51 protein-coding genes (2 of these 51 running past the window's edge) are annotated in these 56,523 nt (G+C 74.3%); 34 read left to right on the top strand and 17 right to left on the bottom strand.

Going from position 1 to position 56,523, the window contains the following annotated elements:
* Positions 1-291, top strand: partial view of a tetratricopeptide repeat protein gene (locus tag EDD39_RS03970; protein ID WP_148089379.1) — the 3' end only. The gene continues 903 nt to the left of window position 1, outside the view; the window shows 291 of its 1,194 coding nt (coding positions 904-1,194); its start codon lies off the left edge, out of view; its stop codon occupies positions 289-291.
* Between the two features lie 465 nt (positions 292-756).
* Positions 757-957 carry a type II toxin-antitoxin system VapB family antitoxin gene (locus EDD39_RS03965; RefSeq protein ID WP_123553397.1) on the top strand — a complete coding sequence of 67 codons (201 nt, stop codon included), beginning with the start codon at positions 757-759 and terminating at the stop codon, positions 955-957.
* A gap of 194 nt (positions 958-1,151) precedes the next feature.
* Here the strand turns inward: EDD39_RS03965 and EDD39_RS03960 are convergent, their stop codons facing one another.
* Positions 1,152-2,486: a type III PLP-dependent enzyme domain-containing protein gene (locus tag EDD39_RS03960; protein ID WP_123553396.1), complete on the bottom strand. Its 1,335-nt coding sequence runs from the start codon at positions 2,484-2,486 to the stop codon at positions 1,152-1,154.
* A 310-nt stretch (positions 2,487-2,796) separates the two neighbouring features.
* Positions 2,797-4,455: a hypothetical protein gene (locus tag EDD39_RS03955; protein WP_123553395.1), complete on the bottom strand. Its 1,659-nt coding sequence runs from the start codon at positions 4,453-4,455 to the stop codon at positions 2,797-2,799.
* Positions 4,456-4,783: 328 nt separating this feature from the next.
* Here EDD39_RS03955 and aspS point away from each other — a divergent pair, with 328 nt between their 5' ends.
* The gene (gene aspS, locus EDD39_RS03950) at positions 4,784-6,100 is read left to right on the top strand and encodes an aspartate--tRNA(Asn) ligase (RefSeq protein WP_123553394.1); all 1,317 of its coding nucleotides are present in this window, start codon (positions 4,784-4,786) and stop codon (positions 6,098-6,100) included.
* Positions 6,101-6,106: 6 nt separating this feature from the next.
* On the opposite strand, the gene EDD39_RS03945 is transcribed toward aspS, so the two are convergent.
* A complete protein-coding gene (locus tag EDD39_RS03945; RefSeq protein WP_123553393.1) occupies positions 6,107-6,598 on the bottom strand; it encodes a hypothetical protein in 492 nt (163 codons plus the stop codon).
* 267 nt (positions 6,599-6,865) lie between these two features.
* Here EDD39_RS03945 and EDD39_RS03940 point away from each other — a divergent pair, with 267 nt between their 5' ends.
* The 3 genes from EDD39_RS03940 (at position 6,866) to EDD39_RS03930 (ending at position 9,652) form a co-directional block, all read left to right on the top strand.
* Positions 6,866-7,411 (top strand): DUF1707 and FHA domain-containing protein, encoded by a 546-nt coding sequence (locus tag EDD39_RS03940; RefSeq protein ID WP_030458089.1) that lies wholly within the window; start codon positions 6,866-6,868, stop codon positions 7,409-7,411.
* A gap of 124 nt (positions 7,412-7,535) precedes the next feature.
* Positions 7,536-7,970 (top strand): MarR family winged helix-turn-helix transcriptional regulator, encoded by a 435-nt coding sequence (locus EDD39_RS03935; protein ID WP_030458088.1) that lies wholly within the window; start codon positions 7,536-7,538, stop codon positions 7,968-7,970.
* A 116-nt stretch (positions 7,971-8,086) separates the two neighbouring features.
* Positions 8,087-9,652: an MFS transporter gene (locus EDD39_RS03930; RefSeq protein WP_123553392.1), complete on the top strand. Its 1,566-nt coding sequence runs from the start codon at positions 8,087-8,089 to the stop codon at positions 9,650-9,652.
* On the opposite strand, the gene EDD39_RS03925 is transcribed toward EDD39_RS03930, so the two are convergent.
* Positions 9,649-10,179, bottom strand: a complete 531-nt coding sequence (locus EDD39_RS03925; RefSeq protein WP_123553391.1) for a GNAT family N-acetyltransferase — start codon at positions 10,177-10,179, stop codon at positions 9,649-9,651. The two genes, EDD39_RS03930 and EDD39_RS03925, sit on opposite strands and share 4 nt — an antisense overlap.
* A gap of 52 nt (positions 10,180-10,231) precedes the next feature.
* Between EDD39_RS03925 and thpR the strand changes: the two genes are divergently transcribed.
* On the top strand, positions 10,232-10,792 hold the full coding sequence (gene thpR, locus EDD39_RS03920) for an RNA 2',3'-cyclic phosphodiesterase (RefSeq protein ID WP_123553390.1): 561 nt from the start codon (positions 10,232-10,234) through the stop codon (positions 10,790-10,792).
* Between the two features lie 320 nt (positions 10,793-11,112).
* Here thpR and EDD39_RS03915 read toward each other — a convergent pair whose 3' ends face one another.
* The 3 genes from EDD39_RS03915 to EDD39_RS03905 form a co-directional block, all read right to left on the bottom strand.
* Positions 11,113-12,879 (bottom strand): glycoside hydrolase family 35 protein, encoded by a 1,767-nt coding sequence (locus EDD39_RS03915; RefSeq protein WP_123553389.1) that lies wholly within the window; start codon positions 12,877-12,879, stop codon positions 11,113-11,115.
* A 467-nt stretch (positions 12,880-13,346) separates the two neighbouring features.
* The gene (gene serC / locus EDD39_RS03910; protein WP_123553388.1) at positions 13,347-14,471 is read right to left on the bottom strand and encodes a phosphoserine transaminase; all 1,125 of its coding nucleotides are present in this window, start codon (positions 14,469-14,471) and stop codon (positions 13,347-13,349) included.
* A 180-nt stretch (positions 14,472-14,651) separates the two neighbouring features.
* Positions 14,652-15,752, bottom strand: coding sequence for a citrate synthase 2 (locus EDD39_RS03905; RefSeq protein WP_030458082.1), 1,101 nt, complete (start codon positions 15,750-15,752; stop codon positions 14,652-14,654).
* A 418-nt stretch (positions 15,753-16,170) separates the two neighbouring features.
* On the opposite strand from EDD39_RS03905, the gene pdxH reads away from it, so the two are divergent.
* The 6 genes from pdxH (at position 16,171) to fxsT (ending at position 25,954) form a co-directional block, all read left to right on the top strand.
* Positions 16,171-16,794 carry a pyridoxamine 5'-phosphate oxidase gene (gene pdxH / locus EDD39_RS03900; RefSeq protein WP_030458081.1) on the top strand — a complete coding sequence of 208 codons (624 nt, stop codon included), beginning with the start codon at positions 16,171-16,173 and terminating at the stop codon, positions 16,792-16,794.
* A 267-nt stretch (positions 16,795-17,061) separates the two neighbouring features.
* Positions 17,062-17,235: an FxSxx-COOH cyclophane-containing RiPP peptide gene (fxsA, locus tag EDD39_RS03895; protein WP_123553387.1), complete on the top strand. Its 174-nt coding sequence runs from the start codon at positions 17,062-17,064 to the stop codon at positions 17,233-17,235.
* A gap of 33 nt (positions 17,236-17,268) precedes the next feature.
* Entirely contained in the window at positions 17,269-19,653 is a 2,385-nt protein-coding gene (locus EDD39_RS03890) for an FxsB family cyclophane-forming radical SAM/SPASM peptide maturase (RefSeq protein WP_123553386.1), read from the top strand.
* The gene (locus tag EDD39_RS03885; protein ID WP_244256593.1) at positions 19,650-20,480 is read left to right on the top strand and encodes an AAC(3) family N-acetyltransferase; all 831 of its coding nucleotides are present in this window, start codon (positions 19,650-19,652) and stop codon (positions 20,478-20,480) included. The genes EDD39_RS03890 and EDD39_RS03885 overlap by 4 nt, the downstream gene beginning before the upstream one ends.
* Positions 20,481-20,588: 108 nt before the next feature.
* On the top strand, positions 20,589-21,839 hold the full coding sequence (locus EDD39_RS03880; protein ID WP_123553385.1) for a TIR-like protein FxsC: 1,251 nt from the start codon (positions 20,589-20,591) through the stop codon (positions 21,837-21,839).
* 113 nt (positions 21,840-21,952) lie between these two features.
* Entirely contained in the window at positions 21,953-25,954 is a 4,002-nt protein-coding gene (gene fxsT / locus EDD39_RS03875) for an FxSxx-COOH system tetratricopeptide repeat protein (protein ID WP_123553384.1), read from the top strand.
* Between the two features lie 75 nt (positions 25,955-26,029).
* Here fxsT and EDD39_RS03870 read toward each other — a convergent pair whose 3' ends face one another.
* From EDD39_RS03870 to EDD39_RS03860, 3 genes are all read right to left on the bottom strand, one after another.
* Positions 26,030-26,899 carry an alpha/beta fold hydrolase gene (locus EDD39_RS03870; protein ID WP_244256592.1) on the bottom strand — a complete coding sequence of 290 codons (870 nt, stop codon included), beginning with the start codon at positions 26,897-26,899 and terminating at the stop codon, positions 26,030-26,032.
* 16 nt (positions 26,900-26,915) lie between these two features.
* Entirely contained in the window at positions 26,916-27,845 is a 930-nt protein-coding gene (locus EDD39_RS03865; protein ID WP_162869936.1) for a DUF4231 domain-containing protein, read from the bottom strand.
* A 143-nt stretch (positions 27,846-27,988) separates the two neighbouring features.
* Positions 27,989-28,738 (bottom strand): sugar isomerase domain-containing protein, encoded by a 750-nt coding sequence (locus tag EDD39_RS03860; protein WP_123553382.1) that lies wholly within the window; start codon positions 28,736-28,738, stop codon positions 27,989-27,991.
* Between the two features lie 198 nt (positions 28,739-28,936).
* Between EDD39_RS03860 and EDD39_RS03855 the strand changes: the two genes are divergently transcribed.
* On the top strand, positions 28,937-29,626 hold the full coding sequence (locus EDD39_RS03855; protein WP_123553381.1) for an iron-dependent transcriptional repressor DtxR: 690 nt from the start codon (positions 28,937-28,939) through the stop codon (positions 29,624-29,626).
* Positions 29,627-30,164: 538 nt separating this feature from the next.
* Here the strand turns inward: EDD39_RS03855 and EDD39_RS03850 are convergent.
* Positions 30,165-30,869, bottom strand: coding sequence for a bifunctional DNA primase/polymerase (locus tag EDD39_RS03850; protein ID WP_123553380.1), 705 nt, complete (start codon positions 30,867-30,869; stop codon positions 30,165-30,167).
* 255 nt (positions 30,870-31,124) lie between these two features.
* Between EDD39_RS03850 and EDD39_RS03845 the strand changes: the two genes are divergently transcribed.
* A complete protein-coding gene (locus EDD39_RS03845; RefSeq protein ID WP_123553379.1) occupies positions 31,125-32,501 on the top strand; it encodes an NsdA family TPR-like regulatory protein in 1,377 nt (458 codons plus the stop codon).
* A gap of 190 nt (positions 32,502-32,691) precedes the next feature.
* On the top strand, positions 32,692-33,831 hold the full coding sequence (locus EDD39_RS03840) for a hypothetical protein (RefSeq protein WP_123553378.1): 1,140 nt from the start codon (positions 32,692-32,694) through the stop codon (positions 33,829-33,831).
* Positions 33,832-34,100: 269 nt separating this feature from the next.
* Here EDD39_RS03840 and EDD39_RS03835 read toward each other — a convergent pair whose 3' ends face one another.
* A complete protein-coding gene (locus EDD39_RS03835; protein ID WP_123553377.1) occupies positions 34,101-35,390 on the bottom strand; it encodes an ABC transporter substrate-binding protein in 1,290 nt (429 codons plus the stop codon).
* A gap of 296 nt (positions 35,391-35,686) precedes the next feature.
* Here EDD39_RS03835 and EDD39_RS03830 point away from each other — a divergent pair, with 296 nt between their 5' ends.
* The 8 genes from EDD39_RS03830 (at position 35,687) to EDD39_RS38885 (ending at position 42,986) form a co-directional block, all read left to right on the top strand.
* Positions 35,687-36,124, top strand: a complete 438-nt coding sequence (locus tag EDD39_RS03830; RefSeq protein WP_227480391.1) for an SCO4402 family protein — start codon at positions 35,687-35,689, stop codon at positions 36,122-36,124.
* 115 nt (positions 36,125-36,239) lie between these two features.
* Complete coding sequence (gene purU / locus EDD39_RS03825) at positions 36,240-37,103, top strand: formyltetrahydrofolate deformylase (RefSeq protein WP_123553376.1); 864 nt, start codon at positions 36,240-36,242, stop codon at positions 37,101-37,103.
* A 389-nt stretch (positions 37,104-37,492) separates the two neighbouring features.
* Positions 37,493-37,960: an ATP-binding protein gene (locus EDD39_RS03820; RefSeq protein WP_123553375.1), complete on the top strand. Its 468-nt coding sequence runs from the start codon at positions 37,493-37,495 to the stop codon at positions 37,958-37,960.
* A gap of 393 nt (positions 37,961-38,353) precedes the next feature.
* Entirely contained in the window at positions 38,354-39,622 is a 1,269-nt protein-coding gene (locus tag EDD39_RS03815) for an MFS transporter (RefSeq protein WP_244256591.1), read from the top strand.
* An 84-nt stretch (positions 39,623-39,706) separates the two neighbouring features.
* Positions 39,707-41,029 (top strand): MFS transporter, encoded by a 1,323-nt coding sequence (locus EDD39_RS03810; protein WP_123553373.1) that lies wholly within the window; start codon positions 39,707-39,709, stop codon positions 41,027-41,029.
* A 9-nt stretch (positions 41,030-41,038) separates the two neighbouring features.
* Positions 41,039-41,557 (top strand): GNAT family N-acetyltransferase, encoded by a 519-nt coding sequence (locus EDD39_RS03805; RefSeq protein WP_123553372.1) that lies wholly within the window; start codon positions 41,039-41,041, stop codon positions 41,555-41,557.
* Positions 41,558-41,640: 83 nt separating this feature from the next.
* Positions 41,641-41,970 (top strand): DUF4229 domain-containing protein, encoded by a 330-nt coding sequence (locus tag EDD39_RS39255; protein WP_035953918.1) that lies wholly within the window; start codon positions 41,641-41,643, stop codon positions 41,968-41,970.
* Positions 41,971-41,975: 5 nt separating this feature from the next.
* Positions 41,976-42,986 (top strand): LacI family DNA-binding transcriptional regulator, encoded by a 1,011-nt coding sequence (locus EDD39_RS38885; protein ID WP_162869935.1) that lies wholly within the window; start codon positions 41,976-41,978, stop codon positions 42,984-42,986.
* Positions 42,987-43,018: 32 nt separating this feature from the next.
* Here EDD39_RS38885 and EDD39_RS03785 read toward each other — a convergent pair whose 3' ends face one another.
* Positions 43,019-43,453, bottom strand: a complete 435-nt coding sequence (locus EDD39_RS03785) for a GNAT family N-acetyltransferase (protein ID WP_123553371.1) — start codon at positions 43,451-43,453, stop codon at positions 43,019-43,021.
* 67 nt (positions 43,454-43,520) lie between these two features.
* Positions 43,521-44,723 (bottom strand): MFS transporter, encoded by a 1,203-nt coding sequence (locus tag EDD39_RS03780; protein ID WP_123553370.1) that lies wholly within the window; start codon positions 44,721-44,723, stop codon positions 43,521-43,523.
* A 417-nt stretch (positions 44,724-45,140) separates the two neighbouring features.
* Between EDD39_RS03780 and EDD39_RS03775 the strand changes: the two genes are divergently transcribed.
* Positions 45,141-46,472 (top strand): dicarboxylate/amino acid:cation symporter, encoded by a 1,332-nt coding sequence (locus EDD39_RS03775; RefSeq protein WP_123553369.1) that lies wholly within the window; start codon positions 45,141-45,143, stop codon positions 46,470-46,472.
* A 125-nt stretch (positions 46,473-46,597) separates the two neighbouring features.
* On the top strand, positions 46,598-47,158 hold the full coding sequence (locus tag EDD39_RS03770; protein ID WP_123553368.1) for a Uma2 family endonuclease: 561 nt from the start codon (positions 46,598-46,600) through the stop codon (positions 47,156-47,158).
* A gap of 10 nt (positions 47,159-47,168) precedes the next feature.
* Here EDD39_RS03770 and EDD39_RS03765 read toward each other — a convergent pair whose 3' ends face one another.
* A complete protein-coding gene (locus tag EDD39_RS03765; protein WP_244256590.1) occupies positions 47,169-47,717 on the bottom strand; it encodes a DUF1707 SHOCT-like domain-containing protein in 549 nt (182 codons plus the stop codon).
* 100 nt (positions 47,718-47,817) lie between these two features.
* On the opposite strand from EDD39_RS03765, the gene EDD39_RS03760 reads away from it, so the two are divergent.
* Both EDD39_RS03760 and EDD39_RS03755 read left to right on the top strand, forming a co-directional pair.
* Complete coding sequence (locus tag EDD39_RS03760; RefSeq protein ID WP_123553367.1) at positions 47,818-48,180, top strand: DUF1304 domain-containing protein; 363 nt, start codon at positions 47,818-47,820, stop codon at positions 48,178-48,180.
* Complete coding sequence (locus EDD39_RS03755; protein WP_123553366.1) at positions 48,177-48,740, top strand: TetR/AcrR family transcriptional regulator; 564 nt, start codon at positions 48,177-48,179, stop codon at positions 48,738-48,740. Before EDD39_RS03760 ends, EDD39_RS03755 begins: the two co-directional genes overlap by 4 nt.
* Before the next feature lie 84 nt (positions 48,741-48,824).
* Here EDD39_RS03755 and EDD39_RS03750 read toward each other — a convergent pair whose 3' ends face one another.
* Both EDD39_RS03750 and EDD39_RS03745 read right to left on the bottom strand, forming a co-directional pair.
* Positions 48,825-49,823, bottom strand: a complete 999-nt coding sequence (locus EDD39_RS03750) for a bile acid:sodium symporter family protein (protein WP_123553365.1) — start codon at positions 49,821-49,823, stop codon at positions 48,825-48,827.
* Positions 49,824-50,045: 222 nt separating this feature from the next.
* Positions 50,046-50,249 (bottom strand): cold-shock protein, encoded by a 204-nt coding sequence (locus EDD39_RS03745; protein ID WP_003998944.1) that lies wholly within the window; start codon positions 50,247-50,249, stop codon positions 50,046-50,048.
* 354 nt (positions 50,250-50,603) lie between these two features.
* Between EDD39_RS03745 and EDD39_RS03740 the strand changes: the two genes are divergently transcribed.
* The 6 genes from EDD39_RS03740 to EDD39_RS03715 all read left to right on the top strand — a co-directional run.
* On the top strand, positions 50,604-51,491 hold the full coding sequence (locus EDD39_RS03740; protein ID WP_123553364.1) for a menaquinone biosynthetic enzyme MqnA/MqnD family protein: 888 nt from the start codon (positions 50,604-50,606) through the stop codon (positions 51,489-51,491).
* A 100-nt stretch (positions 51,492-51,591) separates the two neighbouring features.
* On the top strand, positions 51,592-53,217 hold the full coding sequence (locus EDD39_RS03735) for a serine/threonine-protein kinase (protein ID WP_123553363.1): 1,626 nt from the start codon (positions 51,592-51,594) through the stop codon (positions 53,215-53,217).
* Positions 53,218-53,328: 111 nt separating this feature from the next.
* Positions 53,329-54,537: a cyclic dehypoxanthinyl futalosine synthase gene (gene mqnC / locus EDD39_RS03730; RefSeq protein WP_162869934.1), complete on the top strand. Its 1,209-nt coding sequence runs from the start codon at positions 53,329-53,331 to the stop codon at positions 54,535-54,537.
* Positions 54,538-54,556: 19 nt separating this feature from the next.
* On the top strand, positions 54,557-55,156 hold the full coding sequence (locus EDD39_RS03725; protein ID WP_123553362.1) for a hypothetical protein: 600 nt from the start codon (positions 54,557-54,559) through the stop codon (positions 55,154-55,156).
* 289 nt (positions 55,157-55,445) lie between these two features.
* Positions 55,446-55,949, top strand: a complete 504-nt coding sequence (locus EDD39_RS03720; RefSeq protein ID WP_123817623.1) for a hypothetical protein — start codon at positions 55,446-55,448, stop codon at positions 55,947-55,949.
* A 44-nt stretch (positions 55,950-55,993) separates the two neighbouring features.
* On the top strand, positions 55,994-56,523 hold the 5' portion of the coding sequence (locus EDD39_RS03715; protein ID WP_123553360.1) for a demethylmenaquinone methyltransferase. It continues 166 nt past the right edge of the window; 530 of the gene's 696 nt are visible here — the first part of the coding sequence; its start codon is at positions 55,994-55,996; its stop codon lies beyond the right edge, outside the window.

Raw genomic sequence — 56,523 nt, 5'->3', positions numbered from 1 at the left:
GACTTCCACGTGGACGAGGCCGGATTCGGTGAAGCCAACCTGATCATCTGCCTCGCGCGTACCCGTCGCCCCGGGACGGCCAAGGCGAGCACCACCGTCTTCATCAGCGCCGCCGGCTACCTCGAATGTGACCTCGCAGCGGGCAGCGGTGTCGTCTTCGACGGGGCGCTCACACCGCACGGCCGGACGCCCCTGGGCGCCGGGGAGAGCGTCACCCTCATCAGCCTCGGATTCCGCACGCGGGACCAAGCCGGACGTGTCCTCTCGGACCTTCCCCCGGTTCCGGCGTAATCACGTCCGGACAGCCGTTCCTCATCAGGTGTGGGTACGAGCCCTTAAGCGCCCTCGTACCCCCGTCGGCTTCCCCCGCCGGCGGGCTCGACCCCCGCACCGCAGCCTCCCCAGACACTTGCGGGTGCGGGGGCTTTCGACTTCTGGCTCTCGACCCGCCCACCCGTACCCCCGGACTCTCGGGCATAGAGGACCCGAACGAGCTGGTCAGGGTCTACGTCCAGCTCGGTGCGGCCTGCGAAGCGGCGGGGCGAGTAGGTAGCCGGGCCGACATCGCACCCAAGACGTTGACCACTTTCATCACCAACGGCATCGGCTTCATCACCTTCTGCCTCCTGCGCATCGTCGCCGGCCGCCGCACGGCCCTTCCCCGCACCGCGCGGGGGAGGGCCGTGCGCGTTGTTCGATATCGGATGGCGGGTCGGCTCGACATCATGGAGGCGGCTGACGGAAGGAAGGACGACCATGACGCGCACGGTCATCGACCTCGACGACGACCTCCTCGCCGAGGCACAGCAGTTCTTCGGCACCTCCACCAAGGTGGCCACGGTGAACGCCGCTCTGCTCGAAGCCGTCAGACTCGCCCGCCGGACAGCGCTCGCGGACGCCGTGGCCGGCGGGGAGTTCGACCTCCTCGGCGGGACCGACGGCCAGACGGTGGCGTGAGCCGCGAGCGGTACCTGGTCGACGGGTCCGGCCCCCGGAGCGGTGGGGGCCGACCGTTCGGCCGGTCCTGGACGACCTCTCCCGGGTGCGCTGCTGACGGTGAGCGCGGTGGTCGGGATGGCCAACCCTGCACAGCGCCCGGGTCCGTCGACGGCCGACTGAGCACCTTCGCAGGGTGGTCGGCCCCCGGACGGTCAGGCGGGGGTGGGGGTGAGGAGGGCTTCGAGGGGTTGGGCGGGGCGGAGGGGGGTGAAGTGGACGGTGCCGGTGGGGGTGGTGGTGGCGCCGTGGACGGGGGGTTCGGGGAGGGAGTTGTAGGAGAAGTGGTTGGAGGGGTAGTAGGCGCCGCAGTCGAGGAGGCAGATCAGGTCGCCGGGGTCGAGGCGGGGGAGGGGGCGGGCGCGGGCGATCAGGTCGCCGGCGAAGCAGCAGGGGCCGGCCACGTCCTGGGGGACGGGGGTGCCGTGCTTGGTGCGGCCGGAGGGGTGGTGGGCGCTGATCCGCAGGGGCCAGCTGTCGGGCATGAAGACGGTGCGGGTGGCGACCTGGGCGCCGGCGTGGCCGATGGCGATGGGGCGGCCGCCGGCCTCCTTGGTGTACTCGATGTAGGAGGCGATGAAGCCGGACTTGGCGAGCACCGAGCGGCCGAACTCGGTGGTCAGCCGGTAGCGGCCGTCGAACAGGACGGGGGCGTGGGTGCGCAGCCGGTCCACGTAGGCGTCCCAGCCGGGGGCGATCCGGTCGTCGGCGAAGTTGACGGGCAGGCCGCCGCCGATGTCGAGGCCGGTGACCTGGCGGCGGCCCAGTTCCCGGTTGATCCGTTCGGCGAAGGCGGCGGTGGCGGCGACGCCGGTGGCCATCAGGTCGAGGTCGACGCCCTGGGAGCCGACGTGGCAGTGCAGTTCGGTGAGCCAGGGGCGGGCCCGGAACGCCTCGATCAGGCGGGTGGCGTTGCCCGCGTCGGCGAGCGGGATGCCGAACTTGGAGGTGGCGGTGGCGGTGCTCATCGCGGCGATGCTGCCGCCGCCGACCTGCGGGTTGATCCGGACGCCGATCCGGGCGGCGGAGCGGCGGCCGGCCAGCAGGGCGTCGATCCGGGCCAGTTCCTGCCAGTTGTCGATGTTGACCGTGACGCCGAGGTCCAGGGCGAGGGCCAGTTCGCGGCGGGTCTTGGCGGGGGAGTCCAGCACGATCAGCTCCGGCGGGAAGCCCGCGGCCAGGGCCTGCGCGAACTCGCCCGGGCTGGCCACCTCGCAGCCCATGCCCAGGGCGCGCAGCCGGCGCAGCACCGGTCCGAGCGGGTTGGCCTTGGCGGCGAAGGCGTGTCGGACGTCCAGCGCGGCGGGGAACGCGGCGTGCAGGGCGGCGACCGTCCCGGTGACGGCGTCCAGGTCGAGGAAGGCGGCGAGCGGGGTCTCCTCCGGGTCGAGCAGGCCCTGGCGGACCGCCTCGCGCAGCAGGAGTTCGCGCCGCTCGGCGCCGATCAGTGGGGAGGGGAGGTGCTCGGACGGGGGGCGGTTCTCGGGCATGGGGCACGCTCCGCACGGGTCGGTCGGGCAGGAACCGGAAGGGGCCGGGCCCGGACGCGGGCCGGGGCCGTGCTTCCCAGGATGGCGGCCGGGGCGGGTCGCGGGCAGCAGCGGCCGGGCCGGGTTCCGGGCGCCGGGCCGGGCGCTGTGCGCGGCGTCGGCCCCGGTGCGCGGCGGTCCGGTGCGGAGGCGCCGGGGAGGAGCGGGTCGGACGGTGCGGGCGGCTCGGGCGGGGCGTTCGGCGGACGGGGGCGGTGCACGGGCACCGGGCCGGCGGGCGGAACCGGTGTCCGGACGCGGGTCCGGGTGGTCAGTGTTCCTCGGCGCGGTGGCGCAGGGCGCGGAGTTGGAGGTGGGCGAGCAGGCGGGCGTCGGGGTCGTTCACGTCCAGGCCGGAGGGTTTGAGGACCCGGGCCTGGAAGCGGGCCGCGAAGGTGGTGCGGGCGAGGCCGAGGTCGTCGGCGGCCGGGCCCAGGGCGCCGGAGCGGCGGAGGTAGGCGTACAGCATGGCCGGCGGGTCGGGTTCGCCCTTGCGCGGTTCGTCCGGCGGTCCGGTCTGCTCGATCAGGCGGGAGACCGAGGTCCGTACCGGCAGGGGCAGGTCGTGCAGGGCTTCGAGCAGGTGGCGCAGGGCCACCGCGTCGGCGACCTGTTCGACGGTGGCGCACCGGCCTTCGGGCCCTGGGCGGCCGAACAGCAGGCCGCCCAGGGCGAGTTCGGCGTGGTGGCGGGAGCGGGCGGCGTCGTCCAGCCGGGCCCGGACCGGGCCGAGGCCGACCAGGACCGGGGCGTCGGAGCGGTGCGAGAGCTCGGTGGCCAGCCGGTGGCCGAAGTCGGCGGCCTGGGCGGCGGCGGTGGCGGGCCGGTCGGCGAGGCCGCCGAGCAGGACCAGGACGCCGCGGTCGGCGGGCAGCACCAGGGAGCCCCGGCCGGGGCGGGGCTGGTGCAGGCGCACCTGCCGCTCCAGCCGGACGCGCCGGCCGTCGTCGACCGGGCCGGGCGTGCCGACGGCCAGCACGGCGCAGGGCGCGTCGGCCGGGATGCCGCTGTACCCGGCGAGCAGGGTGCCCGCGCCCGGGCCGTCGAGCACCGCGCGGGCGGCGTCGAGCAGCAGGGCCTGCCGGGCGTCGCGGCGGGAGTGGTGGTGCAGCAGGTGGACGGCGGCGGCCCGGGCGGCGTCCCGGAGCACCTCGATGGCGCTCTCCTGGAGCGGCCGGCCGGTGATCGCGGCCACCCAGATCGAGCCGAGGCGCTCGCCGCCCGCCTGCACCGCCACCGCCATCCGCTCCGGGGCGTCCGGGCCGGCCCGGCGGTGGAGGACCCGGTGGGAGGACCACAGCTCCCGGAGGAAGCCGTCCCGGTCCATCGCCCGGCGCCGCTCCTCGGGGACGGTGCCGGTCAGGACCGTCCGGAGCCGGATGCCGTCCAGGTCGGCGCTCTCCGCGTGGTGCGCGAGGACCCGGGAGTCCGGGTCCTCGATGGTCACCGCACCGCCGACCTGCAGGGCGATCCGGCGGGCCAGGCCGCCGAGGTCGCCGAGCGGCACGTCGGTGCCGCCGGGCGCGGGGCTCTCGACGGCGGCCCGCAGCGCGGTGATCAGCTCCGGCCAGCCCGCCCAGGCGGCCCGCAGCAGCAGCGCCGTGCCGGCCCGCCGGGCGGCCTCCCGCAGGGCGTCCTTGCGCGCGCCGTCCCCGACCTCCCGCAGCACCACCGCCGCCGCCCGGCCGTCCCCCGCCGCACGCAGCAGGTCCTCGGCGGCCGCCGCGTGCGGGTCGACGCCGACGGCCACCAGCACCGTCCCGTCCCGGGCCCCGGCGAGCCGGTCGAGCGGGTCGAACACCTCCAGGCGCCGGACGGGGGCCTGCGGCTGCGGCAGGGCCGCGGTCTCGACCAGCGGGCCGACCAGGGCCAGCAGCCCCGCCAGGGTCTTCGCCCGCAGGGCGGAACTGTCCCACGCATCCTCGTCCACCGGACGTCCTCCCCAGGGAACGCGCACATGACTGACGGGCAGTCACTTCTACTCGGACGCTGCCGAGTCGGGTCATCGTAGTGGCGGTGGAGGGGTGGGGAGGAGAGGAGAGGAGAGGGGAGGTGGGAAGGGCGCGGAGGAGAGAGGGAGGGGCGCTGCCGAGTCGGGCCGTCGGCGTGGCGGGGGTCGGGTGGCGGGCCGGGTGCGGGGAAAAACCGGAGGTGGCGGTGGGGGTGGGCGGGTTAGCGTGGGCGTGTCCTCGGGCGGCTGTCTACCGCTCTTCTCGTGGCGCGAACAACGCGCCCGCAACCCAGGGAGTTGCTTCGGCATGGTGCGTGTCCTCGTCGGTGAGCTGCCGGCCGCGGTCGGTCGGACGGTGACGGTCAAGGGGTGGGTCAACACGCTGCGGCTGCAGAGCAAGGTGCAGTTCGTGGTGGTGCGCGACCACACTGGGATGGTGCAGGTCACGCACCGGCGCGGGGGTGAGGGGGACGCGCTCGGGGAGCTGCTGCAGGGGCTGACGGTGGAGTCGGCGGTGGTGGTGACCGGCCGGGTGGTGGCGAACCCGGTGGTGAAGCTCGGCGGGCTGGAGATCGTCCCGGAGCGGGTCGAGGTGGTGTCGGCCGCCGAGCCGGGGCTGCCGATCGGCCCGGAGACCGGCCCCGAACAGCGGCTGAACTGGCGGTTCCTGGACCTCCGGCGTCCGGAGCGGCGGCTGGTGTTCGAGGTGCAGACCACCGTCGAGCAGGCGATGCGGGAGGTCGCCGCCGAGCAGGGGTGCACCGAACTGCACACGCCGAAGCTGATGGGCACCGCCTCGGAGTCCGGCGCGGAGGTGTTCGAGGTCGGGTACTTCGAGCGGAAGGCGTACCTGGCGCAGTCCCCGCAGTTCTACAAGCAGATGGCGATCGCGGGCGGCATCGACCGGGTCTTCGAGATCGGTCCGGTGTTCCGCGCGGAGCCTTCCTTCACGTCCCGTCACGCGACCGAGTTCACCGGCGTGGACGTCGAGTTGGCGTGGATCGACGGGGTGGAGGACGTGATGTCCTTCGAGGAGCGGATGCTGCGCCGGGCGCTGGAGCTGGTCGCCGAGCGGCACGGCGAGCAGATCGAGCGGCACTGGGGCGTACGGGTCGTGGTGCCCGAACTGCCCTTCCCCCGGCTGACGATGGCCGAGGCGGTGAAGAGGCTGCGGGACACCGGATGGGACCCGGAGGGCGTCCGGGAGGACCTCGACCCGGAGGGCGAGCGGCTGCTCAGCGCGCTGGTGGAGCGGGAGACCGGGCACGAGTTCGTGTTCGTCACCGGGTTCCCGGCCTCGGTGCGGCCGTTCTACCACCTGCGGTCGGCCGGCGACCCGGCCGTCACCGAGTCCTTCGACCTGCTCTGGAAGGGCGTGGAGATCACCACCGGTGCGCAACGCGAGCACCGCTACGGCCGGCTGGTCGCGCAGGCCCGGGAGAAGGGCATGGACGCGAGCCCCGAGGGCCCGCTCGGCCGGTACCTGGACTGCTTCCGGTACGGCATGCCGCCGCACGGCGGGTTCGGCCTGGGCCTGGGCCGGGTGCTGATGCTGGCCCTCGGGCTGCCCTCGATCCGGGACGCGGTGTTCCTGTTCCGCGGCCCGAACCGGCTGGAGCCGTAAGGCCGTTCAGGGCCTTCCGGTGCGGGCCGAGCCGGGCGGCCACAGGACGTCCACCGGCAGCCCGGCGGCCCGGGCGGCGGCGACCATGTCGGCCGTCCCGCCCCGGCCGTTGCCCGGCCCGCCGTCCCAGACCGCGACCACGCGGTCGGCGAGCAGCAGCAGCCGGTCGTTGGCGGCGGCGTACGCGGCCGGGTCGAGCCGGGCGGCGGGCAGCACCAGCACCCGGTGCGCGGCGGCCCGCAGGCGGTCGAAGTCGGCGCGCTCGGCGGCGTCGGCGTGCGGGCCCGGCGCGGACGGGCCGGGCAGCACGGCGACCAGGCGGCCGCCGCGGGCCAGCACGGCGTCCGCGAACAGCGTGTCGGCGCCCGGCGCGAGACAGGACACCCCCGTCAACTCGCCCGCCGGGTACGGCGCGAGGAACGCGTCCAGGGCGGCGCGGACGGCGCGGGCGGTGTCCGGGGCGAGGTCGAGGTGCCCGGTCACGGCGATCACGGGCATGGCGGGCGCTCCCCGGGCTGGTCGTCGGACGGGTGGATCGTCAGGTCGGTCGACAGGTCGACAGGTCGGCAGGTCGACCGTCGGATGGGACGGCAGGGCGGTCGTCGGTGCCGGGCGGGATGGATCCTGCCAGGACGGCGGCCCGGCGCGGGGGAGTTGTCCGGGACCGGACCGAAAAGCCGTGCCCCGGGCCGGAGTCGGACGGGTCGGTGGACCGGTCCCGGTAGTGTGCTGGACAGTGCGGGCCGGTCACCCGACAATCACGCTATGGCCGCTCAGGAGTTCAGCACCCAGCTCGCCCGCCCCTCGCAGGCCGAGCGGGACGACGCCCTGGCGGTGCTGCGGGACGGGGTCGGCAGCGGCCGGCTCTCGCACGACACCTTCATCCGCCGGATGGAACTGGTGCTGACCGCCCGCAGCCGCGCCGAGCTCGCCGAGGTGGTCGGCGACCTGCGCACCTACGGCCCGGTCTCCCGGGTGCTGCTGCGCACCGTCGCCAAGGTCTCCGCGCTCCAGGTCCGGCTCCGGCAGACCTGGCACGCCGAGCAGCTGACCAGGCTGCAACTGCCCGACCCGGCCGTCCGGCTGCTGCGGATCGGCCGGATGACCGGCTGCGACCTCCGGCTGGGCGACTCGACCGTCTCCCGGCGCCACGCCGAACTGCGCTTCGAGGCCGGCGACTGGGTGCTGTACGACCTGGGCTCCAGCAACGGGACCTTCGTCAACGACCGCCGGGTGGCCGGCGGCACCGTGGTCCGGGCCGGCGACCGGCTGCGCTTCGGGCGGCTGGGCTTCCACCTCACCGCGGACTGAGCCCGTACCGGGGTGGCGTCCGGGCGGCGTCGGACGGTCCGGGTCGGTCGAACGGGTGGACCCGCGTCGCAGGGCCGGGCGAAATCAATTTTCCTTAGACTCGGTAATGACGTAAGCTAATGACATGCCCGAGATGTCCGAGGACGACCTGCTGGCGGTCAGCCAGCTGCGGTCGTCCGCGATGCGCCTGGCCCGACGGTTGCGACACCAGCGGGTCGAAGAGTCGCTGAGCCCCACCGAGATGGGGGTGCTCGGCACCCTCGCCCGCTGCGGCAGGGCGACACCGGGCGAGCTGGCCCGCAAGGAGCACGTCCAGCCGCCGTCGATGACCAGGATCATCGCCATGTTGGAGGAGAAGGGCCTGGTGCGGCGCGAACCGCACCCGGAGGACCGCCGACAGGTGGTTGTCAGCAGTACGGAGCAGGCCGAGGAGATCCTCAACGAGTCCCGCCGCCGGCGCAACGCCTGGCTGGCGGCCCTCGCCGAGAACCTCGACGCGGAGGAGTGGGAGCGGCTGAAGGCCGCCGCACCCGTGCTCTACAAGCTGGCCAACCTGTAGCCGGACCGTCCCGTCCCGGGCGTACGAAGGAGAACCGCATCACCGCAGCACCCACCAGCACCGCACACCGCGCCGCGACCGTCGAACCGGTCGCGGCGCGCCGAGGGGAGACCACCTTGACACCGCCGGCCGCCCGCGCCGCCGCGATCCGCACCGCGACCATCCGCACCGACCTCCGCACCGACACCCGGCGCCCGATCACCCGCCCCGCGGGCCCGCGCCACGAAGAACCGCTCACCGACGAAGCGGCCACCACCACCGGGACCGCGCCCACCGGCGCCCCCGCCGCGCAGAGCCAGGCACCCGCCCCCACGGGCCTGCCGGGCAGCGGCGACGACGACCCCGAGCATCCCACCGCGGCGGAGACCCCCGCCGCTTCGCCGGGCCGGTTCACCCGCCCGGGAGGGATGTTCTCGTCCCTGCGCATCCGCAACTACCGGTACTACTTCGCCGGCCAGGTCGTCTCCAACACCGGCACCTGGATGCAGCGCATCGCCCAGGACTGGCTGGTGCTCAGCCTCACCGGCAGCCCGTTCGCGGTCGGCATCACCACCGCCATGCAGTTCCTGCCGATGCTGCTGCTCGGCCTGTGGGGCGGCGTCCTCGCCGACCGGCTGCCCAAGCGCCGCCTGCTGGTCGCCACCCAGGGCGCGATGGGCCTGCTCGCCGCGGGCCTCGCCCTGCTCACCATCACCGGCGCCGTCACACCCGTCGTGGTCTACCTGTTCGCGCTGCTGCTCGGCCTGGTCACGGTGGTCGACAACCCGACCCGGCAGGCCTTCGTCAGCGAGATGGTGCCCGCCAAGGACCTGGCCAACGCGGTCAGCCTGAACGCCGCCAACTTCCAGACCGCCCGCCTGGTCGGCCCCGCCGTCGCCGGCGCGCTGATCGCCGCGGTCGGCAGCGGCTGGGCGTTCGCCGTCAACGCGCTCTCCTTCGTCGCGGTCATCGGCGGCCTGCTCGCCATGCGCAGCAGCGAACTGCGCCCCGTCGAGCGGATCGCCCGCGAGCGCGGCCAGCTCCGCGAGGGCCTGCGGTACGTCCGGGAACGCCCCGAACTGCTGTGGCCGATGGTGCTCGCCGGGTTCATCGGCACCTTCGGGTTCAACTTCCCGACCCTGCTCGCCGGCTTCGCGCACGACACCTTCCACGTCGGCGCGGGCGCGTACGGCCTGCTCAACACCGCGATGGCGGTCGGTTCGCTGACCGGCGCCCTGCTCGCCGCCCGCCGCGGCGCGCCCCGGCTGCGCCGGCTGGTGTTCGCGGCGCTCGCCTTCGGCGCGCTGGAGGTGCTGGCCGCGCTCGCGCCCGGCTACTGGACCTTCGCGCTGCTGCTCACCCTGATCGGCGTGTTCGGCCTGACCTTCAACACCTCGGTCAACTCGGCGCTGCAGCTCGGCACCGACCCCGAGATGCGCGGCCGGGTGATGGGCCTGCTGGTCCTGGTCTTCACCGGCGGCACCCCGATCGGCGCCCCGCTGGTCGGCTGGATCACCGCCCAGTACGGCCCGCGCTTCGGCCTGCTCGCCTGCGGCCTGGTCTCCGCGGCGGCGGCCGGCGTGGTCGCGCTGGTCCTCGGCCGGATCAGCGGCCTGCGCCTGCGCCTGGACCTGCACCCGGTGCGGACCAGGGGCCGGGTGTTCTCGGTGGTGCAGAAGGGCGACCTGGCGCCCGCCTGCTAACCCCGGGCGGGGACGCGCTGCTCCAGGACCTGCCCGGGCCAGGGGCCGTCCGGCCGGTCGACGGTGAACGCGGTGGTGCGGGTGAACCCGAGCCGCTCGTACTGCTCGACCAGCCGGCCGTCCCCGCCCGCGTAGCAGTCCACCCGCAGCAGGCCGAGGCCGCGCTCGCGGGCCTCGCGGCGGGCGTCCGCGACCAGGGCCGCACCGACGCCGGAACCGCGGTGCGCGCGGTCGGTCACCAGCCAGTGGACGTACAGCTCGGGCCGGTCGGCCGTCCCCGCGTACGCGGGGGCCTGTCGGGACATGACGCAGATGCCGAGCGGGGCGCCGCCGCCGTCGGGCTCGGCGATCCGGACGAACTGCTCGCGGCAGGAACGCTCGGCCCGGGCCACCGACTCCGGCCGCTGCGACCACGGGACGGTGCCCCACTGGCCGGTGCGGCCGCGCGCGGCCAGCCAGGCGACGGCGCCGTCGAGCAGGGCGAGCAGGTCCTGGGCGGAACCGGGGCCTCCGGTGCGGATGTGCATGACTGCCTTTTTATCCGATGGCAGGACCGGAGCGGTGCGGCAGGATGACGGGATGAGGCTCTTCGTCGCGGTGAACCCTCCGCCCCTCGCCAAGATCGAACTCACCGACGCCGCCGCGCCGCTGCGCCGACTCCCCGGGGCGGGCGGGCTGCGCTGGACCGAACCCGCCGGATGGCACCTCACCCTGGCGTTCCTCGGCGAGGTACCGGCCGACGAGGTGCCCGCGCTCGAACACGCGCTGGCCCGGGTCGCGGGCGAGCACCCGGCCCACCGGCTGCGACTGGCCGGCGGCGGCACCTTCGGCCAACGGGCCCTGTGGGCAGGCGTCGAGGGGGACGTCCGGGACCTGCGCGAGCTGGCCGCCGCCGTGCAGCACGCGCTCGGCGCCACCGACGAGGAACGCGGCTTCCACCCGCACCTGACCCTCGCCCGGGCCGGCACCACCCGCCGCCGCGGCCCGGGCGGCCCGGCCGACCTGCGGGCGATGGCCGGCGCACTGCGGGAGTTCCGGGGCAGCGAATGGCCGGCCGGGCGGATCCAACTGATGCGCAGCGAGACGGGCTACGGGCCGGCCCGCTACACGGCGGTGGAGGGCTGGCCGCTCGGCACGTGAGCCGCTGCGCGGGCGGGAACGGTGCGAAGCCGGATGCGCGGGCGGGATGGTGCGAGACCGGGGGCGCGGGCGGGATGGTGCGAAACCGGGGGCGCGGGGAACTGCGCGCAGCGGGAGTCGCACGTCAGCGAGTTCGCGGGATAGTGCAACACACTGTCCCACGAGGCGATCTGGCTGTGCGTGCTCGGTTGGCCGCGCAGTTCCCCGCGCCCCTGGCTTTCGCAGGGTCTGGCGCGCAGCAGTTCCTCGCGCCCCTGGCTCTCGCAGGGTCTGGCGCGCAGCAGTTTGTCCCAGGGCCCCTGGCTTTCGTCCTGGCGCGGTCAGCCGAGGTCGGGGGACGGGTGGAGGTGGATGCGGGACGGGGTGGTGGGGCCGAGTTCCAGGAGGGTGAGGGTGTTGGGGCCGGGGCGGAGGAGGGGCCAGGGGCAGTAGAGGGTGTGCTGGGGGCCGCGGGTGTCGTAGCGGCCGAGGAGGAAGTCGTTGACCCAGAGGTAGCCGTGTTCGCCCTCGGGGACGGTGAGGAAGGTGTCGCCGGGGGCGTCGAGGTGGAGGGTGCCGCGGGCGAGGAGTTCCGGGGCGGGGGTGCCGGGGGTCCAGGCGGGGGTGGGGAGCGGGTCGAGGGGGAGGGGTTCGGCCTGCCAGCCGTGCAGGTACTGGCGTTCGTGGCGGACGCCGGTGAGGCCCTTGGTCTCGCCGACCTGCGGGCCGTAGTTGACCCGGCCGAGCGATTCGACCAGGAGCCGGATCCGGGTGCCGCCGCCGGCGGTGACGGGTTCGGGGGCGACGCCGCGTTCGAGGGTGGCGGCGGGTTTGCCGTCGAGGTGGAGGGTGGCCCGGTCGTGGAGTCCTTCGACGGTGAGCGGGAGGTCGGGGCTGCGGTCGGGCACCGTGGTGGTGTAGCGGACCAGGCCGTGCTCCAGGCCGAGTTCCTCGAACAGCGGCGGTACGGGGGAGTGCACGGCGGGTCCGAACGGCAGCTCGGCGTACTCGTCGAGGAGGACCTCGCGGGCGTCCAGGACGGGTGCGGGGGCGGGGAGTTCGGGTTCGCGGTGGTCCAGGTACCGGGCGGGTTCGGGGTGTTCGGCGGCGAAGTCGGCGATGACCTGCCGGAAGGCGTCGAACTTGGCGGTGGGCAGGCCGCGTTCGTCGAGCGGGGCGTCGTAGTCGTAGGAGGTGGTGATCGGCTGGTAGGGGGAGTGCGTCCAGTCGGTGGAGTTGAACGGCGGGTCGGCGTGGTTGGCGCCGGCGGTGGTGCCGAAGTTGGTGCCGCCGTGGGCCATGTAGAGGTTGACGGAGCCGCCGGCGGCGAGGATGCGGCGCAGGGTGTCGGCGGCGTCGCCGGCGTCCCGGGTGTGGTGGGGCCCGCCCCACCGGTCGAACCAGCCGTTCCAGTACTCCATGCAGAACGGCGGGTCCTCGGGGCGGTGGCGGCGCAGCGCGGCGAAGGCGCCTTCGGGGTCGGAGCCGAAGTTGACGGTGGCCAGCACGCCGGGGACGGTGCCGGCCGCGAGCATGTGGTCCTCGGGGCCGTCGGAGGTGAACAGCGGGACGGTGATGCCGCGTTCGCGCAGTCCGCGGGCCAGGTGGGCGAGGTAGTCGGCGTCGCTGCCGTGGGCCCCGTACTCGTTCTCGACCTGCACCATCAGCACGGTGCCGCCGGGCCGGCCCCACTGGCGCTCCACCACCTGGGGCAGCAGGACGTCGAAGAACGCGTCGACGGCGGCGAGGAACCCGGGGTCGCTGGTGCGGGCCCGGCGGCCGACCCGGGCGGTGAGCCAGCCGGGGAGGCCGCCGTTGTCCCACTCGGCGCAGATGTACGGGCCGGGGCGGACGATCGTCCACAGGCCCTGGCGGTGCGCCTCGTCGAGGAACGCGCCGAGTTCGTCGAGCCGGGTGAAGCGGCCGGGCGCGGGTTCGTGCAGGTTCCACGGCACGTACGTCTCGACGGTGTTCAGCCCCATCGCGCGCACCGCGGCCAGCCGGTCGGGCCACTGCTCGGGGCGGCTGCGGAAGTAGTGCACCGCGCCGGACAGGATGCGCAGCGGTCGGCCGTCGAGGCGGAAGCCGTTCGAGTCGTAGGTGAGCATGTCCCTAGCCTGCCCAACGGTGCCGGTGTCAGCCCCGGGGACATGCACGGCGGTCGGGGGAGGCGGTCGGGACGAGTGCCCTGTGTGCGGGGCGGGGCGTTCGACCGATTACCCTCGGAGGGTGGACCCGAAGACTCGTATGCGGATCGTCACCGGCGCGTTCGTCCTGCTGCTGGTCGTGGTGATCATCAGCGCGATCGTGCAGAAGTAGTGGCGGCGGCCCCGTCCGGCGGTGGCGGGTGGCGCGCAGCCGGCTGATCACGCCGGGGGCGGCGAGGCCGGGCAGGAGCAACCGCCACCGGGCGGCGAGGCGTTCGGGCAGGGGGCTCGCCGTGTTCGGCGGCTTCGGTGCGCAGGGCGCTTCCCCGACCGGTTCGGCCCGAACGCGGCCCGGGGCCCGTCGGGCCGGAACGCGCAGGGCCCCGGTCCGCTCGGCGCGGACCGGGGCCTTGCGGGAAGGCGCCGGATCAGTCGTTCAGGTGCTCGACCACGTAGTCGATGGCGCCGGTGAGCTTCTCGACGTCCGCCGGGTCGATCGCCGGGAACATGGCGACGCGCAGCTGGTTGCGGCCCAGCTTGCGGTACGGCTCGGTGTCGACGATGCCGTTGGCACGCAGTGCCTTGGCGACCGCGGCGGCGTCCACCGCGTCGTCGAAGTCGATGGTGCCGACGACCTGCGAGCGCTCCTCCGGCTTGGCGACGAAGGGCTGCGCGAAGGAGGACTTCTCGGCCCACGAGTACAGGATCGAGGAGGACTCCGCGGTGCGGGCCACCGCCCAGTCCAGACCGCCCTGGCCGTTCAGCCACTCCAGCTGGTCGGCCAGCAGGAAGAGGGTGGAGATGGACGGGGTGTTGTACGTCTGGTCCTTCGAGGAGTTGTCGATCGCGGTCGGCAGGTCGAAGAACGGCGGGATGTACCGGCCGGAGCCGGCGATCTCCGCGGCGCGCTCCAGCGCGGCCGGCGAGAAGACGGCCAGCCAGAGGCCGCCCTCGGAGGCGAAGGACTTCTGCGGGGCGAAGTAGTAGACGTCCGTCTCGCGGATGTCGACCGGCAGGCCGCCGGCGCCGGAGGTGGCGTCGACCAGGACCAGCGAGCCGGCGTCCGCGCCCTCGGGGCGGCGGATCGGCATCGCGACGCCGGTGGAGGTCTCGTTGTGGGTGAGGCCGTAGACGTCCACGCCCGCCTCGGCGACCGGCAGCGGGTGGGTGCCCGGGGCGGTCTTGATCACCGTCGGCTCGGCCAGCCACGGGGCGGCCTTCACGGAGGAGGCGAACTTGGAGGAGAACTCGCCGAAGTCCAGGTGCTGCGACTTCTCGCGCACCAGGCCGAACGCGGCGATGTCCCAGAACGCGGTGGAGCCGCCGTTGCCGAGCACGACCTCGTAGCCCTCCGGCAGCGAGAACAGCTCGGCGACGCCCTGGCGGACGCGCTTGACGAGGTTCTTCACCGGGGCCTGGCGGTGGGAGGTGCCCAGCAGGGAGGTTCCGGTGGCGGCGAGGGCACTCAGGGCCTCGGGGCGCACCTTGGAGGGGCCGCAGCCGAAGCGGCCGTCGTTGGGCAGATTGTCGGCGGGGATCTGAATCTGAGCCACGGCCGCAGCCTATCGCCCGGCGCTGCGGCGGCGGTACGTCCGTCCGGCCGGTGAGACGTGATCTTGGCCGCCCCGGACAGCCCGCACCGGGACGCGTGACCCCTGGTCAGGGGGTGCGCACGCGCCCGGAGGCGGTCCGGCCGGAGCCGGTGGCCGGACCGCTTTTCACCCGGAAGGGGTTCAGCCGGCGATCTGGTCCCAGCCCTCGATCTCCTGCGGCCCGCGCGAGCCCGGGCCGATGTAGCGGGCGGCCGGGCGGACCAGCCGGCCGGTGCGCTTCTGCTCCAGGATGTGCGCCGACCAGCCGGCCGTGCGGGCGCAGGTGAACATCGAGGTGAACATGTGCGCCGGGACCTCGGCGAAGTCCAGCATGATGGCGGCCCAGAACTCGACGTTGGTGGCCAGCACGCGGTCGGGGCGGCGGTTGTGCAGCTCCTCCAGGGCGGCCTTCTCCAGCGCCTCGGCGATCTCGAAGCGCGGCGCGCCGAGCTCCTTGGCGGTGCGGCGCAGCACCCGGGCGCGCGGGTCCTCGGCGCGGTAGACCCGGTGGCCGAAGCCCATCAGGCGCTCGCCCTTGTCCAGGGCGTTCTTCACGTAGCCGGCCGCGTCGCCGGTGCGCTCGATCTCCTCGATCATGCCGAGCACGCGGGACGGCGCGCCGCCGTGCAGCGGGCCGGACATCGCGCCGACCGCGCCGGACAGCGCCGCCGCCACGTCCGCGCCGGTGGAGGCGATCACCCGGGCGGTGAAGGTGGAGGCGTTCATGCCGTGCTCGGCGGCCGAGGTCCAGTACGCGTCGACGGCCTTGACGTGCTTCGGGTCCGGCTCGCCGCGCCAGCGGATCATGAACCGCTCGACGATCGTCTCGGCCTTGTCGATCTCGCGCTGCGGCACCATCGGCCGGCCCTGGCCGCGGGCCGACTGGGCCACGTACGACAGCGCCATCACGGCGGCCCGGGCGAGGTCGTCGCGGGCCTGCTCGGCGGAGATGTCCAGCAGCGGCTTGAGGCCCCAGACCGGGGCGAGCATGGCGAGGGCGGACTGCACGTCGACCCGGATGTCGCCGGAGTGGACCGGGATCGGGAACGGTTCGGCGGCCGGCAGGCCGGGGGCGAACTTGCCGTCCACCAGCAGGCCCCAGACGTGCCCGAAGGAGACCTGGCCGACCAGGTCCTCGATGTCCACCCCGCGGTAGCGCAGCGCCCCGCCCTCGCGGTCGGGTTCGGCGATCTCGCTCTCGAAGGCGACTACACCCTCAAGGCCGGGTACGAAATCCGACATCAGAACGGCTCCTTCAATGATCCGGTGCGGCACGCGGCCGTGGTGGGGCGGCACGCCGGTGGCCGATGGTGATTGGCACTCGGTGTCAGATTGTCAGGCACGGAGTGCATTGCGCCATACACCACGACGGTGATGTTTCCCCCGAGGGCCGCTCGAACCCCTGTCGTCTCCGGCGTCCTCGGCGGATTTTTCGGGACGTCCCGGGCGACAGCCGGACGAATTCCCGCGCAGTGGGTGGTGAAGCGGTGGCGAGCCACCCTATCCCCAGCCGTTTCCCCGGACGCAGCGGCGCCCGGCGCTTGTCGTACGGGATGATGGGGGCGTGCCTACCGCGGAACGCCACCCGAACGCCGAGCCGAGCGCCCCGTCCCTGTCCGTCGAGCCCACCGGGGAGCTCCCCCGGCCGGACCTGTCCGCGATGCGCGAGCACTACCGGCACGCGGGGCTGGCCGAGGAGCAGCTCGCCGACGACCCCTACCAGCAGTTCGGCCGCTGGTTCCACGAGGCGGGCGAGGCGGGGGTGGCCGAGCCCAACGCGATGGTGCTCTCCACCGCCGACGCCCACGGGGTGCCCTCCGCGCGCACCGTCCTGCTCAAGGGCTACGACCGGCGCGGCTTCGTCTTCTTCACCAACTACGGCTCCCGCAAGGGCACCGACCTGGCCGCCAACCCGAACGCGGCGCTGCTCTTCCCGTGGATCACGCTGGCCCGCCAGGTGATCGTGGCCGGCCGGGTGGAGAAGGTCGGCCGGGACGAGACCGCCGCCTACTTCCGCACCCGCCCGCACGGCTCCCAGCTCGGCGCCTGGGCCAGCGAGCAGTCCAGCCCGGTCGCGGATCGCGCGGTGCTCGAGCGGCGCTACGCCGACCTGGCCGCCAGGTACCCGGAGGGCGAGGGCGTTCCGGTCCCGCCGTTCTGGGGCGGCTACCGGGTCGTCCCGCGCTCCGTCGAGTTCTGGCAGGGCCGGGAGAACCGGCTGCACGACCGCCTGCGCTTCGTCGCCTCCGAGGAAGGTTGGCAGGTGGAGCGGCTCTGCCCGTGACCGGCACCGGCTCCCAGTTCGACTCCCGCTAGCACGGTCGGTCGAACCGGGGAACCGCCGAACGGGTGAAACGGAGGAGGTCTGACGCGGCTTCAACTCCCTTGCGCGGCAGGCTCCGGAGGCCGAATCGGGGGTTCTCGTGAAGGGGTTGGCGGTAACCTGCGGGGGCTATGCTGTACATCGGTGTCAGGCCGCAGTGACTCACGACACTGGCTTCCGGCTGCGGCGATTCCCCGTCCGCACGCCTCAGTGAAGAAGGCAACGCCGATGACCACTGCACTCGCCGAAGACCTGTCCGAGCCCCAGGTCGCTCTCGAGCGCGCCGCCCTGGCGGACCTCGCCGCCCTGGACGCCGAAGAGCTCACCGCACAGATCGCCCGGGTGCTGCCGGCCGCGGCGGCCCGCCAGGTGGCGGTGGCCGCGTTCCAGTCCTCGATCTGACCGGGGCGGAACAGCCGGATCGGTCCGCCCGCGATGTCCGGAACCGTGCCGTTCAGCCAGTTCGTGCTGAAGGTCCACAGCCGCTGTGACCTGGCCTGCGACCACTGCTACGTGTACGAGCACGCCGACACGAGCTGGAGCCGCAAGGCCAGGGCGGCCTCGGACGCGGTGCTGGAACGGACGGCCGGGCGGATCGGCGAACACGCCAGGACCCACCGGCTCCCCGCCGTGCACGTCGTGCTGCACGGCGGGGAGCCGCTGCTGGCCGGCCCGGACCGGCTGCGCCGGGCCGCCGAACTGCTGCGCGCCGCCCTGCCCGCCGGGTGCGCGCTGGACCTGCGGATCCACACCAACGGGGTGCTGCTGAGCCGCCGCTTCCTGGAGCTCTTCGCCGACCAGGACGTCAAGGTCGGCGTCTCGCTGGACGGCGACCGGCTCGCCAACGACCGGCACCGGCTCTTCCCGGACGGCCGCTCCAGCCACGCCAAGGTGCTGGCCGCCCTCGCCCTGCTGCGCGAACCGGAGTTCCGGCACCTGTACGCCGGGCTGCTGTGCACGATCGACGTCGCCAACGACCCGGTCGCCGTCTACGAGGCGCTGGTCGCCGAACGGCCGCCGCGGATCGACTTCCTGCTCCCGCACGCCACCTGGGACCACCCGCCGACCGCCCCCGAGGGCGCCGGCCCGACCCCGTACGCGGACTGGCTGCTGGCGGTCCACCGGCACTGGACCGCGCAGGGCCGCCCGGTGCCGGTGCGGATCTTCGACTCGGTGCACCGCACCCTGCGCGGCCGCTCCAGCCTCACCGAGTCGCTCGGCCTGGACCCGGCCGACCTGGTGGTCGTCGAGACCGACGGGACGCTGGAGCAGGCCGACAGCCTCAAGACCGCCTACGACGGCGCGCCCGCCACCGGCTTCGACGTGTTCGCGCACAGCCTGGACGAGGTCGCCCGGCACCCGGGGATGCGCGAGCGGCAGTCCGGCCTCGCGGGCCTCGCCGAGCAGTGCCGGGCCTGCCCGGTGGTGCGCAGCTGCGGCGGTGGCCTCTACGCCCACCGATACCGGACCGGCGGGGGCTTCGACCACCCGTCGGTGTACTGCGGGGACCTCTTGAAGCTCATCACCACCATCCGCGACCGGACCGCCGCCGCCCCGGCGGCCGTGCCCGCCCAGCAGCGGCAGCCGCTCACCGACCGGCACCTGGACGAACTGGCCCGCGGACTCGGCGGACCGGACGCCGTCGCCGCCCTCGGGAAGTCCCAACTCGAGCTCTCCCGGCGGCTGGTGACCGCCGCCGGGGCGGCCGGGAACAGCGCCGCCTGGCAGCTGCTGACCGAGGTCGACCGCAGCGCCTCGGGCGCGCTCGACGCGGTGCTCGCCCACCCGTACACCCGGGCCTGGGCGGTGCGGCTGCTCGGCGGGGACGGGCGCGCGGACCTCGGCGGGCTGGCCGAACTGGCGGCGGCGGCCGCGGCCCGCGGGCGGATCGGCTTCGAACTGCTGCTGCCGGTCCGCGCGGGATGGCTGCACCTGCCGACGCTCGGCCGGCTGCGGGTGGACGGCAAGGCCGAGGCGGTGCTGCGCGGCACCGCCGACGGGCTGGCCTGCGACGGGCACACCGTCGGCTGGGACCGGCCCGGCGACCACCGGTGGCAGCCCGTCCGCCGGGTCGCCCTGCCCGGCTGGACGCTCGCCCTGGAGGACACCGACCCGCACCGCGACAGCCACCAGTGGGCCCCCGCCGACCGGCTCGACGACGCCGAACTGCTCGCCTGGACGGGCGCGTTGGGCGAAGCCTGGGACCTGCTCGGCCGGGACCTGCCCGAGTACGCGGCCGGCCTCGCGGCCGGTCTGGACACCGTTACCCCGCTCGCCCCCGGCCCGGCCGGGCGCGACATCAGCGCCGCCGCCCGGCAGGCGTACGGGGCGGTCGGCATCGCCCGGCCGACCACCGGGCCGGTGCTGGCGCTGCTGCTCGCCCACGAGTTCCAGCACGTCAAGCTCGGCGCGGTGCTCGACCTGCACGACCTGCACGACCGGGCCGACGAGCGGCTCTACCACGCGCCGTGGCGGCCCGACCCGCGCCCGCTGGAGGGCCTGCTGCAGGGCACCTACGCGCACCTCGCGGTCGCCGCGTACTGGGCGAGCCGGGTGCGGGCGCTCGACGGCGCCGGGGGCGACGAGGCCGCCGCGGCCCGGCTGCAGCTGGCCACCTGGCGGGCGCACACCGCCGACGCGATCGGGACGCTGGACGGCTCCGGCGCGCTCACCCCGCTCGGCCGGCGCTTCACCGCGGGGATGCGCACCGCGCTCGCCCCCGCGCTGGCGGTGCCGGTCGGCGCCGCCGCCGAGCGGGCCGCCCGGGCGGCCGCCGCCGAGAACCTGGCCGCCTGGCGGGCCGCGGCGGGACGGCGGTGACCGACACCGCGCTGCTCCGGGCCGCACCCGGGCGCACCGGGCGGCCCGGGACGGTCGACCGGCTGGCCGGCCAGCTGCGCGACCTGGGCGTCCGGGAGGGCGGGACGCTGCTGGTGCAGTCCTCGCTGCGGGCGGTCGGGCCGGTCGCGGGGGGCGCGCACGGGGTGGTGAAGGCGCTCCTGTCGGCGCTGGGGGCGCGCGGCACGCTGGTCGTCTACACCGCTACACCCGAGAACTCCCGCACCTCCCCCCACTACCGGGAGCACACCGCCGGCCTGACCGGCGCCGAGCTGGCCGGTTACCACGACCGGATGCCCGCCTGGGACCGCCGCCGCACCGCCGCCTCCCCGGCCATGGGACGGCTCGCCGAGGTGGTCCGGCAGTGGCCCGGCGCGCTGCGCAGCCCGCACCCGCAGACCTCGTTCGCCGCGCTCGGCCCGGCCGCCGCGGAGCTCACCTCGGTGCACCCGCTGGACTGCCACCTCGGCGACGACTCGCCCGTCGGCCGGATGTACCGGAGCGGCGCCCAGCACCTGATGCTGGGCGCGCCGATGCGCCACTGCACCCCCCTCCACCTGCTGGAGTACTGGCAGCCCGACCGGCCCGAGCAGCTGTACACCTGCGTCCGGCGCACCGAGGACGCCCGGCGGGTGGTCGAGGAGTTCACCGCCACCCGGCTGGACGACGGGCACTTCGAGGCGATGGGCGCGATGCTGCTCCGGGAGCTGCCGACCCTGCGGCGCGGCCCGGTCGGCGCCGCCCCGAGCGTCCTGATGCCGATCCGCGAAGCGGTCGATCTCGCAGCCAACTGGTACCGCAACAGGTGAAGTTGAGTCGCCATCAGATCAAGGCCCTATTCCATTCGGACCTCCGGTCTTCCTACACTTGAGTCCCTTTCGGGGAGACAGTGACAGGCGGGCTCGGGGGAGGCGCGTGTGAGCAGCGGGGGCCAGCGGAAGGACGCTCCCAGGCCGTACTTCTTCCTCAGCTACGCACACACCCCGCGGATCAACTCGCGGGGCGCGGCCGACCCCAACCTGTGGGTGGCCAAGCTCTACCAGGACCTGTGCGAGGCGATCCTGCAGATCACCGACGCGCCGTCCGGCCACCCCGTCGGGTTCATGGACCGCTCGATGCACCAGGGGCAGAAGTGGGCCGAGCGGCTGTCGCGGGAGCTGGCCAGCTGCCGGGTGTTCGTGCCGCTGTACTCGCCCCGCTACTTCAAGTCCGAGGCGTGCGGCCGGGAGTGGCACCTGTTCACCCGCCGCTCGGTCTACCAGCGGCGGCCCACCGCCGAGCGGATGACCGGCATCGTCCCGGCGCTGTGGGTGTCGATGGAGCACTACCAGCTGCCCCGGGTGGCCGGTGAACTCCAGTTCAACCACGACAGCTTCGGCGCCGAGTACGCCAACGAGGGCCTGTACGCGCTGATGAAGATCGCCGCGTTCAGCTCCGAGTACCACACCGCGGTGTGGCGGCTGGCCCGGCGGATCGTCGACGTCGCCGAGCAGACCGTCATCCCGGCCGGGCAGGTGCTCGACTTCGAGTCCCAGCCGTCCGCCTTCGACCCGCCCGACGCCGCCGACCAGGTGCGGATCGCGGTGTTCTCCTACCGGGAGCGCGAACTGCCGCCCCAGCGCAGCCCGCTCTGCTACGGCGAGCGGCGCACCGACTGGCAGCCCTACCGCCCGGACTCCGCCCGGCCGCTGGCCCAGGACGCCGCCGACATCGCCCGCGGGATGGGCTTCCACCCCACCGTCGGGGAGTTCGAGGAGGAGTCCGAACAGCTGCTGACCGGGGAGCGGCCGAACGCGCCCTGCGTGCTGCTGGTCGACCGGTGGGCGTTCCTGGACGGGCGGCGCTCCGAGACGGTGCGCCGGCTCGACCGGCGCAACCACGGCGCGGTCGCCGTCATCGAGCCCTGGAACCGCGCCGACCAGCAGAACCTCGACCACGAGCGGATGCTCGACGAACTCGGCGACAGCGTGCTGACCGTCAGCCGCGGCTCCCGGCGGCGGCCCACCCTGCGCGAGGAGCCCGCGGTGGGCGCCCCCGGCAGCATCGAGGAGTTCCGCGGCGAGATGGAGCGCGCCGTGATGCGCGCCTGCACCGCCCACGAGCAGCAGCAGTACCAGGACCGGCCCGAGGACGGCCCGGTCGACCGCAGACCCAGCATCGGGCCCTGAACCGGGCCCGGAACGGCACCAGCCAGCAGGGCACCGGACGGTCGGGACTCCGACCGGTGAGCACGGCGTGCGGCACCACGACGGGCACCCAAGGGCCCGGGGGAGGGAATCTCATGACCGAGAGGCCGACGAAGGGCCCGCAGCACCAGTCGCCCCGCCGCGACACCGCCACCGAGGACCGGCAGGGCCGGATCGTCACCTTCTACTCCTACAAGGGCGGCACCGGCCGCACCATGGCGCTGGCCAACACCGCCTGGATCCTGGCCGCCAACGGGCACCGGGTGCTGGTCGTCGACTGGGACCTGGAGGCCCCCGGACTCGCCCAGTTCTTCCGGCCGTTCCTCAACCCCGAGGTGGTCGCCGCCACCACCGGCATCATGGACCTGTTCGGCGAGTACCTGGAGGAGGCCCGCCGCCCGGTCGACCGGCACCCGGAGTGGATCGAGGACTTCGCCCGGATCCACCCGCACGCCCTCTCGCTGGCCTGGCCGCACTTCCCCGGCACCGGCCGGATCGACCTCGTCCCCGCCGGGCAGCAGAACCGCGACTACTCCGTCGCCCGGCTCGACTGGGACCTGCTCTACGAGCGCTACGAGGGGCGCCGGTTCATCCAGTCGCTGCGCGCCGACATGAAGCGCCGCTACGACTACGTGCTGATCGACAGCCGCACCGGCCTCACCGACACCGCCGACATCTGCACCGTCGAGATGCCCGACGACCTGGTGGTCTGCTTCACCCTCAGCGACCAGTCGATCGACGGCGCCTCCCGGATCGCCCGGGTGATCGAGGACCGCTACGGCGACCGGGAGATCCGGATCCTGCCCGTCCCGATGCGCATCGACGAGGGCGAGAAGGAGAAGGCCGACGCGGGCCGGGCGCTGGCCCGGATCAAGTTCGCCGGCCTGCCCGCCGGCCGCGGCGAGGCCGACCTGGCCCGCTACTGGGCCGGCGTGGAGATCCCCTACCGGCCGTTCTACGCCTACGAGGAGATCCTCTCCCCGTTCGGCGACCAGACCGGGCTGCCCGGCTCGATGCTCGCCGCCAACGAGCGCCTCACCCGGGAGGTCACCCGGGGCGAGGTCGCCGGGCTGCCGCCGATGCCCGAGGACCTGCGGCTGCGCTTCCTCGACGGCTTCGCCCGCCGCCGCCCCACCGCGCCCGCCGACCTGTACCTCAGCTACGTCCCCGAGGACCGGGCCTGGGCGGACTGGATCTCCGCGCTGCTCGCCGACGCCGGCTACCGGGTCGTCCCGCGCGACCTCGGCGCCGGGGCCAACCCGCGCGAGGCCACCGGCCGCGGCATCGACTCCGCGTACCGCACCGTCGCCCTGCTGTCCTCCTCCTACCTGCAGTCCCCGCAGGCCCAGGCGCTGTGGGACCGCACCGTGCTGGCGGACCCGGCCGGGGCCCGCCGCCAGCTGATCCCGGTCCGGGTCTCCGACGTGCGCCTCAACGCGCCGTACAACAACCGCAACCCGGTCGACCTGATCGGCCGCGACGAGGCCGCCGCCGCCACCGCGCTGCTGCGGGCGCTCGGCCGCACCGAGACCGAACTGCCCGAGCGCAGCCCCGGCGCGCCGCGCTTCCCCGGCACCAAGCCCACCTACTGGGAGGTGCCGCAGCGCAACCACTCGTTCACCGGCCGGGTCAAGGTCCTCGACGACCTGCGGGCCCAACTGGCCGGCGGCACCACCGCGGTGCTGCCGCCGCCGCAGACCCTGTACGGCCTCGGCGGCGTCGGCAAGACCCAGGTCGCGCTGGAGTACGCGCACCGCTACATGTCGCACTACGACCTGGTGTGGTGGATCGACGCCGAGCAGAGCGAGAACGTGGTCGCCGACCTCGCCGACCTCGCCGGGCGGCTCGGACTGCGGGTCGGCGACAACGTCAGCGAGGCCGCCCAGGCCACCCGCGACGCGCTCCGGCAGGGCATCCCGACCCCCAACTGGCTGCTGATCTTCGACAACGCGGACGAGCCGGGCGAGATCCGCCGGTTCTTCCCCGACGGCCCCGGCCACATCCTGGTCACCTCCCGCAACCAGGGCTGGTCCGGGCAGGCCGGCGTGCTCAACGTCGACGTCTTCGACCGCACCGAGTCCGTCGACCACCTCACCCGCCGGGTCCGCGGCCTGGCCCGCGCCGACGCCGACCGGGTCGCCGAGGCGGTCGGCGACCTGCCGCTGGCCGTCGAGGTCGCCGCCGCCTGGCTGGAGACCACCCGCACCCCGGTGGAGACCTACGTCAACCAGCTCAAGGCCGAGGCCACCAAGGTCCTCGCGGCCGGCGAGACCCCCGTCGACTACCCGACCCCCGTCGGCCTCACCTGGAACGTCTCGATCGCCCGGCTGCGCGAGCAGTCCCCGGCCGCCGTGCGGCTGCTCGAACTGTGCGCGTTCTTCGCGCCCGAGCCGATCTCGCTGCGGCAGTTCTTCTTCTCCGAGCAGATGCGGATCGCGCTGTTCCCGTACGACGAGGAACTCACCGACACCTTCCTGCTCGGCAAGGTGCTGCGCGCCGTCAGCCGCTACGCGCTGGCCAAGACCGACGCCGGCTCCGACTCCTTCCAGGTCCACCGGCTGGTCCAGGCCGTCGTCCGCAGCGGCATGAGCGAGAACGAGCGCAACCTCGCCATGCACCAGGTGCACCGCATCCTGGTCAACGCCCGGCCCTCCCGCGGCGACACCGACGACCCCGCCAACTGGCCCACCCTGGAGAAGATCTGGCCCCACCTCACGCCGTCCCGGGCCCAGGACTGCGACGAGCGCGAGGTGCGCGAACTGCTCATCGACCGGGTCCGCTACCTGTGGAAGCGCGTCGACCTCGACCAGGCCCTGCAGCTCGGCCGCCAGCTCGACGCCGCCTGGACCGTCCGCTCCGAGAGCGAACCCGACCAGGCCGAGCAGAAGATCTGGCGCCGGCAGATCCTCAGCCTGCGCCTGCAGATCGCCAACGTGCTGCGCTCCAAGGGCTCCTACGGCGAGTCCCTGGCGCTCAACCAGGCCACCCTGCTCGGCCAGCGCGAACTCCTCGGCGAGCACCACCCGTACACCCTGATGACCGCCAACTCGATGGCCGCCGACCTGCGCTACCTCAACCGGTTCCAGGAGGCGCTCGCCCTCGACCAGGACACCTACGACCAGTTCGTCGAACTCTTCGGCGAGGACGACCCGCGCACCCTCACCGTCGCCAACAACCTCGCCATCGACCACCGCCTGGTCGGCAACAGCCTCGCCGCCCGCGACCTCGACCAGGACACCGTCGAGCGCAACGCCGCCGTCCGCGGCCCGCACCACCCCTACACCCTGGGCACCAAGTCCAACCTGGCCCGCGACCTGCGCGAGATGGGCGACTACAAGGGCTCGGTGGAACTGCTGCGGGAGGTCACCGAGGCCTTCGCCGACCTCCAGCAGTCCGACCTGCCGGAGGAGCTGCGCAACGCCAAGTCGCTGGCCGTCTCGCTGCGCCGGGCCGGCCAGTACACCGAGGCCCGGGAACTCACCGAGCGGACCTACGAGCGCTACGTCGACCTGTTCGGCCCCGACTTCGCCGACGCGCTGGCCTGCCGGCTCAACCTGGCCGCCGACCACAGCGCCGCCGGCGACAAGGAGACCGCCCGCGACATCGCCACCGACGCCTACGAGGGCCACCGGCGGCTGTTCGGCGACGACCACCCGTTCACCTTCGCCTGCGAGAACAACCTCGCCATCTACCTGCGCGGCTCCGGCGACCTGGAGGGCGCCATCACCCACGGCCGCACCGCGGCGGCCGGCCTGGCCCGGGTCCTCGGCGACGACCACCCCTTCGTCCTCAACGCCGCCATCAACCTGGCCAACGCGCTCGCCGAGAACGGCGAGCACCGGGAGGCCGAGACGCTCGGCCGCACCGCCCACGAGGGCCTCTCCCAGCGGTACGGCGCCACCCACCCGGACGCGCTGGTCTGCCAGGCCAACCTCGCCATCACGCTGCGCGACGCGGGCCGCCGCAGCGAGGCGGAGGCGCTGCGGATGCAGGCGGTCGCCGGACTGGTCGAACTCTTCGGCGAGGAGCACCCGTCGGTGGTCGCGGCCCGCGGCTGGCAGCGCAGCAACCGGGACCTGGAGCCGCAGCCGCTGTGAGGCGGGGACGGGAACAGGGGCGGGGGAACCGCGCGGTCCCCCCCGCCCCTGTTCCCACGCAGCGCGCGCAGCGGGCTAGGCGTGGGCGGCCCAGCGGATGGCGTCGGTCATCTCCTTGAGGGCGCCGAAGTGGGCGGCGCCCGGTTCGAGGTAGAGCTGGGCGCCGGGGATGTGGTCGGCCAGCCAGGCGGAGTGGCCGACCGGGGAGAACCGGTCCTCGGCGCCGTGCCAGAGCCGGACCGGGGCGCGGATGCTCTCCACGGCGAAGCCCCAGTCGGCGATGAAGGCCAGCACGTCGTCGATCCAGCCGTCGGCGCCGTAGCGGAACGCCTGCCGGTAGGTGGAGTGCAGGATCCGGCGGATGCCGATGTCGGCGACCACGGTGCGGTCCGGCGGGGTCAGTTCGGGGACCAGGTTGCGGATCAGCTGGGCCGGGTCGCGGCGGATCACCCGGGACCGGACCTGGAACTGGCCGGCGATCCGCGGCTGGCCCAACTCGGCCTGCCGGTAGGCGTGTTCGTTGGACGGGGTCATGCCCTCGAACCAGTCCAGGCCGTCCGCGTGGCGCGGGGCCAGCGAGACCTGGGTGGCCGCCCGGCGGACCCGGTCGGGCAGCAGCGCGGCGCAGGCCAGCGCGTGCGGGCCGCCGCCGGAGCGGCCGACCACGGCGAAGCGGTCGAGGCCGAGCGCGTCGGCGATGACGGTGACGTCGGTCGCCGCGGCGGCCACGTCGCGGCCGGGCAGCCGGGTGGAGTCGCCGTAGCCGGGCCGGTCGAAGGAGATCAGCCGGACCCGCATCCGGGCCAGCACGGCGCCGCGCGGAGCCGGGCCGACCCGGCTGCCCGGCGTCCCGTGCAGCAGGAACACCGGGTGGCCGGACGGGTCCCCGGACGTCTCGACGGCGAGGACGCCGCCGTCCGGCGTCTCGATCCTCCGTGTCGCCACGCGGTGGCCCTCCTGCTCAGCTGGGGATGTCGAGGCTGCGCACCTCGCGGCGCGCCTGCCAGGTGGTGTGCTCGCGGGAGATGGCGTCCTCGGCGTCCCGGGCGAGCCGGGCCCAGGTCTCCTCGGAGTCCGCGGCGCTCAGGTCGACGGAGGCCAACAGGGCTTCCACCTTGGAGAGTTCGGCGGCGGCCAGGGTGTAGGCGGCGGCCTGCGGACGGTACTGGCGCAGCTGGGCCCAGGCGGAGACGGAGGCGGCGACGGCGGAGATCGAGCCGAGCGCGTCGAAGCCGAACTCGCCGAGCGCGCGCAGCACGGCCAGCAGCAGGCCGGCCGCGGGCAGCACGATGGCCAGCCGGCCGACCCGGCGGGTGGCGTTGCGGCACTGGACGGCCTTGGCCTGGTACCACTGGCGCTGGCTCTGCACCCGTTCGCGCAGGTAGACCTCGCGGCGCACCGGCAGCGGCTGCTCGCGCAGCTTCTCCATGGTGTCGGTGATCTGCGGGTGGCGGGCCGGGGCGCGCCAGGTGCTCAGCTCCTCGGTGACCCCGGGGGAGACCAGGTCGGTGTCGAACTCGCCGAGGATTCCCGAGAGTTGGACGTCGTAGAGGCGCTCGGCGTCGGGCAGCTTGCGCGGCGGCGGCTGGTAGGAGTCGGCGCGCACCGCGTACTTCCACACCAGGGTCTTCACCGACTCGGCGACCGCCCGGCCGTCGTACCAGAGCCGCTGCGGGTTCTGCCGGGCGACGGTGACGGCGATGAACAGCGCGCCGAGGTAGGCCACGGCGGCGGCCCAGGCCCAGACCGGGCCGTCCGCGGAGCCCGCGAAGGCGGCGCCCACCAGCAGCAGCAGCTCCCAGCGGGAGAGCGCCACCGCCCGGGCCTGGCCCTGCAGGGACGCGCCGTCGGCGGCCCAGAAGACGCGCGGGAGCAGGTCCTGCTCCCGCACGAAGCCGATCGAACGCCCCGTCCCAGCCGCCATCCCCGCCCCCGCAGCGCAGTCTCACCGGTCCCGTGAGTCCTTCCCAGCGCCGGGTGAACTTACGCGGGCGAGGCCGGAGTTGGCCGAATGGGGCGGGTCGCCGAAGGGTGCTACCAGGCGTAGAAGATCCGGTCCGCGTTGTCGGCGATCACCTTGTTGTTCCACTCGGTGCCGCCGTCCACGTTCCCGGAGCGGAACAGCGGCGGGGTGATGCCCCGGTCGGCCAGCTTGCCGATCGCGGCGGCCGTCACGGACTGCATCAGGGCGCTGGTGGTGATGGTGGAGACCGAGCCGAACGGGGCGCCGGCGCCGGGGTGGTCGAGCTCGCCGTCGCCGAGGCCGATCTTGCTGTCCAGGACGACGTCGCAGTTGTCCTTGAGGTAGGTGCCGGACGGGTCGTTGGAGCCGACCGCGCCCGGGTAGGCCAGCGAGGTCACGCCGATCACCTTCAGGCCGCGGTCGCGGGCGTGCCGGGCCAGCTCGACCGGCATCACCTGGCGGCCGGAGAGCGAGATCACGAACAGCAGGTCGCCGCTGCGGGCCGGGGTGAGGTCGAGCGTGGTGGTGGCCAGGCCGGAGACCCGCTCCAGGGCGCTGCCCAGGTGGGCGGGCATCACGTTGACGCCGGTCATCCCGGGGACGTTCAGCAGGTTCATCACGACCAGGCCGCCGGCCCGGTAGACCACGTCCTGGGCGGCCAGCGAGGAGTGCCCGGCACCGTAGGTGAAGATCCGCCGGCCGTGCTCGACGGCCTCGGCGAGCAGCTCCGCGGCGGCCTCGATGTTCTCCCCCTCCTCGGCGCGGATCCGCTCCAGGTGGGCCACGGCGGCGTCCAGGTACCGGCCGACCAGTTCGCTCATCTCTGCTCCGTCCGCGTTCGGGGCGGCCGGGTGGTCCAGACCGCTCTGGGAGAAAGCTACGGCGTGCACGGTGGCCCGCGCCGGACCCGGCTGTCAACCACGACGAAAAGGACCGGGCATAGCGGGCGGCCGCAGCCGGTTGTCATCCCCATGCGTCAGAATTGGCGGTGAGGACACCGAAGAACGGAGCCAGGGGCGATGTCAGGGCTGATCGACACCACTGAGATGTACCTCCGCACCATCCTGGAGCTGGAGGAGGAAGGCATCACCCCGATGCGCGCCCGGATCGCCGAGCGGCTGGAGCAGTCCGGCCCCACGGTGAGCCAGACGGTGGGCCGGATGGAGCGGGACGGCCTGCTCCAGGTCGCCGAGGACCGGCACCTCGAACTGACCGGCGAGGGACGCAAGTTGGCCGTCCGGGTGATGCGCAAGCACCGGATCGCCGAGTGCCTGCTGGTGGACGTGATCGGCCTGGAGTGGGAGCAGGTCCACGAGGAGGCCTGCCGCTGGGAGCACGTGATGAGCGAGACGGTCGAGCGCAAGGTGCTCGCCATGCTCGGCCACCCCACCCAGTCCCCGTACGGCAACCCGATCCCGGGCCTGGACGAGCTCGGTGACACCAAGGCCGAGGGCGAGGGCTACGACGCCGGGCTGGTGACGCTGGAGGCCGTCGCGGGCAAGGACGGGGTGGACGTGGTGGTCCGCCGGATCGGCGAGCCGATCCAGACCGACGGCGAGCTGATGCGCACCCTGCGCCGGGCGGGCGTCCGCCCGGGGGCGACGGTCCGGGTCGCCCCGGCCTCCGGCGGCGTGCTGGTCGGCAGCGGCGAGAGCGCGGCCGAGCTCGGCAAGGAGATCGCCGCGCACGTCTTCGTCGTCCAGGCGTAGCCCGCGGAGCGGGTCGGGGTAGGGAACGGCGCAGGGCCCGGTGTCCCCACACCGGGCCCTGCGCCGTTCCCCACCCCGCTCCCCTCCTGTCCCCACCCGCTGCGGGCCGGTCGTGCGCGGCTCCCCGGCCGCGCCCGGCCGTACCCTGCTCCCTCCCTGCTCCCTCCCGCTGCCGCATTCGGCTTCCCCGTCCGAACGCCCTCCCGGCAGCCCCCCGCGCTCTCGGCCCGTCCGCTCTCCTTCCGCTCCACCGGTTCCGTGCCGACGCTGAGGATGATCCCCTCGGCAACCGGGGCCAATCCTTGAGCGATGTCACCCGATCGGTGGGCTTCCCGCCTTGACCTGCGGGTATGACGACCGGTTCCGGAAGATCGCGCTCCGGACGGCCCGGCGGCGGCCCGGGACGGCCCGCGGCGGGCGCCCCGAGCAGGCGAACGGCGGGCCCGGCCTCCGGATCGGGAGGCCGGGCCCGCCACGGCCGCGCGGGGTGTCGCGCGGACGGCCCCCCACCGGATCGGCCGGGGGCACGCTCGGGAGGTCAGCGCACGGCCGCCGCCGCGCGCTGCACGGGGCGCGGCGCCCCGGCCTCGCGCCCGCAGGCGTACGCGAGCGGGCTGACCAGCTCCAGCGCGTCCGGCAGCCAGCGGTTCAGCGCGGACGGCGGCCGGGCCCACTGCGCGGACGCGTACCCGCCGACCCGGGACGGCGGGGCCACCACCCAGTCGCCCTCGCCGCGCGCCACCAGGTCCAGGCGCTCCGGCGACCAGCCGATCTGCCGGAGCATGTCCGGCAGCTTGTCGACCACGCCGGGCAGCACCAGGAAGTGCAGCCGCCGCCCGCTGCGCCCCGGCGCGGCCGGCACCGCCGCCACCGGGCCCAGCTGCAGCCCCATCCGCTCCATCCGGGCCAGCGCCAGGCAGCCCGCCACCTCCGGCACGTCCAGCACGTCGAACGTCCGGCCGGTGGGCAGCAGGATCGAGGCCTCCGGGTTCTCCGTCCACCAGGTGCGGACCACCCCGGGCCCGGAGCTCGCCCGGCTCCGCCAGTCCGCGCCGAGGGGGTGCGCGCCGGGGAGCGCGCAGCGCTCCTCGCCGCAGGAGCAGCTGGCCGGGGCGTCGCCGTCGAGCAGCCAGGCGCCCGGCACGACCTCCCAGTGCCGGTCCTCGGCGTAGCGGACGGCTTCGAGCAGCAGCGGCGGCAGGTTCTGTTCGGGGGCTCCCGGGGTGTTGTCCACGTGCTGCACAACTACCGTCCGTGAGTGCGGGTTACGGCCCGGGGCCGAACGCTTCGAACGGAACGGGGCTTGTCACCCGGGACGGTGATCCTGGTCGGAACCGGTCGGCTGAGCAGGGGCGGTAACGGGCGCAGTGGGGGCGCACAGGGGCATTCACCCGGGCGCGTGGGGAGTGGGTACGTCACCGTGGGTATTCCGCATGGTGTTGCACAGTCGTCGCCCTCCGGTCGGGTCCGGACGGCGTTGGGGAGGCGGAAAAATCCCATGGCCGCGAGACCACTCGTCGCACGAGAGCCGAACGAGCGCCTGCAGCAGCTGATCCAGGAGGCGGGCTGCTCCAACGCGGGCCTGGCCCGCCGGGTCAACCTCTGCGGCGCGGAGCACGGACTGGACCTTCGCTACGACAAGACCTCCGTCGCCCGCTGGCTGCGCGGGCAACAACCACGCGGGCAGGCGCCCGCGGTGATCGCCGAGGCGCTGGGCCGCAAACTCGGCCGCGGCGTGACCGTGGACGAGATCGGCATGGCCGACGGCAAGAGCCTCAGCTCCGCCGTCGGACTGCAGTTCGCGCCCAGCCTGGGCGCCGCGCTGGAGCAGATCTGCGAGCTGTGGCGCAGCGACGTCGGCAAGCGGGACTTCCTGGCCGGCACCACCGTCGCCGCCTCCGCGCTGGTCGAACCCAGCCGGGACTGGCTGATCACCCCGCCCGACCCCGTCGTCGCCCGCACCGGCGGCACCCGGGTCGGCCTGGCCGACGTCGCGGCGATCCGGGCCACCACCCAGATGCTGGTCGACCTCGACCACCGCTTCGGCAGCGGCCACGTCCGCCCGGTCGTGGTGCACTACCTCAACAGCGTGGTCTCCGGCTTCCTCGGCGGCTCCTACCGCGACGAGACGGGCCGTCAACTCTTCGGCGCCGTCGCCCGGCTGACCGAACTGGCCGGCTACATGGCGGTCGACACCGGCCAGCCCGGCCTCGCCCAGCGGTACTACATCCAGGCGCTGCGCCTCGCCCAGGCCGCCGACGACCGCGGCTACGGCGGCTACGTGCTGGCCGCCTCGATGAGCCACCTCGCGGCGACCCTCGGCAACCCCCGGGAGATCGCCCAACTCGCCCGCGCCGCCCAGGAGGGCGCCCGCACGGTGGCCACCCCCACCGCGATGGCGATGTTCTACGCCGCCGAGGCCCGCGGCCACGCCCTGCTCGGCGACGCGTACGCCTGCGAGAGCGTCGCCGCCAAGGCACTGGCCGCGATGGAGCGGCGCAACCCCGTCGACGACCCCGACTGGATCGTGCACTTCGACGAGGCCTACCTGGCCGACGAGTTGGCGCACTGCCACCGGGACCTCCAGCAGGGCGAGCGGGCCGAGCACTACGCCCGCACCGCGCTCGAACTGCACCCCGCGCACCGGGTCCGCCGCCGCGCCGTCGACCTGGTCCTGCTCGCCACCGCCCAGCTCCAGCAGCGCGACCTGGAGCGGGCCTGCGAGACCGGCACCGAGGCGGTCCGGCTGCTCAGCGGGCTGCGCTCCAACCGCGGCGTCGAGTACCTGGACGACTTCCGCACCCGGCTGGAGCCGTACCGCGGCCACCGGGCGGTGCGGGAGTTCCACGCCCGGATGGACGGCGAGGCCGCGTAGCGCCCGGCGTCCGGGGGCCCGCCGCGGCGGGCCCCCGGACGTGAAGCAATAGCACAGAACAGCAGCCCACGTAGTCACCTGCGCCGGTGAACCGGTACCGTGGCCTCGCAGTTGTGGTCCGCCGTCAGCAATCCGGCGGGGCAACCGAAAGGCCCGGGATCCCGGTGCCGTGCACAGGTGAGGAATCGCGTTGAGCCAGCGCCGCTCGTATCCCAACTCCGGCGAATTCAATCTGGACGACCTGTTCCGACCGGAGCCCGCCGCAGACGGCCAGGGCAGTCCGGCGCAGGCCGCCGCGCAGCCCCCGTACGCCCAGCCCCAGCCGCCCGCACCCCCGCAGGCACCCGTCCCGCAGCAGCAGTCCGCGCCGCCGCTCGGCCAGAGCGGCAGCCCCGAGTACTGGGGCACGCCCCCGCAGCAGGCCCCCGCGGCCCCCACGGGCGACGAGGGCGCCACCCAGTACCTGCCGCCCTACCCGGCCGGCGGCCCGCCCGTCGGCGGCCCGCAGCCCGGGTACGGCGACCCGACCTTCGGCGGACAGCAGGCGGTGCAGCAGCCGCAGCCCGGGTACGCCCCCCAGCCCGCCCAGCCCACCTACGGCGGCGGCTACGGCGCCCCGCAGCAGCAGCCGGCGTACGCCGGGGACGGCGGGTACGGCGGGAACGGCCACCAGCAGCCGGACGGCGGCCGCCGCAAGCCCGACCCGAAGATCCTGATCGGCGCGGGCGTGGCCGGCGTCGCGGTGATCGCGGTGCTGATCGGCGTGCTGTCCAGCGGCGGGGACAAGAGCAACGACACCGCCAAGGGGAAGGGCGGGACCTCCGCCAGCCAGAGCGCCAACGCCCCCAGCGCGAACAGCGGCAACGCCGCCGTCACCCCCGAGACCAAGGCCCAGGCCCAGGCCATGTCCGACCTGCTCGGCACCGCCAGCGCCAGTCGCACCTCGGTCGTCAACGCGGTCGCCGCGGCCGGCAAGTGCCAGAACCTGCCGGACGCGCAGAGCGCGCTCACCGCCGCCGCGGGCCAGCGGCAGGACCTGCTCACCAAGCTCGGCGCCCTGAAGGTCGACAAGCTGGCCGACGGCAGCAAGCTGGTCGACCAGCTCCAGCAGGCCTGGCAGGCGTCCGCCACCGCCGACTCCGAGTACGCCCAGTGGGCGGGCGACCTGGCGGGCGGCTGCGACCCGGGCAAGGCCAAGGACAACGACCACCTCCGCAAGGGCGACGCCGCGAGTGGCACGGCCACCACGGCGAAGAAGCAGGCGGCGGAGCTGTGGGGCGCGATCGCCTCGAAGACGGGGCTGCCGGACAAGGGCGCCGGCGAACTCTGAGCCTTCCGGCGGGAGCTGCTGCGCGAGCGGGATGGTGCGAAACCGGGGGCGCGGGGAACTGCGCGCGAAGGGAGTCGCACGTCGGTGCGGTCGCGGGACAGTGCAACACACTGTCCTGCGAGGCGATCTGGCTGTGGGTGCTCGGTTGGCCGCGCAGTTCCCCGCGCCCCTGCTTGCGCAGGGTCTGGCGCGCAGCAGTCACCCCCGTGCCCCTGGCTTTCGCAGGGTCCGGCGCGCAGCAGTCACCCCCGCGTCCCTGCTTGTGCCGGTTATGCCGGGGGCGTGTCGCCGGTGAGGACCCAGCGGACGTCGGTGAAGCCCTGGTGCTGTTCGGTGAGGCGGCCGTTCTGGACGCGTTGGAAGGTCACCGAGGTGTTGACCAGGCGGGGGGAGTCGGCGCTGGGGAGCATGTTGGCGATGCCCCAGCCGAGGGGCGGGGTGGTGCCGGCGGTGTCGATGGGGTCGCCGCTGTCGAGGATCACCTGGAGGGCCTTGGGGGTGATCGGCTTGCTGCGGTCGATCCGGCCGGCGGCCTGGCGGAGCACCTGGTAGGCGACCCAGGTGGTCTGCACGCCGGGGTCGGAGACGTCGATGGTGGCGCCGTTGCCGTAGTTGTGGGCGGTGGTGCGCAGGGCGTCCCAGACGGGGGAGGACTCGGCGGGGAACCAGCCGGTGGCGTACGCGCCGCGCAGCGGGCCGTTGTCGCCGCCGGTGGAGTCGACCACGGACTGCTGGAAGGAGCCGATGACCGAGGCGAGTTGGGTGTTCTTCGGGTTGGCGCGGCGGTACGGGTCGAGCAGGTTGGCGGTGGGTTCGGCGCCGAGGGCGGAGAGCAGGCAGTTGCCGGTCCGGTCGTCGCCGATGGCCCGGCGGGCCTCCTGCGAGTAGTCGTTGGACTTCTCGGGGGCCTTGATGTCGACGACCTTGATCCCGGTCTGCTTGACGGCGCCGCCGAGGTGGTTGACCAGGGCGTCGCCGGCCCGGGTGTCGGGGCGGATCAGGGCGATCTGCTTGCAGCCGGCCTCGACCAGCTGGCGTCCGCTGCCCGCGACCAGGGCGGGCAGGCCGCCGTTGACCGGGTAGGAGAGCGGGCTGCTGAACTCGGGGCCGGAGAGGCCGTAGCCGCCGATGAAGGGGATGCCGGCCTGTTCGAGGATCGGCATGAAGTTGCTGCCGTACTGGCTGGCGGAGCCGACCACGGCCACCGCGTGGGCGTTGACGGCCTGGTCGGCGCAGGCGGTGGCGCCGTCGGTGGTGTCGTGCTCGTTGCAGGTCAGGATCCGGACCTTGCGGCCGGCCAGGCCGTCGTGGTCGTTGAGTTCGCGGCCGACGGCCTCGGCGAGGGCGGTCATGCCGGGGCGGTCGGCGGCGCCGGTGCCGGACGGGGCCCAGGTCATCACGGTGACGTCCTTGCCGGCGGCGTCGGCGGCGGCGGGCCCTCCGCAGGCGGAGGCGGAGAGCAGGGCGGGCAGCAGCGCGGCCGAGGCCGCGAGGGCGGCGGTGGCGCGGCGGCGTCCGCTGACGGCGGGGGGCGGCTGGGGGGTTCCGTTCCGCGTCATGGCGCTCTCTTCCTCCTGGACGTGCTGCTGCGGGCTGTCCCGTGCTCCGTTGCGCAGGCTCGGCGGATCAAGGGTGGTGGCCACCGGGCACGCCGAGAGGGACGTGATGTGAACGGATCGCCAACGGGGGAGTAACACGGAGCGCCACCGGTGCGTGACGCGTGTAGAGGGAGGGGTGTGGAGCGGGCGGGGCCGGGAACGTACGATCGACTCCCGTGTCAGACAGCATGGATTCCGCGTACCGGTCTGCCCGAAGCACTTCTCGAACGGGCGGCCGCTCCAGCACCATGGGCGGCATGCCCCTGAGCGATCTGCCCTGGTGGCGCTGGCGGGCCCGGATCCGCTCGGCGCTGCACATGTTCTCCGACCCCGGTTTCCAGCGGGCGGCCTGGCTGGACGGCCCCGGCGGGTACGGCGACCTCACCGACGCCGTGTACCGGCTGGTGGAGGACAGCTGGCTGGACCGCTGGTCGGCGGAGAAGTACGTCGGCTCGGTGTTCCGGGACTCCGCGGAGGCGGTCGCGGTGGACGGCGCGGTGCTGCGGGTGCTGCGGATCGTGCACCAGGTCGGCGCGGACGCCCCGGCCGCCGCGTACCTGGGCCACCCGGACTGGCCGGAGGCGGTGCGGGCGGCCCGCGAGGCGCACTACCGGCTGGCGGTGGCCGACGGCGACGACCCGGACCTGCCGCCCTGCTCGCCGGCGGAGCTGGGGCGGCTGACCGCGCGCGGCTGACCGGCGGCGGCGGGGGAGTCTCGGGTGGCGGTCGGCGGCCCCGCGGCGGGGCGATCTGTGCCAGGCTGGGCCGTTGCCGTCCACCCACCCGAGCCGAGAAACGGGGCCCCGCACGATGGAAGAGACCGTCCGCTCCCAGTACGTCCTGACGCTGTCCTGCCCCGACAAGCAGGGCATCGTGCACGCGGTCTCCAGCTACCTGTTCATGACGGGCTGCAACATCATCGACAGCCAGCAGTTCGGCGACGGCGGCACCGGCCTGTTCTTCATGCGGGTGCACTTCTCGGCCGAGCAGCCGGTGACCGCGGAGAAGCTCCGGGCGAGCTTCGCGGCGGTCGGCGCCTCGTTCCGGATGGAGTGGCAGATCCACGAGTCCGCGGAGCGGATGCGGGTGCTGCTGATGGTCTCCAAGTTCGGGCACTGCCTGAACGACCTGCTGTTCCGCACCCGGATCGGGGCGCTGCCGGTGGAGATCGCCGGCGTGGTCTCCAACCACACCGACTTCCGCGAGCTGACCGAGTCGTACGGCATCCCGTTCCACCACCTTCCGGTGACCAAGGACACCAAGGCGGACGCCGAGCAGCGGCTGCTCGACCTGGTCGCCGAGCAGCGGATCGACCTGGTGGTGCTGGCCCGCTACATGCAGGTGCTCTCGGACGACCTGTGCAAGGCGCTCTCCGGACGGGTCATCAACATCCACCACTCCTTCCTGCCGAGCTTCAAGGGCGCCAAGCCGTACCACCAGGCGCACGCCCGGGGCGTGAAGCTGATCGGCGCCACCGCGCACTACGTCACCGCGGACCTGGACGAGGGCCCGATCATCGAGCAGGAGGTCGCCCGGGTCACCCACGACGTCACCCCCGAGCAGCTGGTGGCGCTCGGCCGGGACGTCGAGTGCCAGGCGCTGGCCCGCGCGGTGAAGTGGCACAGCGAGCGCCGGGTGCTGCTGAACGGCACCCGCACGGTGGTGTTCGCCTGACGGCGGGCCCGCCTGACGCCCGTTCAGCACCCTTCCCCCGTACGGGGCCCGGACGTTCGAGGCCCGTCGGACATTTGTAGGAAGGGTGGTTCGCCCGTGGCGGGACGGTGCCGGAGCGCCCCCCGGCGGTACGGTCGGGGGTACCCGCGAGGGCGGTGCCGCCGACCGGTCGTGCGAACCCCGGCAGGGTGAGCGGGACAGTATGCACCGAGCCGTCCCCCGAACGCTGGAATATGCCCGAAGCTCTTGCTGCGACCCGGTCGCGGAATCATTCTGGGGCGTATTCGTGTCGATGCCATGGGCAGTCCCGGTCGGTGACCTCCGCTCCGTGCGGCCGACCGGACCGGCGGGATCAAGCGGGCCGAATACCTAGTGCGGGTGGTGGAACGGTGCAGGTACTCCAGGTACAGCTGGCGGTCCAGGCGGACCCGGCGGAGGTGGCACGGGCCAGGCGGTGGGTCCGCGACCGGCTGCGGGCCGGCGGGATCGACCAGGACTCCCCGGTGGCCGAGACCCTGGTGCTGGTGGTCTCCGAACTGGTCACCAACGCGGTGGTGCACACCGGCCACCCGGCGGTGCTCAGACTGCTGCTGCCGGTCGACCCCGCCGCCGCGCCCGCGCCGGTCCGGGTGGAGGTCGCCGACGCCAGCCGCACCGCCCCCGCGCCGCGGCACGCCGGGGCCGACGAGGACGCCACCAACGGCCGCGGCCTGGAGCTGGTCGAGCTGCTCTGCGAGCGCTGGGGCTGGTACCCGGACGGCTCCGGCAAGCGGGTGTGGTGCGAGATCGGCGGCCCGGACGGGGCGCCCTGCGCGGCGGCCGCGCAGCCGGCGGCCCCGGTGGCCTCGGCCCGCTGAGCGGGGACGGCCCCGGGGGCCGTCCCCGGCGCCGCGCGCCGGTTGCGCGCGGCCCACGCCCCGGGCAACCCTGTCTGAATTTCGGACAACCCATTGACGTGACGTATCCGACTGATCACTCTTGGGTGCGGCGCCCGTTGCGAGGGGACGCCGAGGGAGACCGGGCGGTGCCGACACTCAGGGGGTCGTTGGCCGACCCCGTCCGGAACCTCGGCGAAATCGGGCCGCCCGGGCGTCACGGCTTCAGGGCCCGGACGCCGACCGGACGGCGGTCCGCCGTGCCGTGCTCGGGGTGCGCACGGCGGGCCGTCGTGCGGTCACCCGGCGCGCAGACGCCGCATCGTGACCCGAAATCACTGGAAACCGGCAGTGGTCTACACCAAAACTGTGCTGGTGACCGCACCCGAACTACACGCCGCCCCCATCCCGCAGGTCAGCGCAGTGAAACCGCCCGCGATCTGGTCGGGCAACTTCCGCCTCTACTTCACCGCCCGCTCGGCCGGACTGCTGAGCGACGCGATGCTCCCCGTCGCCGTCTCGGCCGGCCTGATCGCCGCCCACCACTCGACCTCCACGGTCGGGTTCGCCATGGCCTTCCTGCTCGGCCCGTTCGCCGGACTGGTGCTGTTCGGCGGCGTGCTGGCCGACCGGTTCACCGCCCGGCGGCTGATGATCTTCGCGGACCTGCTCAACCTCACCACCCGGATCCTGCTCGCGCTGCTCTTCTTCCGCGGCGTCGACCAGCTCTGGCAGCTCTACCTGCTGCTCGCACTGGCCGGGACCGCCGCCGCGATGTTCCAGCCCGGCGCGGCCTCCACCGTCCCGCTGGTCTCCACCGACGTGCAGGGCGCCAACGGCGTGCTGCGGATCTCCGAGGCGCTCACCACCCTGGTCGGCCCGCCGCTGGCCGGCCTGCTCGCCGCCGCCTCCACCGGCTGGGTGATGGTGATCGCCGCCGTGATGTACGCGATCAGCGCCTGCTGCCTGCTCGCGCTGCGGCTCGGCCCGGTCCCCGCCCCGCCGCCCGGCGACAGCCTGTGGCGCAACCTGGTCGGCGGCTGGCACGAGTTCTGGTCCCGCAGCTGGATGTGGGGCGTCATCCTGATCTGGATGGCCTTCACCGTGCTCTCCTGGGGCCCGCTCGGCCCGGTGGTGGCCGGCCAGGTCATCGCGCGCGAGGGCGGCACCGTCTACGGCCTGATCAACGGCATGTTCGGCGCGGGCACCGTGATCGGCGGCCTGCTGGCGATCCGGGTCAAGCCGACCCGCCCGCTCGCGGCCGGCGCGGTGGCCCTGTTCACCTTCGCCGTCCAGCAGTTCGCGTTCGCGGCCGGACTGCCCTGGCCGCTGCTCGGCACCGCCCAGCTGGTCTCCGGCATCGGCATCAGCTTCTGGGGCGTCATGTGGGCCACCAGCGTGCAGACCCAGGTGCCCGGCGAGGTGCTCAACCGGATCCACGCGTACGAGGTGGCGGGCTCCGTCTGCATGTTCCCGATCGGCTCCGCGCTGGCCGGGCCCGCCGTCGACGCCCTGGGCGCGACCCGGGTGTACCTGATCGGCGGCGTCGTCACCCTGGCCGTCGCCGCGACGCTGCTGCTCAGCCCGCCGATCCGCGGCCTGCGCCGGGTGCCCGACGGCGGGGCGGTGGCCTCCGGGCACTGAACGGCCGCCCGCTGTCAGGAATTCGGGCATTCGTGGCAGCCGGAGCCGTCGTGGCGGCGGGGCCGGACCGGGAGACTCGGACGGGTGAAGGAACTGGAACTCACCCCCGCCCCCGCCGCGGAACCGGCCGGGGGCCCGCCCCGCCCCCGCCGCACCCCCCGGGTCCACTACGGCTGGATCGTGGTGGCCGTCTCGCTGGTCGTGCTGATCGGCTCGGCCGGGTTCCGTTCCACGCCCAGCCTGATGATGGACGCCCTGCACAACGAGTTCGGCTGGTCCCGCGCCACCATCTCCAGCGCCGTCTCGGTCAACCTCGCCCTCTACGGCCTCACCGCGCCGTTCGCCGCCGCCCTGATGGACCGCTTCGGCGTCCGGCCGGTGGTGGTCTGCGCGCTGCTGACCATCTCCACCGGCGCCGGGCTCACCATGCTGATGACCCACCCCTGGCAGCTGATCCTGTGCTGGGGCGTGCTGGTCGGCCTCGGCAGCGGCTCGATGGCCGGGGCCTTCGCCACCACCATCTCCGGCCGCTGGTTCGAGGCCCGGCAGGGCCTGGTCACCGGCGTCCTCACCGCGGCCGGCGCGGCCGGGAACCTGGTCTTCATGCCGGTGCTCGCCGCGCTCGTCGAGCGGCACGGCTGGCGGACGGCCGTCGTGGTGGTCTCGCTCTGCGCCACCGCGGTGGCCGTCCCCGTCCTGCTGCTGATGCGCGAACACCCGGCCGACGTCGGGCAGTTGCCCTACGGCGCGACCTCGGCCCCGCCGCCGCCGGCCACCGACGGGTCGGCGGTCGCCCGCTCGCTGCGGGTGCTGCGCGGGGCGCTGCGGGTGCGGGCGTTCTGGCTGCTGGCCGGCTCCTTCGCCATCTGCGGCGCCACCACCGTCGGCCTGGTCGGCACCCACTTCATCCCGGCCGCCCACGACCACGGCATGCCGGTCACCACCGGCGCCTCGCTGCTCGCCCTGATCGGCGTCTTCGACGTCGCCGGGACGATCGCCAGCGGCTGGTTCACCGACCGCTTCGAGCCGGTCCGGCTGCTGGTCGTCTACTACGCGCTGCGCGGGCTCTCGCTGGCCTGCCTGCCCGCCCTGTTCGGCGAGAGCCTGCGGCCGCCGATCCTGGCCTTCGTGATCTTCTACGGCCTCGACTGGGTGGCCACCGTCCCGCCCACCGTCGCGCTCTGCCGCCGCCACTTCGGCCCGGACGCCCCGATCGTCTTCGGCTGGGTGCTGGCCGCCCACCAGGTCGGCGCCGCCGCGGTGGCCGGCCTGGCGGGGCTGGCCCGCGACAGCTTCGGCGACTACGACAGCACCTGGTACGCGGCGGGCGCGCTGTGCGCGGTGGCCGTGGGCTGCTGCCTGGCGCTGCGCCGAGCGGGCACGGGGGGTGCGGGCGCGCCCGTCTAGGCTGGCCGCATGACCTTGCGATTCGTGCTGGACCCGGACCCGACGCCCGCGTTGCGCGAGGAGATCACGCAGCTGTGGACGGACGTGTCCAACGCCGGGGGCGCGGTGGGGTTCGTGCCGCCGGTGGAGGCGGCGCAGGTCCGGCCGGTCGCGGAGCGGCAGTTCGGGGCGCTGGGGCCGGACCGGCTGCTGGTCGGCCACGAGCCGGGCGGGCGGGTCGCCGCGGTGGTCTTCTTCGAGGACATGCGCTTCGACCTGATGGACCACTGGCGGATGCTGAAGCGGGTGATGGTGCACCCCGACTTCCAGGGCCGCGGCTACGGGGCGCAGTTGCTGGCGGAGGCGGAGCGGGTGGCCCGGGGGTGGGGGCTGGCCGGGCTGCGGCTGACGCTGCGCGGCGGGCACGGGCTGGAGAAGTTCTACGGGCGCAGCGGGTACCTGGAGGTGGGCCGGGTGCCGGGGGCGATCCGGGTGGCCCCCGGGGACGACCGGGACGACGTGACGATGTGGCTCGACCTGCGCGCCTGAGCGGTGTGAGGTCGTGCTTCACTGGGAGGGCCATTACCCCCGCGCGCCCCGCGGCGCGACCCGGCAGCGAAGGACGAACCCCGGTGAGCAGCAAGAACCACGCCACGCTCCGCTACACCTCCCTGCGGGTGAGCATCTTCCTGGCCTGCCTGCTGGTCGCCCTGCTGCTGGGTCACTTCAAGGTGATCCCGGTGGTCGGCGCGATGGGCGTGCTGCTGCTGTTCGTGCTGGCCGCGGTGGCCTCGTCGGCGGTCAGCTACGTGGTGCTGAGCAAGCAGCGCGACGAGATGTCGGCGCAGATCGCGGCCCGGATCGAGTCCCGCAAGTCCCGGGCGGTGGCGCGGGACGCGGCCGAGGACGCGGCGGACGACGCGGCCCGGGCGGCCGCGTCCCGGCAGGCGCAGGCCGGCTGACGGCGTTGGCGGAGCGCCCGCCCGGCGAGGGCGCGCGCCGCCGTCCGACCGGCCGTGACGTGGCCCGGCTGGCGGGGGTGTCGCAGGCGACGGTCTCGCTGGTGTTCTCCGGCAGCGCCGGGCACCGGGTCTCGGCGGCGACCAGCGAGCGGATCCACGCCGCGGCCCGCGAGTTGGGCTACCGCCCGCAGGCGGCCGGCCGGCAGTTGCGGCTGGGGCGCAGCGGGATGGTGCTGCTGGCGGTGCCGAACCTGCTGGGGCCGTTCTTCGGCCGGGTGCTGACCGGCGTCCACGAGGAGGCGGCCCGGCACGGGCTGGCCGTGGTGGTCTCCAGCGGCTGGGACGCGGCGGTGCTGGCCGAGGCGGCCGCGGCCGGGCGGTTCGACGGGCTGCTGGTGTGCTCGCCGGACGACGGGCAGCTGGGCCCGCTGCCCGCGGACACCGCGGCGGTGTTCCTGGACGCCGACCCGGCGGCCCACCCGGGCCGCCCGACGCTGGAGCTGGACCTGGCGGCGGGCATGCGGGCGGCGGTCGACCACCTGGCGGGGCTGGGCCACCGGCGGATCGGCTACCTGCGCTCGGTGCACTCGGCGCACACCTTCCGGGTCCGGCAGGCGGCGTTCGCGGCGGCCTCGGCGCAGCTGGAGGTGCGGGAGCTGGCGGTCGGCCTGAATGAGGGCAGCCGGGAGGCGGAGCGGGCGGCCCGGGAGCTGCTGGACGGGCCGGGGCGGCCGCGCGCGGTGGTGTGCGACGACGACGTGGTGGCGTCCGGGCTGTACCGGGCGGCGGGGCAGCTGGGGCTGCGGATCCCGCAGGACCTGTCGGTGGTCGGGATGGACAACATTCCGGTGGCGGAGCTGCTCAGCCCGCCGCTGACCACGGTGGACCTGCCGGGCGAGGAGCTGGGCCGGGCCGGGCTGGCCGCGCTGGTGTCCCTGCTGGAGGGCGAACTGCCGCCGCCGGCGGGCCCGTTGGCGACCACGCTGGTGGTGCGCGGGTCCACCGCGGCGGCCTGAGCGGAGCGGGGCGGGCCGTTCCGGCGGCGGGGCTACTGCTCGCCGAGGATCATCCACTTCTCCGGCACCGCCATCGGCTCGAAGCCGACCTTGGCGTACACCTCGTGCGCGTCCCGGGTGGCGAGCAGCAGGCGGCGCAGGCCGCGGTCGGCGAGCTCGTCGCGGACGGCGGCGGCCAGCGCGGTGCCCAGGCCCCGGCCGCGGGCCCCGGGGGCGATGTAGACGTCGCACAGCCAGGCGAAGGTGGCGTGGTCGGTGACCACCCGGGCGTAGCCGACCTGGGCGCCCGAAACGTCCTCGTACAGGCCGAAGTTGAGCGAGTTGTCGATGGCCCGCTCCTGCTTGTCGCGGGGGCGGCCGAGCGCCCAGTAGGCGTCCTCGGAGAGCCAGCGGTGCACGGCCTCCCGGTCGAGGCGGGCGGGGTCGGTGGAGAGGCTGTGGCCGGTGGGCAGCTGGTGACTCGTCATGCCGCGCATCCAAGCAGGGTGGCGCGGCGCGGGCGAGCGGTTTGCGGGCGGGCCCGGGCCCGGGCGCTCAGACCAGGGCGGGGGCGGGGGCCGGGGCGTCGGCGGGACGCAGCCGGGTGCGGGCGGCGAGCAGCAGCAGGCCGCCGAGGGTGATGCCGCCGGCCGCGCACAGGGCGACGGCGTGCAGCGAGGTGTCGACCAGGGCGCCTGAGACCGCGTAGCCGGCCGCGTTGCCGGTGGCGAACAGGGTGACCAGCCAGGCGAACGCCTCGGTGACGGTGCCGGTCGGGGCGAGTTCGGCGACCAGCACGAACGCGGCGGCCAGCAGCGGGGCCAGGCCCAGGCCGGAGACGAAGGCCAGCGCGGCCATCGGCCGGGGGCCGGGCAGGAGCAGCAGCGGCAGGTAGCAGGCGGCCATGCCGAGGGCGAGCACCCAGGTGCGGGTCGCGGTACCGGCCCGCCAGCGGGCGGTGCCGTAGGCCAGCGCGCCGAGCAGTCCGGCCAGCGCGGCCAGCGCGAGCAGCGTCCCGGCGCCGCCGGGCAGGCCGCCGGGGTGCTGCTCGGCGTACGCGATGAACAGCACGTTCTGCGCGCCGACCGCCCAGCCGGCGCCGGCCAGGCCGAGCAGCAGCAGGACCAGCCCGGGGGAGCGCAGCGGGCCGAGCAGTCCGGCGGAGGCCGCGCGCGGCGGGGCCTGCCAGGCCCGGGCGGGGGCGGACCCGGCCACCACCAGGGCGCCGAGCAGGCCGAGCACGGCGGCGGTCCAGAGCGCGGCGGTGGGGGAGAGGGCGCCGGCGATCCCGGCGACGGCGAGCGGCCCGGCGACGTACAGCACCTGCTGGGAGGCGGAGTCGAAGGCGTAGGCGGTGTCGAGCTGTTCGGGTTCGACGACGTCGGGCCACAGCGAGCGCAGGCAGGGTTCCAGCGGGGGCATGCAGAGTCCGGCGACGGCGGCGCCGAGCGGGGCGGCGAGGGCGGAGCCGGGGGCGAGGGCGAGCAGCGCGTAGCCGGTGCCGGCCAGCGCGGCGGAGGCGAGCAGGACGCGGGGCTGCCCGGTGAGGTCGACCAGCCGGCCGAGGACGGGCCCGCCGACGGCGGCGGCGATCGCGTACGCGGCGGTGGCCAGGCCGATCCGGCTGTACGGGGCGCCGGCCTCGCGCAGGGCGAGCGCGATCACCAGGGCGGTCATGCCGGCGGGGAGCCGGCCGAGCAGGGTGCCGAGCAGCAGCCGGGTGACGTGCGGGGCGCGGAGCAGGGCGGTGTAGCCCATGGGTGTCCTTCCGGCGGCGTGGTGTCCCTTCAAGTTATACGTATAACCGGAAAGACGTCAAAGCTGCCCGGTCAGGCTGACGGCCCGTCAGGAAAGGGTGGTTCGGCAACGATCTCAAACAAGTACTTTGAACATCTCAAAGGTTTGTTGCTAGTGTGCCGGTCATGACCACCGCAGACGCCGCGCGCCAGGCCGGGACGAGCACCCCGCTCGTGCCGCGCTGCCCGCGTCTGCCCGGTGCCGTGGACGGCCCGCGCCGCTGTCGCTCCGGCGGCTGTATGCGGGCGGCACGCCACTCCTGACGCCACCGACCCCGTCGGTCCCCCCGGGTCTCCCCGCCCGGCCCCCGCGTCCGTCGTGCCGCCGCCTCCGCCCCACTCCTCCCCCCGCTCCACCAGCCCCCGGAGACGCACACCCATGTCCACCGCGCCCGCGCCCACCCTGCTGGGACGCCTCCGCCGCACCCCCTTCTGGGTCCAGATCGTCGGCGGCCTCGTCCTCGGCCTGCTGCTCGGCTGGATCGCCCGCGCCGGCGACGTCAGCTGGCTGACCACCACCCTGGACACCATCGGCAAGACCTTCGTCCAGCTGCTCAAGCTGGCCGTCCCGCCGCTGGTGTTCACCGCGATCATCGTCTCGGTCGCCAACCTGCGGAACGTCACCAACGCCGCCCGGCTCGCCGTCCGCACCCTGTTCTGGTTCCTCGCCACCTCGCTGATCGCGGTGGCCGTCGGCCTCGGCCTCGGCCTGCTCACCGACCCCGGCAAGGGCGCCAACCTCTCCACCGCCGGGGTCAAGGGCGTGGAGAAGGGCGGCACCTGGGTCGACTTCCTGACCGGCATCATCCCGAGCAACATCGCCGACGCCTTCCTCAAGGTGAACGTCCTGCAGATCGTCTTCCTCGGCGTGGTCGTCGGCGCGGCCGTCCTCAAGCTCGGCGAGAAGGCCGAGCCGGTCCGCAAGATCTCCGAGGCCGTCCTCGAACTCGTCCAGACCGCCCTGTGGTGGGTCATCCGGCTCGCCCCGCTCGGCACCCTCGGCCTGATCGGCAAGTCCGTCGCCGTCTACGGCTGGGACCTGCTCAAGCCCTTCTCCACCCTCACCATCGACGTCTACGCCGGCTGCGCGATCGTCCTGTTCGGCGTCTACTCGCTGCTGCTGCGCTTCGTCGGCGGCCTCAACCCGCTGAACTTCTTCAAGGGCGCCTGGCCCGCGATCCAGCTCGCCTTCGTCTCCCGCTCCTCGGTCGGCACCCTGCCGGTCACCCGCCGGGTCACCGAGCGCCTGGGCGTTCCGTCCGAATACGCGAGCTTTGCGGTGCCGTTCGGCGCGACCACCAAGATGGACGGCTGCGCCGCGATCTACCCGTCGCTCGCCGCGATCTTCGTCGCCCAGGTGTACGGCATCGACCTCGGCATCAAGGACTACCTGCTGATCGCCTTCGTCTCGGTGATCGGCTCCGCGGCCACCGCCGGCCTCACCGGCGCGATCGTGATGCTCACCCTGACCCTCTCCACCCTGGGCCTCCCGCTGGAGGGCGTCGGCCTGCTGCTGGCGATCGACCCGATCCTCGACATGATGCGCACCGCCACCAACGTGGCCGGTCAGGTCGTCGTCCCGATCCTGGTCTCCGCCCGCGAGAAGACCCTCGACCTCGCCGCCTACAACGCCCCCACCGGTGACCTCCTCGCGGAGGACCGCCCGGCCGCCGTCCCGGCCCAGACCGCCGGCGAGCCCGTCGCCGCCTGACGCCGGGCCCGCCCCGCCACACGAAGGCCCGCACCCCGGGAGGGTGCGGGCCTTCGCACGTTGGAGTGAGTTCGCTTGGGGCGGGGCGGGGCGGTCGGTAGCGTGGAGGCGACGAAGGAGGGGCGATGAGCGCGCTGCCCAGCGAGCGGTCGTACGACGCCGCCGATCCGGAACGGGCCCTGAAGTACGCGATCCAGCACTATGCCGGTGACCGCGTCCAGATCGTGGAAGGAGTCATCGAGCCGATGTCGCCAGGGTGGGACCGCGAATCGATCGCCAGCCACCTGCGCCGCCAACTGACGGCCCGGGTCTTCGATCTCGACTGCGTGATGGGCGCGGGGGACTTGGACCTGCCAGGGTCGAGCAATTGGTACATCCCCGACGTCGCGGTCGTGCCCGAAGCACTGGCGAAGGGCAGCGCCGCTCTGCTGCCCGACCAGACGCTGCTGGTGGTCGAGGTGACGTCCGACTCGAACGCGGACACCGACCGGGTGGTGAAGCGGCGTCGGTACGCCGAGTACGGGGCGCCGCTCTACCTGTTGATCGATCGTCAGGACCGGGCCTGCACGCTGTTCTCCGAGCCGGGCGCGCTCGGGTACACCCGGGCGGTCGGGCCACTGCCGTTCGGGGAGCCGGTCGAGCTGCCGGAGCCGTTCGGGCTGCGGGTGGACACCTCCCGGTTCTGACGCGGGGGGCTCAGCGGCGGGCGTGGCGGATCTTGAGGCGGCCGAAGCCCGGGGTGCCGGTGATGCGGATGGTGGGGCCCGGGGTGGGGGCGGGGGTGCGCGGGGGGCGGTAGCGGACGGTCTTCCAGGACTGCTGGAGGCCGTCGAGGTCGACGGTGGCGTCGCGCGGGACGGTGATGGTGGTGCGGCCGAAGCCGGCGCCGAGTTCGATGTCGACGACCGGGTGGTCGATGACCGCGGCGCTCAGGTCGAGGTGGACCTTGGCGAAGGCGGAGGCGACGGTCAGGGTGCGCGGGACGCGCCAGGGGCCGCGGCGGACCAGGCGGCCGTTCATCGCGCTGAGCGTGACGGAGCTGCCGGGGGCCTCGGCGGGCAGGTCGTGCAGGACGGCGTCGAGGTCGGCGCGGACGGTGGCGGTGAGGGCCGCGTGGACCCGCTGGTCGAGTTCGTCCTGGGTGATCCGCTCCTCGGCGTAGGCGAGTTGGAGGCGTTCGACGGCGGCGTCCCGGTCGGCGGCGGCGATCCGGGTCTGCGGCTGGTCCGGCGGGGAGGAGGTCACCCGGGCAGCGTAGTGGGCGGGCGGGGTGCCGGGGGAGCGGGCTGGTTCCTGGACAGACGTCCGGCTATTGTGGACACCTGTCCAGGAAAGGGGAGTGGCCATGGAGGTCGCGGCGGCGGTGCTGGTCGGGGCGGTGGCCCTGTTGCACGGGTACATCCTGGTGCTGGAGATGTTCCTGTGGGAGAAGGCGCCGGGGCGGGCACTGTCCGGGTTCGACGCGGAACTGGCCCGGCGGACGGCCCCGTTGGCGGCCAACCAGGGCCTGTACAACGGGTTCCTGGCGGCGGGCCTGGTCTGGGGCCTGCTGGCGGACGACCCGACGGGCTTCCGGGTGCGGGTGTTCTTCCTGGCCTGCGTGCTGGTCGCGGGCCTGTACGGCGGCCTGACCGCGAACCGGCGGATCCTGCTCGCCCAGGCCCTGCCCGGGGCGCTGGCGCTGACCGCGGTGCTGGTGGCGGGGTGAGCGCGGCGGGCGACCCGAGGGCGGAGCGGACCAGGGCGAAGCTGCGGGCCGCGCTGCTGGCCGAGTGCGCGGACCGCCCGCTGGCCGACCTGGCCGTGGCGGCGGTGGTGCGCCGGGCGGGGGTCGGCCGGGCGACGTTCTACCTGCACTACCCGGACCTGTCGGCGCTGGCCGTGGACGCCTGCGCGGGCGTGGTCCGGGACGCGGTGGAGGCGCTGCACGCCTGGCGGGGCGTCGCGGACCCGGCGGCGCCGCCGTCCGCGCTGGTCGGGTTCTTCGACCGGGCGGACACCCACCGCGGCCTGTACCGGGAACTGCTGGCACCGGGCGGCGGCGGCCCGCTCGGGCCGGTGCTCCACCGGGAGCTGCGGGAACGCAGCCGCACCGAGCGGGAGTTGGCGGGCGCCCCGGACGCCCCGCTGGTCGCCGCGGCGGTCGCGGGCGCGTTCACCGGCGTCCTGGCGGACTGGCTGCACGGACTGGTCGACGAACCGCCGGCGGCCGTCGCGGGACGGGTGTGGCGGCTGCTGATCGGACTGCACCGCACGCCGCTGGGGTGACGGCGGGGGAGGGGGAAGGGCGAGAGAGACGGGCGGGAGTCGGGGTGGCTCGGCTGCGCCGGCGGGGCCGGGGCGTCAGGCCCGTCAGGTCCGGCGGGCCCAGCGCTGGGCGAGGACGGTGCAGACCATCAGCTGGAGCTGGTGGAAGAGCATCAGCGGGAGGACGGCGAGGCCGACGGCGGAGGCCGGGAACAGGATGGTGGCCAGCGGGAGGCCGTTGGCCAGTGACTTCTTGGAACCGCAGAACTGGATGGTGATCCGGTCCGGGCGGGAGAAGCCGAGCCGGCGGGAGGCGAGGTGGGTGAAGCCCAGGACGGCGGAGAGCAGGGCCAGGGAGACCGCCACCAGCCAGAGCAGCTGGCCGGTGGTGACCCGGCTCCAGATCCCTTCGCGGACGCCCTCGCCGAACGCGCTGTAGACGATCAGCAGGATCGAGCCGCGGTCCACCAGCATGGTGACCAGCCGGTGCCGGGTGATCCACGGGCCGACCCAGCGGCGCAGCAGCTGGCCGAGGGCGAACGGGACGAGCAGCTGCAGGACGATGTCGAGCACCTGGCCGCCGTCCACGCCGACGCCGGAGGCGCCGGTGAGCAGCCAGGCCGCCAGCAGCGGGGTGAGGACGATGCCGAGCAGGCTGGAGAAGGTGGCCGCGCAGATCGCCGCCGCGACGTTGCCGCCCGCGACCGAGGTGAACGCGATCGAGGACTGCACGGTGGACGGCAGCAGGGTGAGGAAGAGCACGCCGGTGAACAGCTGCGGGGGCAGCACCGCGTCCGGCAGCAGCCGGGTGGCCTCGCCGAGCAGCGGGAACAGGACGAAGGTGCAGCCCAGGATCAGCAGGTGCAGCCGCCAGTGCCGGGCGCCGGCCAGCGCCTCCTGCGGGGAGAGCCGGGCGCCGTACAGGAAGAAGAGCAGGGCGACGGCGAGCCGGACCGCGCCGGTGACGGCGGTGGCGGCGGGGCCGCGGGCGGGCAGCAGGGAGGCCAGCAGGACGGTGCCGAGCAGCAGCAGGAGGTAGGTGTCGATGCCGATCCGGCCGAGGGAGCGGTCGAGGGCGCGGTGGGCGGACCGGAGGCGGTGCATGCACCGATGATCTCCCGGCGGGACCGGCCGGAACGGGCGGGGGTCCGCGGACGGGGAGCGGGCGCGGGGCGCCCGGAACGGGACCGGGCGGGAAATGCGGGCGGAATCGGGAAATGCGGGGGAAACGGGAAAAGGCAGGAGGCCCGCCGACGGCGGGCCTCCTTGGGAACTGCTACTCGTACGGACCCGAGGGGCCGTGAGCGATCAATGGGAGATCCCGTCTCAGACGGGGGTGACGTTCTCCGCCTGCGGGCCCTTCGGGCCCTGGGTGACGTCGAAGCTGACCGCCTGGTTCTCCTCCAGCGAGCGGAAGCCGCTCGCGTTGATGGCGGAGTAGTGGACGAAGACGTCGGGGCCGCCGCCCTCCTGGGCGATGAAGCCGAAGCCCTTCTCGGCGTTGAACCACTTGACGGTTCCGGTCGCCATACCGTTCTCCTTGCGAGGGACGTTGTGGACGCCACACCTTGTGGCGCCCGGGTCCGCTGCGCTGATCGCCCCGCCTCCGGACGAGTCCGGAGTTTTTCGCACAGTGCTTCAATCAATGCTCAATTGACGCCTGATACTGCTGAAAAATTACAAAAAGCCTGCGGTTACATGCTCCGCAGGCTCCAAGTACTGCAAGGGGAATCAAACTGCAACTGAGGGGAACGGTAGCACGCGGTGGCTGCCCCGACCAGGGGTGAACAACGGTGTCGAACGGTGTGTCGGGCACCGGGTGCGGACCGTCCCAATCAGCGGGCATACCCTGCCGGGAGAGCACCAACGGCAAGGGAGCACACGGTGAGCAGTAGCGATGCCGGACGGTCGGAGACCGCGGTCAGGCCGCGGGTCGGACACATCCAGTTCCTCAACTGTCTTCCCCTCTACTGGGGCCTCGCGCGCACGGGCAACCTGCTCGACCTCGACCTCAGCAAGGACACCCCGGAGAAGCTCAGCGACCGGCTGGTGTCCGGCGCCCTCGACATCGGCCCGATCACCTGCGTGGAGTACCTGCGGCACGCCGACCGGCTGGTGGTGCTCCCCGACATCGCGGTGGGCAGCGACGGCCCGGTGATGTCCTGCGTGATCGTCAGCAAGGTCCCGCTGGCCGGACTCGACGGCCGCCGGGTCGCCCTCGGCTCGACCAGCCGCACCTCCGTCCGGCTGGCCCGGCTGCTGCTCGAGGAGCGCGAGGGCGTGCACCCCGAGTACTTCTCCTGCCCGCCCGACCTGGACGCGATGCTGGCCGAGGCCGACGCCGCCGTCCTGATCGGCGACCCCGCGCTGCGCGCCTCGCTGGAACAGGCCCCCCGGCAGGGGCTGGCCGTGCACGACCTCGGCGCGATGTGGAAGGACTGGACCGGGCTGCCGTTCGTCTTCGCGGTCTGGGCCGCCCGCCGCGAGTACGCCGAGCAGCACCCCGCGCTGACCGCCGCCGTCCACCGGGCCTTCCTGGAGTCCCGCGACCTCTCGCTGGCCGAGGCCGCCAAGGTCGCCGAACAGGCCGCCCGCTGGGAGGAGTTCGACGCCCCGCTGCTGGAGACCTACTTCTCCGAGGCGCTCGACTTCTCGCTCGGCGAGCGCCAACTCGCCGGCCTCGCCGAGTTCGCCCGCCGGGTCGCCCCCGACAGCGGCTTCGCCCCCGACGTGCCGATCCGGCTGCTGGAGGCCGTGCCCGCGGTGGTCTGAGCCCCCGACGCGTTCCCGACCGGCCCGGCGCCCTGGGATGATCGGAGCGCCCGGGGCGGTACGGCACCCGGCGGCGACCCGCGGTGCGAGGGGGACGGGCATGGAACTGCTGACGGCCGACGACCCGTCGGCGATCGGCGACTACCGGCTGCTGCGCCGGCTCGGCGCCGGTGGCATGGGCCGGGTCTACCTGGGCCGCACCGCGGGCGGGCGGACCGTCGCGGTCAAGGTGGTGCGCCCCGAACTCGCCGACGACCCCGAGTTCCGGGCCAGGTTCCGCCAGGAGGTGTCCGCGGCCCGCCGGGTCGGCGGCCGCTGGACCGCCCCCGTGCTGGACGCCGACACCGAGGGCCCCCGCCCCTGGGTCGCCACCGGCTACGTGGCCGGCCCCGCCCTCGGCGAGGCCGTCCGCACCGCCGGCCCGCTCCCGGTCCGCTCGGTGCACGCCCTCGGCGCCCGGCTCGCCGAAGCCCTCGAACAGGTGCACGCGCTCGGCCTGGTGCACCGGGACGTCAAACCGTCCAACGTGCTGCTCACCCTGGACGGGCCCCGGCTGATCGACTTCGGCGTCGCCCGCGCGCTGGACGCCGCCTCCACCTACACCCACAGCGGCTACGTGGTCGGCTCGCCCGGCTTCATGTCGCCCGAACAGGCCGCCGGCTCGCCCACCGGACCGGCCGGCGACGTCTTCTCGCTCGGCGCCCTGCTCGCCTACGCCGCCACCGGCACCGCCCCGTTCGGCGAAGGCGTCAGCGCCCCCGTCCTGCTCTACCGGGTGCTCCACGAGGAACCGGAACTCGGCGGTCTGGACGGCGAGTTGCTGGACACCGTGACCGCCTGCCTGGCCAAGGACCCGGCCCACCGGCCCACCCCCGCCGCGCTGCGCGCCCGGCTCGCCCCGGGCGCCGCGAACGGCCCCGAGGGCTGGCTGCCCGGCCCGCTGGCCGCCGCGGTCGGCCGGGCCGCCGTCGAACTCCTCGACCTGGAGGGCGACAGCGGCCCGGCCGGAACCGCCCCCGTCGACCGGCAGCCCACCGTGCTCGACGGCGGACCGCGCCGGGCCCCGCGGCCGGAGCCGGTCCCCGGGCCGGGGCGGCGGCGCCGGACGCTGTGGGCCGTGCTGGCGGCCGTGGCGGTGCTGGCCGCCGGGTACGGCGGGCTGGCCGCCGGCGGCCACCTGCCCTGGAACCGGGCCGCCCCCGGCAGCAGCCCCTCGCCCGGGCAGGACGCCGTCACCGGCACCCCGAGCCCCGGCGCCGCCGCGAGCGGCAGCCGCACCCCGCGGCCGAGCGGAGCGGCGAGCCCGGGCGGCAGTGCGAGCGCGAGTTCGAGCGCGAGTGCGGGTACGAGTGCGGGGGCGAGCGGTTCGGGCAAGGCGCTGCCCGACGCCTTCCTCGGCACCTTCAGGGGCGACATCACCACCAAGATCGTCCCGCTGGCGTCCACCTTCACCGTCACCTTCACCGCCGGCCGGGTCGGCGAGGAGGTCGGCCGCACCAGCAACGCCTCCCAACTCAGCAGCACCGTCTGCCGGGGCGTGCTCACCCTGCTCTCCGTCACCGACGCCGAAGTGCTGCTCCAGGAACGCCCGGACGGCAACGACAGCGCCTGCACCGGCGTCCCCGAGAAGCAGCGCTACACCCTGCTCGGCACCGGCGGCCTGCACCTGGCGGTCAGCGGGGCCCCGCTCGGCAGCGACCCCGAGGGCGACCTGGCCAAGCAGTAGGCGGCCCGGTCAAGCGGCGGGCGGCGCGGGAAGAGGGCTGCAACGGGCGGGAAATGTGCTGGCGTAGGCTGAGCGGGTCCGCCCCTTCGACGAAGAAAGCAGGCCCGCCAGGTGTCCGAGCAGAACCTTTCCGCGACCCAGTTGCAGGCCGTGCTGGACCGGGCCGCCGAGGGCGGCCGGATCACCGCCGAGGAGGCGCTGGAGCTGTACCGGTCGGCCCCGCTGCACGCGCTCGGCGCGGCCGCGGACGCGGTGCGGCGGCGGCGGTACGCGGGTGTCGAGCACATCGCCACGTACATCATCGAGCGGAACATCAACTACACCAACGTCTGCGTGACCGCGTGCAAGTTCTGCGCGTTCTACGTGCCGCCGAAGAGCGAGAAGGGCTGGTCGCGGGACCTGGACGAGATCCTGCGCCGGTGCGCGGAGACCGTCGAGCTCGGCGGCACCCAGATCATGTTCCAGGGCGGGCACCACCCCGACTACGGCGTCGAGTACTACGAGGAGAACTTCGCCGCGATCAAGGCCGGGTTCCCGCAGCTGGTGATCCACTCGCTGGGCGCCTCCGAGGTCGAGCACATGGCGAAGATCTCGGGCGTCCCGATCGAGGAGGCGATCACCCGGATCCACGCGGCGGGCCTCGACTCGTTCGCGGGCGCCGGTGCCGAACTGCTGCCCGAGCGGCCGCGCAAGGCGATCGCCCCGCTCAAGGAGTCCGGCGAGCGCTGGCTGGAGATCATGGAGACCGCGCACCGGCTCGGTGTCGAGTCCACCTCCACCATGCTGATGGGCACCGGCGAGACCAACGCCGAGCGGATCGAGCACCTGCGGATGATCCGCGACGTGCAGGACCGCACCGGCGGCTTCCGGGCGTTCATCCCCTACACCTACCAGCCGCAGAACAACCACCTGAAGGGCTCGACCCAGGCCACGGTCTTCGAGTACCTGCGGATGATCGCCGTCGCCCGGCTCTTCCTCGACAACGTCGCCCACATCCAGGGCTCCTGGCTCACCACCGGCAAGGAGGCCGGCCAACTCTCCCTGCACTACGGCGCGGACGACCTCGGCTCGGTCATGCTGGAGGAGAACGTCGTCTCCGCGGCCGGCGCCAAGCACCGCTCCAACCTGCACGAACTGATCCACCTGATCCGCACCGCAGGCCGGGTGCCCGCCCAGCGCGCCACCACGTACGAGCACCTGCGGGTCCTCGACGACCCGGCCAACGACCCGGTCGACCCGCGGGTCGCCTCGCACATCGCCTCCACCGCGATCGAGGGCGGCACCGCGCACCCCGAACTCACCATCCTGGCCGCCAACTGACGGCCCCGGCCCGAGTCCGATGTTGACACTGCACCGGGCGGGGCTGCTGTTCACCGGCACCGCGCTGATCGAGGACGGGGCGGTGCTGGTCGACGGCGCGACCGTCACCGCGATCGGGCCCGCCGCGGAGCTGCCGGGCGGCCCGGCGCGAGTCCGGGAGTGGCCCGGGGTGCTGGTGCCCGGACTGCTCAACCGGCACGGGGCGTGGCTGCTGGAGCACGCCTACCACCCCGACCCGCGGGAAGGGCTCGGGGAACGGCCGCTGGCGCCCCCCGCCGGGCTGGGCGACGAACAGTGGGGCGGCAGCGCCCGGCGCGGACTGCAACGGCTGCTCGGGCACGGGGTGACGGCCCTCGCCGGGACGTTCGCCCGGGCCGCGGTCCGGACGGCGGTCGGGCGGTCCGGCCTGCGACGGCCTCCCGGCGGGGACCCCTCCCCGGGCGGCCTCGACCCGCTCGCGGAGCGGGCGTTGACGGCTGCGCTGCACCGGCCGCTGGTGGTCGGCGGGGCGGCGGACTTCGCGGTGTTCGCGGCGGGGGCGGTCGAGGAGCTCGACGGGGGCGGGGCGGTCTGCCTGGGGACGGTGCTGGACGGGCGGTTGCTGTACCGGCGGCGGTAGGGGCAGGGGCGGAGAGGTCGCGGGTGTTTCGGGGTGCTGTCTTTCACGAGCCCTCAGCAGCACGGACTTTTCGGTGGGCTCCGGCCTGCAGCAGCATCGACCCGCCGTTTCCCGGGCTCCTGACGGGGTCCTGGTGAGGTGGGGGTTTTCTGACTGGTCGTGACCCGGGGCGGTTTTTGCGGCTACCATCCCGGTCAGACCTCTGCCGAGCCCAGGAACAGGACGTATGCGCGCCACGACCCCCGAACGTGTGCGGACCAGACCGGCTCGGGGCTGGTACGTCGGGGCCGTGCTGAGTGCCGTGGTGGCGGTGGCGATGTGCCTGCTGGGGTGGCGCCAGGCGGACCAGGCCGACCGGATCGACGCGCACCCGGTGCGGGTCGAGGGGACGGTCACTCAACTGCCGGGCGGCAGCGGGACGTACAGCCAGATCACGTACCCGGTGGACGGGCGGCGGTTGACCGCGGCGGACCTGTGGCTGCCGGCGGGGGCCCAGGTGGGGGACCCGATCTGTCTGGAACGGGCGGCGGACGACCCGTCCGCGGTGCGGGTGTGCGGGAAGACCTACCCGCAGCCGGTCGGGGTCGGGCTGGCGCAGACTAGCGTGCCGGCGGCGGTGCTGCTGTGCGCGCTGTGCGTGTGGCGGATCCGGCGGTTCCGGCGGCACCAGGCGGGGGAGGAGCGGGCGCAGGCCGGCTTCGCGGTGGCGTTCGCGGCGGAGGGGATGCCCGCGCTGACCCAGGGGAAGCGCTCCCGGCGCCGCCGCAAGGGGGGCCGCCGCGCCCTGCGGTGAGCCCCAGTGCCCGTCCGCGGCACCGCAAGGTGAACAATGGGGGCGTGACCCGAGCCCATCTGGACAAGCAGCCGCAGGACGTCGCCGCCATGTTCGACGACGTCGCGGCCAAGTACGACCGCACCAATGACGTGCTCTCGCTGGGCCAGGCCCGGCTGTGGCGCCGGGCGGTGGCCGATGCGGTGGGCGCCGTCGCGGGCCAGCGCATCCTGGACCTCGGTGCGGGCACCGGGACGTCCTCGCTGCCGTTCCTGGAGGCGGGCGCCGACGTGGTGCCGTGCGACTTCTCGATCGGGATGCTGACCGAGGGGAAGGGCCGGCACCCCGAACTGGCCCTGACCGCGGGCGACGCGACCCGGCTGCCGTTCGCCGACGAGTCGTTCGACGCCGTGACGATCTCGTTCGCGCTGCGCAACGTGCAGGAGCACGAGGTGGCGATGCGCGAGATGCTGCGGGTGACCAAGCCCGGCGGGAAGCTGGTGATCTGCGAGTTCTCCACGCCGACCTGGACGCCGCTGCGGACGGTGTACACCGAGTACCTGATGCGGGCGCTGCCGCCGGTGGCGACCAAGGT

Origin of the sequence: Kitasatospora cineracea (genome assembly GCF_003751605.1) — a bacterium.
GTDB lineage: Bacteria > Actinomycetota > Actinomycetes > Streptomycetales > Streptomycetaceae > Kitasatospora > Kitasatospora cineracea.
The sequence above is the reverse complement of the archived record's forward strand: the minus strand, read 5'-3'. Positions and strand labels throughout refer to the sequence as shown.

Excerpts from the sequence above, each read along its gene's own strand:
- EDD39_RS03965 (WP_123553397.1), top strand. The coding sequence starts at position 757 with ATGACGCGCACGGTCATCGACCTCGACGACGACCTCCTCGCCGAGGCA.
- EDD39_RS03960 (WP_123553396.1), bottom strand. The coding sequence starts at position 2,486 with ATGCCCGAGAACCGCCCCCCGTCCGAGCACCTCCCCTCCCCACTGATC.
- aspS (WP_123553394.1), top strand. The coding sequence starts at position 4,784 with ATGGTGCGTGTCCTCGTCGGTGAGCTGCCGGCCGCGGTCGGTCGGACG.
- EDD39_RS03945 (WP_123553393.1), bottom strand. The coding sequence starts at position 6,598 with ATGCCCGTGATCGCCGTGACCGGGCACCTCGACCTCGCCCCGGACACC.
- EDD39_RS03940 (WP_030458089.1), top strand. The coding sequence starts at position 6,866 with ATGGCCGCTCAGGAGTTCAGCACCCAGCTCGCCCGCCCCTCGCAGGCC.
- EDD39_RS03935 (WP_030458088.1), top strand. The coding sequence starts at position 7,536 with ATGCCCGAGATGTCCGAGGACGACCTGCTGGCGGTCAGCCAGCTGCGG.
- EDD39_RS03925 (WP_123553391.1), bottom strand. The coding sequence starts at position 10,179 with ATGCACATCCGCACCGGAGGCCCCGGTTCCGCCCAGGACCTGCTCGCC.
- thpR (WP_123553390.1), top strand. The coding sequence starts at position 10,232 with ATGAGGCTCTTCGTCGCGGTGAACCCTCCGCCCCTCGCCAAGATCGAA.
- EDD39_RS03915 (WP_123553389.1), bottom strand. The coding sequence starts at position 12,879 with ATGCTCACCTACGACTCGAACGGCTTCCGCCTCGACGGCCGACCGCTG.
- EDD39_RS03905 (WP_030458082.1), bottom strand. The coding sequence starts at position 15,752 with ATGTCGGATTTCGTACCCGGCCTTGAGGGTGTAGTCGCCTTCGAGAGC.
- pdxH (WP_030458081.1), top strand. The coding sequence starts at position 16,171 with ATGCGCGAGCACTACCGGCACGCGGGGCTGGCCGAGGAGCAGCTCGCC.
- fxsA (WP_123553387.1), top strand. The coding sequence starts at position 17,062 with ATGACCACTGCACTCGCCGAAGACCTGTCCGAGCCCCAGGTCGCTCTC.
- EDD39_RS03890 (WP_123553386.1), top strand. The coding sequence starts at position 17,269 with ATGTCCGGAACCGTGCCGTTCAGCCAGTTCGTGCTGAAGGTCCACAGC.
- fxsT (WP_123553384.1), top strand. The coding sequence starts at position 21,953 with ATGACCGAGAGGCCGACGAAGGGCCCGCAGCACCAGTCGCCCCGCCGC.
- EDD39_RS03860 (WP_123553382.1), bottom strand. The coding sequence starts at position 28,738 with ATGAGCGAACTGGTCGGCCGGTACCTGGACGCCGCCGTGGCCCACCTG.
- EDD39_RS03855 (WP_123553381.1), top strand. The coding sequence starts at position 28,937 with ATGTCAGGGCTGATCGACACCACTGAGATGTACCTCCGCACCATCCTG.
- EDD39_RS03845 (WP_123553379.1), top strand. The coding sequence starts at position 31,125 with ATGGCCGCGAGACCACTCGTCGCACGAGAGCCGAACGAGCGCCTGCAG.
- EDD39_RS03835 (WP_123553377.1), bottom strand. The coding sequence starts at position 35,390 with ATGACGCGGAACGGAACCCCCCAGCCGCCCCCCGCCGTCAGCGGACGC.
- EDD39_RS03830 (WP_227480391.1), top strand. The coding sequence starts at position 35,687 with ATGCCCCTGAGCGATCTGCCCTGGTGGCGCTGGCGGGCCCGGATCCGC.
- purU (WP_123553376.1), top strand. The coding sequence starts at position 36,240 with ATGGAAGAGACCGTCCGCTCCCAGTACGTCCTGACGCTGTCCTGCCCC.
- EDD39_RS03805 (WP_123553372.1), top strand. The coding sequence starts at position 41,039 with ATGACCTTGCGATTCGTGCTGGACCCGGACCCGACGCCCGCGTTGCGC.
- EDD39_RS03785 (WP_123553371.1), bottom strand. The coding sequence starts at position 43,453 with ATGACGAGTCACCAGCTGCCCACCGGCCACAGCCTCTCCACCGACCCC.
- EDD39_RS03780 (WP_123553370.1), bottom strand. The coding sequence starts at position 44,723 with ATGGGCTACACCGCCCTGCTCCGCGCCCCGCACGTCACCCGGCTGCTG.
- EDD39_RS03775 (WP_123553369.1), top strand. The coding sequence starts at position 45,141 with ATGTCCACCGCGCCCGCGCCCACCCTGCTGGGACGCCTCCGCCGCACC.
- EDD39_RS03770 (WP_123553368.1), top strand. The coding sequence starts at position 46,598 with ATGAGCGCGCTGCCCAGCGAGCGGTCGTACGACGCCGCCGATCCGGAA.
- EDD39_RS03760 (WP_123553367.1), top strand. The coding sequence starts at position 47,818 with ATGGAGGTCGCGGCGGCGGTGCTGGTCGGGGCGGTGGCCCTGTTGCAC.
- EDD39_RS03750 (WP_123553365.1), bottom strand. The coding sequence starts at position 49,823 with ATGCACCGCCTCCGGTCCGCCCACCGCGCCCTCGACCGCTCCCTCGGC.
- EDD39_RS03745 (WP_003998944.1), bottom strand. The coding sequence starts at position 50,249 with ATGGCGACCGGAACCGTCAAGTGGTTCAACGCCGAGAAGGGCTTCGGC.
- EDD39_RS03735 (WP_123553363.1), top strand. The coding sequence starts at position 51,592 with ATGGAACTGCTGACGGCCGACGACCCGTCGGCGATCGGCGACTACCGG.
- EDD39_RS03725 (WP_123553362.1), top strand. The coding sequence starts at position 54,557 with ATGTTGACACTGCACCGGGCGGGGCTGCTGTTCACCGGCACCGCGCTG.